The following is a 57,671-nucleotide window of genomic DNA, read 5'->3' on the forward strand; positions in this document are numbered from 1 at the left end:
CGGCCACGCCCACGGCACGCCCCGCGGTCCCGCCCCTTCCACGTGCCGGGAGCGGTGCACGCGCCCGCGTCGCCGACCTCGCCGGGGCCCGCCGGGCCCGTCGCTGGCGCCCGGGCCGGCGGTCCGCCCTCGCCCTCGGGGCGGTCCTCCTCGTCCTCGTCGCGGCCGGGTGGGTGCTGCTCGCCTCGCCCTGGCTGCGGGTCGAGCAGGTCCGCACGACGGGGGTCGAGCGGACCGATCCCGCTGCGGTGCAGCGGATCCTCGCCGGTGTCGACGGGACGCCGCTCGCCCGGGTCGACGCCCGCTCGCTGTCGCGCCGTCTCGCCGCGCTGCCGCTGGTGCAGAGCGTGGACGTCTCCCGGTCCTGGCCGTCGACGCTCGTCGTCGCGGTGCACGAACGCCAGGCCGTCGCGGCCGTCCCGTCGACCGCCGGGGGAGTCGACCTCGTCGACGGGGACGGCAACGTGCTCGTGCACGCCGACGCCGCACCGGCGGGGGTGCCCACGCTCGACGTCGACGTCGCGAAGGCCGGGAGCGCCGCCCTGCAGGCCGCGATCGCGGTCAACGCCTCGCTCGGCGACCAGGTGCGCAGCGAGGTCGCGTCGATCTCCGCGACCGGCCCGGACGCCGTCACCCTGCGCCTGGCGAAGGGCCCCACGGTCGTGTGGGGTGACGCGTCGCGCCCCGAGCGCAAGGCCGAGGTGCTCCTGCGGATGCTCGCCGACCCCACGGTGGCCGCGGCGCGGTCCGTCGACGTCTCCGCCCCCGACGCCCCCGCCGTCACTCCCTGACCCGGCCGCTCCGTCGGCCAGTCCCCGCCACCAGGGGGGATCGTCGACGCAGCGCGCTCACCAGGTGAGCCGGCTGCGTCGACGATCCCACCGCGCGGCCCGGGCCGGCCCCGCAGGACGTCACGCACCGTCCGGGCAGGTCGACGGAACGTGGTAGTCGCCCTCCGATCCGCATCCGATCGACGTGTTGTCGCGACACGCCGCGCCATCGGTTGCCTTTGCCCCGTCCGGCTCCCTACGGTCACCACCCAGCAGAACGTGACATAACGTTGACCCTCTACTTGAGGGTCAGGGTTTCGCAGCACGGACAGACCAGGCGAAAGAGGCGAGAGGCAACCACCGTGGCAGCTCCGCAGAACTACCTAGCGGTCATCAAGGTCGTCGGCGTCGGCGGCGGTGGTGTGAACGCGGTCAACCGGATGATCGAGGTCGGCCTCAAGGGCGTCGAGTTCATCGCCGTCAACACCGACGCCCAGGCGCTCCTGATGTCGGACGCCGACGTCAAGCTCGACGTCGGCCGCGAACTCACCCGCGGGCTCGGCGCCGGCGCCGACCCCGAGGTCGGCCGCAAGGCGGCCGAGGACCACGCCGAGGAGATCGAGGAGGTGCTCAAGGGCGCCGACATGGTCTTCGTCACCGCCGGCGAGGGTGGCGGCACCGGCACCGGCGGCGCGCCCGTCGTGGCCCGCATCGCCCGCTCGCTCGGCGCCCTGACGATCGGTGTCGTGACGCGCCCGTTCGTCTTCGAGGGCCGCCGCCGCGCGAACTCCGCCGAGAGCGGCATCGCCGAGCTGCGCGACGAGGTCGACACCCTCATCGTCATCCCGAACGACCGGCTGCTGTCGATCTCGGACAAGACGGTCAGCATCCTCGACGCCTTCAAGTCGGCCGACCAGGTCCTGCTGTCCGGTGTCCAGGGCATCACCGACCTCATCACCACGCCGGGGCTGATCAACCTCGACTTCGCGGACGTGAAGTCGGTCATGCAGGGCGCCGGGTCCGCCCTCATGGGCATCGGGTCCGCGCGCGGGGACGACCGCGCCATCCACGCCGCCGAGGCGGCTGTGAACTCCCCGCTCCTCGAGGCCAGCATCGATGGCGCCCACGGCGTCCTGCTGTCCATCCAGGGCGGTTCCGACCTCGGCCTGTACGAGATCAACGAGGCCGCGCGCCTGGTCCAGGAGGCCGCGCACCCCGAGGCGAACATCATCTTCGGGACGGTCATCGACGACGCCCTCGGCGACGAGGTGCGCGTCACCGTCATCGCCGCGGGCTTCGACGCGGGCACCCCGAAGAGCCGTCGCGACGAGCGCGCGCTCGGCCAGGTCTCCGGCCGCCCGGTCCCGGCCAGCGCCGTGCCCCCGCGCACCACGCGCCCGGCGACCCCGGAGCCGACGTACGCCCCGCAGCCGCAGTACACGCAGCAGCAGCCTGCCCAGCAGCAGCCGGCGCCGAGCTACCAGGCCCCGGCGCCCACGCCGCAGTACACCCAGGCCCAGCCGACGGCCCCGGCCCAGCAGCAGCCGCAGCAGCAGCCGCAGTACGCCCAGCAGGCGCCCCAGGTCGTGCCGTCGCCGGACCCGGTCCAGGTGCCGCGCATCATCGAGCTGCCGCAGGACACCGCGGCCGCCCGTCGTCCGAGCCGGCCCCGGCCGGAGGAGGACGACCTGGACGTGCCCGACTTCCTCAAGTGAGTCGCACGGTCCGCTGAGGTGGCTACCGACGCACCCCTGAGCACCGTCCCGCTGCTGGACGCCGGTCTGCCGGCCGGCGTCCACGGCGGGTTCACCACCCGCGCGGGCGGCACCGGTCGGGCCCCCTTCGCGGGGCTGAACCTCGGCGACCACGTCGGGGACGACCCCGCCCGCGTCGCCGCGCACCGCGAGGCGTTGCGGCGCAGCGTCCGTGCGGACGTCCTCGTCGTGCCCCGCCAGGTGCACGGCGCGGACGTCGTCGAGGTCGTCAGCCCGCCGGCGACGGCCCCCGAGGCCGACGCCCTGTTCACCCGGGTCCCGGGCATCGCCGTGGCCGTGGTCGTGGCCGACTGCGTCCCGGTCCTGCTCGCCGACGCCGGAGGCGGTCTCGTGGGCGTCGCCCACGCCGGTCGTCCCGGTCTCGTCGCGGGCGTCGTGCCCGCCCTCGTCGCCGCGATGCGGTCGGCGGGTGCTCGCCACCTCCTCGCCGCCCTCGGCCCCTCCGTCTGCGGCGGCTGCTACGAGGTCCCGCAGGCCATGGCCGACGACGTCGCGGCGCAGGTCCCCGCCGCCCGCGCCCGGACGCGGTGGGGGACGGCGGCCGTCGACGTCGCCGCCGGGGTGCGGTCCCAGCTCGACGCCCTCGGCGTCCCCGCCCGCGACCTCGGCCGCTGCACCGTCGAGCACGACGACCTCTTCTCGTTCCGCCGCGACGGGAGCACCGGCCGGTCGGCCGGCGTCGTGGTGCTCGCGTGAACCGGACCGAGGAGCTGGCGGCCGGGCTGGCGCGCACCCGCGAGCGCACGGCCGCCGCGGCGCGGGCCGCCGGCCGTGACCCGGGCGACCTCACCCTCGTCGTCGTGACGAAGTTCTTCCCGGCCGACGACGTGCGCCGGCTGGCCGGCCTCGGCGTGGCGGACGCGGGGGAGAGCCGGGACCAGGAGGCGTCGTCCAAGGCGGCGGAGCTGGCCGACCTCGACCTGCGCTGGCACTTCGTCGGCCAGCTCCAGACCAACAAGGCGCGGTCGGTCGCGCGCTACGCCGACGTCGTGCACTCCGTCGACCGGACCCGCCTGGCCGCGGCCCTGCAGGCCGGGGCCGCCCACGCCGGCCGCCGGGTCGGCTGCTTCGTCCAGGTCGACCTCGCCGCGGGGCTCGGTCTCGACGTCGACGCGGGTCGTGGCGGTGCCGTGGGGGACGACGTCCTGCGCGTCGCCGACGCCGTCGCGGCGGGGGAGCACCTCGCGCTGCGCGGCGTCATGGCGGTCGCCCCGCAGGGGGTCGAACCGGCGCGCGCCTTCGCGGAGCTGGCCCGCACCGCCGAGCGCGTGCGCGCCCTGCACCCCGGCGCGGTGGACGTCTCGGCCGGGATGAGCGGCGACCTCGAGGAGGCCGTCGCGGCCGGGGCGACACACCTGCGTGTCGGCAGCGCGATCCTCGGATCTCGTCCGCCCGCGCGGTAGCGTCCGACAGCAGGTCACGCCCTCCGGGCGGGCCGCCCGCACCACCCACAGCCCCACCCGACGACTGACCAGCACGATCCCGAGGAGCCTGCGATGGCCGGCGCGCTGCGCAATGCGATGGTCTACCTCGGCCTCGCCGAGGACGACCGCTACGCCGAGGACGGCGAGGTCGACCAGACCCGACCGCGGGTCGAGACGACCGCGACGGCGCGGCCCGAACCGCGGGAGCAGCCGCGTCCCGAGCCGCGCCTGGAGGTGCGGCACGACCCCCGCCCCGAGCCGGCGGCGGAGCGGCGCGCCGCCACGGCGACCACGGCCCAGGTGACCCCGATCAGGAAGCAGGTGGCCCACGTGGTCTCCCAGACCTCCAGCTCCCCGGCCCCGTCGTCCTCCTCGGAGCTGCACCGGATCACGACGATCCACCCGCGGACGTACAACGAGGCCAAGATCATCGGCGAGTCGTTCCGCGAGGGCGTGCCGGTCATCATGAACCTCACGGACATGGACGACTCCGACGCCAAGCGCCTCGTCGACTTCTCCGCCGGGCTCGTCTTCGGCCTCCACGGGTCCATCGAGCGCGTGACCAACAAGGTGTTCCTGCTCTCGCCCGCGAACGTCGAGGTCGCGACGCAGGAGGAGGAGCGTCCCGTGGAGCGCACCTTCTTCAACCAGTCCTGACGGGTGGCGCCGGACCCCGGCACCCGTCCCGATCAGGCAGGATGACGACGTGGCCGTGGTCTTCAAGCTCCTCGAAATCGTCGTCCTGCTCTTCTTCATCTGCCTGATCGGGCGTCTTGTCCTGGACTGGGTGCAGGCACTCTCGCGCGAGTGGCGTCCCCGCGGGGTCGTCCTCGTGCTCGCCGAGGTCGTCTACACGGTGACCGACCCGCCGCTGAAGGCGCTGCGCAAGGTCCTGCCGCCGCTGCGCCTCGGAGCCGTGCAGCTCGACCTGGCCTTCCTGGTCCTGGCGATCCTCTGCTCGATCCTCATGCCGACCTTCGACGGGCTGTCCCAGCGGGCCGCCCTGTCCTGAGGTCGCCCCGCCGGGCCGGGCGCGCCGGTGGTGCCTCCGGGTGACCACCGCGCCCGGGCCGCCGCCCGGACGGGTGGCCCCGCGGCCCGCTGTCCGGGTCGGGCGCGATCACGTCCGCTACCGTGAGACGTGAGCCACCGTCCGTCCGGGCGGTCACCGTCGGAACCCGCCCGTCAGCAGAGGTGCACAAGATGCCGCTCACTCCGGAAGACGTCGTCGAGAAGCGTTTCAACCCCACGCGCGTGCGCGAGGGGTACGCGCAGGACGAGGTCGACGACTTCCTCGACGAGGTCGTCGCCGAGCTGCGCCGCCTCAACGCGGAGAACTCCGAGCTGCGCGGGCAGCTGAACCAGTGCCAGTCCCGCGTGGCCGAGCTCACGCGCACCGGTGCCGGGGCCGCAGCCGGGGAGGCCGCCGAGGTGCCGCAGGCCGCCCCGACCCTGGAGAAGGCGCCCGAGCCGGAGCCCGAGCCGCAGCCGCAGCCGGCCCTCGTCGAGGCCGCCGCGGCCCAGCCCGCCGGGGACGACGCCGCGTCCCGCGCCGCGGGCGTGATCGCGCTCGCCCAGCGCCTGCACGACGAGTACGTCCGCGAGGGCGAGTCGCAGCGCGACGCCCTCGTGCTGTCCGCGCAGGAGCAGGCCGAGCGCGTGGTCGCCGAGGCCGAGGCCCGCCGCGACCGCACCCTGGGCGAGCTCGAGGGCCGCCGCGTCGCCCTCGAAGAGGTCATCACCCAGCTGCACGGCCGGGAGACCACCTACCGCGAGCAGCTCGAGCAGTTCATCGCCTCCCAGCTGGAGGACCTGCGCCGGGTCGCCCGCGTCGTCCCGGACGACGCCGTCTCGCGCTGACGCCGGACCCGCTCCGCTCGACCGCAGCCGCCGCCCCATACCGGGGCGGCGGCTGTCGTCGTCCCACCCGGACGGATCAGTTCTGGCGACTTTCTGTTTCCGGTTGCTCACAGAGGGTGATAGTCCCTAGTGTCTCCCGCACGCGGCAGCACGGCCGCACACGACGAGAGGGGGGACCACGGTGCACGGAGTGTCTGCGGGGACGACGGAGCCCACCGCGATGGCGGGCGCGGCGGTGGGGGCGACGACGACGGGACTGACGGGCAGGGCCGCCCGGGCGGCGGCGGTGCGCGAGCTGCCGGTGAAGGACTCCGAGGAGGCGTGGACTCCCGAGGAGCTGGCCGAGGTCCGCTCCGAGCTCATGACGGAGGTGGACCGCCTCACCCGTCAGCTCGACGACGCGACGTCCTCCTTCTCCGCGCTCGTCCGCTCCAGCGCCGAGGGGTCCGGGGACGACCAGGTGGACCACGGCGCCACGACGGCCGGCCGCGAGCACGAGATGACGATCGTCAACAACGCGCGCGACCTGCTCGAGCAGACCCAGCGCGCCCTGGTCCGGATGTCCTCCGGCGCCTACGGCGTCTGCGAGTCCTGCAGCGGGGCGGTCGGCAAGGCCCGGCTGCAGGCGTTCCCGCGGGTCACGCTGTGCATGCCCTGCAAGTCCCAGGCCGAGCGCCGCTGACGGGTTCGTGCCGCCGTTCCTCCTCCCGGGCGTCGCGGGCCCGGGGGGAGGAAGCGGCCGTGGGAGACTGGGGCCGCCATGAGCCCAGCCGAGACCCCCGCCGGAACACCGTCCGACCCCCCGACCGACCCCAGGGGTGACACAGCGGGTGACGCACCGCCCGGTGGGTCCCGCCGTCCCCGGCGCGCCCTCTGGACGCTCCTGGTGTGGGCCGTCGTGTACGTGCTCGACCAGGTCACCAAGGTGCTGGCCGTGGCGAACCTCGAACCGGGGGTCGTCCGTCCCTTCGTGGGCGAGGTCCTGCAGTTCCACCTGATCCGCAACCCCGGGGCGGCGTTCAGCTTCGCGACCGGGGCGACGTGGATCTTCACGGTCCTCGCCGCCGTCGTGGTCGTCGTGGTCGTGCGCATGTCCCGCAAGCTGCGCAGCCTGCCGTGGGCCCTGGCCTTCGGCTTCCTGCTCGCGGGGGCGACCGGCAACCTGACCGACCGCCTGCTGCGGGCGCCGGGCTTCGCGCGCGGCCACGTCGTGGACTTCCTGCAGCTGCCCCACTGGCCGATCTTCAACGTCGCCGACGCCAGCATCTGCGTCGCCGCCGTCTTCATCGCCGTCCTCGCCGTGCGCGGCGTGGGGCTCGACGGCACCCGGCAGACCCGCGAGACCCCCGCCCCGGACGCCTCGACCCGGCGGGAGGCCGACGGTGCCTGAGGTCCGCAGCCTGCCCGTGCCCGACGGTCTCGAGGGCGAACGCGTCGACGCCGCCCTGTCCCGGCTGCTCGGCCTGTCCCGCACGCGCATCGCCGAGCTCGCCGCCGACGGCCTCGTCGTCGTCGACGGCGCCGCCGTCGGCAAGTCCGACCGGTTGCGCGCCGGGTCCTGGCTCGAGATCGAGGTGCCCGACCCCCCGGCGGCGCCCACGCTCGTCGCCGAGACGGTCGAGGGCCTGACGATCGTCCACGACGACGACGACCTGGTCGTCGTCGACAAGCCGGTGGGCGTCGCCGCCCACCCCAGCCCGGGCTGGACCGGGCCGACCGTCGTGGGGGGCCTGGCGGGCGCGGGCTACCGCATCGCGACGTCGGGGTCCGCCGAGCGGCAGGGGGTCGTGCACCGCCTCGACGTGGGCACCTCGGGGCTCATGGTCGTCGCCAAGAGCGAGCACGCGTACACGGCGCTCAAGGCCGCCTTCAAGGAGCGGACGGTCGAGAAGGTCTACCACGCGCTCGTCCAGGGCCACCCGGACCCGTTGCGGGGCACCATCGACGCCCCCATCGGCCGGCACCCCGGCAGCGCCTGGAAGTTCGCGGTGACCGCCGAGGGCAAGCCCAGCGTCACCCACTACGAGGTGCTCGAGGCCTTCCGTGCCGCGGCCCTGGCCGAGATCCACCTCGAGACCGGCCGCACCCACCAGATCCGCGTCCACTTCGCCGCGCTGCGCCACCCGTGCGTCGGCGACCTCACGTACGGGGCGGACCCGACGCTGGCGGCCCGCCTCGGCGTCACCCGGCAGTGGCTGCACGCCGTCCGGCTCGGCTTCGTGCACCCCGGCACCGGGCAGCCCGTGGAGTTCACGAGCTCCTACCCGGCCGACCTGGCCACCGCGCTGGAGCGCCTGGCCGACTGACGGCCCGCACCGGGTGTCGGGACCGGCCCGTGTCGGACCCGGCGCCTACCATCGACCCCGCACGACCCCGCACCTCGGCCACCCCGCCGCCGCACCCACCAGGAGGCCCGCCCCCATGGCGTCCCCGTCCTCGTCAGCGGACTCGTTCGTCCACCTGCACGTCCACACCGAGTACTCGATGCTGGACGGCGCGGCCAAGGTGGACGACCTCTTCCGGACCGCCGCCGAGATGGGCATGCCCGCCGTCGCGACGACCGACCACGGCTTCGTCTTCGGGGCCTACGACTTCTGGAAGACGGCGAAGAAGCACGGGGTCAAGCCGATCATCGGCGTCGAGGCGTACCTCACGCCGGGGACGGCGCGCCAGGACAAGACGCGCGTGAAGTGGGGCGACCCCAACGGCCGCTCGGGGGACGACGTCTCGGGTGCGGGGTCCTACACCCACATGACGATGCTGGCCGAGAACACGACCGGTATGCACAACCTGTTCAAGATGAGCAGCCTGGCGAGCCTGGAGGGCTTCCTCTACAAGCCCCGCATGGACCGCGAGCTGCTCTCGCAGTACTCCTCCGGGCTCATCGCCACGACGGGCTGCCCGTCGGGGGAGGTGCAGACGCGGCTGCGCCTGGGCCAGTACGACGAGGCCCGCAAGGCAGCGGCCGAGTACCGCGACATCTTCGGCAAGGACAACTTCTTCTGCGAGCTGATGGACCACGGCCTCGACATCGAGCGCCGCGTCCAGGACGACCTGCTCAAGCTCGCCAAGGACCTCGACCTGCCGCTGCTGGCCACGAACGACCTGCACTACACCCACGCCGGCGACGCGGCGGCGCACGCGGCCCTGCTGTGCGTGCAGTCCGGCTCGACGCTGGCCGACCCCAAGCGCTTCAAGTTCGACGCCGACGAGTTCTACCTCAAGAGCCCCGCGGAGATGCGGCACGTCTGGCGCGACCACCCCGAGGCCTGCGACAACACGCTGCTCATCGCCGAGCGCTGCGAGGTCGAGTTCACCGAGTCCACCGGCGCGTACATGCCGCGCTTCCCCTGCCCGCCGGGGGAGGACGAGGAGAGCTGGTTCGTCAAGGAGGTCTGGTCGGGCCTGGCCCACCGCTACGAGGGGCAGATCCCCGACGACGTCCGCAAGCAGGCCGACTACGAGATCGAGGTCATCACCTCCAAGGGGTACGCGGGGTACTTCCTCGTCGTCGCCGACTTCATCAACTGGTCGAAGGAGAACGGCATCCGGGTGGGTCCGGGCCGTGGGTCCGGCGCGGGGTCGATGGCCGCGTACGCCATGAAGATCACCGACCTCGACCCGCTGCGGCACGGCCTGTTCTTCGAGCGGTTCCTCAACCCCGAGCGCATGTCGATGCCCGACTTCGACGTCGACTTCGACGAGCGCCGGCGCGGTGAGGTCATCCAGTACGTCGTCGAGAAGTACGGCACCGACCGCGTCGCCCAGATCGTCACCTACGGCACGATCAAGGCCAAGCAGGCCGTCAAGGACTCCTCGCGCGTCCTCGGCTTCCCCTTCTCGATGGGGGACCGGATCACCAAGACGATGCCCCCGGCCGTCATGGGCAAGGACATCCCGCTCTCGGGCATCTTCGACCCCAACCACAAGCGGTACTCCGAGGCCGGGGAGTTCCGCGAGCTGTACAAGTCCGACCCGGAGGTCGTGAAGGTCGTCGACACCGCGCGGGGCCTGGAGGGCCTGAAGCGGCAGTGGGGCGTGCACGCGGCCGGCGTCATCATGTCGAGCGAGCCGCTGATCGACCTCATCCCGATCATGAAGCGCGAGGCCGACGGCGCGATCATCACGCAGTTCGACTACCCGACGTGCGAGACGCTCGGGCTGGTCAAGATGGACTTCCTCGGCCTGCGGAACCTGACGATCCTCGACGACGCGCTGAAGAACGTCGTCGCCAACGGCAAGGACGAGGTCGACCTCGAGAAGCTCGACCTCGACGACCAGGCGACGTTCGACCTGCTCGGCCGGGGCGACACGCTCGGCGTCTTCCAGTTCGACGGCGGCCCCATGCGGTCGCTGCTGCGCCTCATGCGCCCGGACAACTTCGAGGACATCTCCGCCGTCGGCGCGCTCTACCGCCCCGGTCCGATGGGGGCCGGGTCGCACACCGCGTACGCCCGGCGCAAGAACGGCCAGGAGCCGATCACCCCGATCCACCCCGAGCTCGAGGAACCCCTGAAGGAGATCCTCGGCACGACCTACGGCCTGATCGTGTACCAGGAGCAGGTCATGTCGATCGCGCAGAAGGTCGCCGGGTACTCCCTCGGCAGCGCCGACCTGCTGCGCCGCGCGATGGGCAAGAAGAAGCGCGAGGTCCTCGACGCCGAGTACGTGGGCTTCGAGAAGGGCATGCTGGACAACGGGTTCAGCAAGGAGTGCGTCAAGGCGCTGTGGGACATCCTCGTCCCGTTCTCCGACTACGCCTTCAACAAGGCCCACTCCGCGGCCTACGGCCTCGTCTCCTACTGGACGGCCTACCTCAAGGCCAACTACCCGGCCGAGTACATGGCCGCGGTGCTCACCTCGGTGCGCGACGACAAGGACAAGTCGGCGCTGTACCTCAACGAGTGCCGCCGCATGGGCATCAAGGTGCTCCCGCCGGACGTCAACGAGTCGAGCGCGAACTTCACGGCCGTCGGCACCGACATCCGCTTCGGCCTCACCGCCATCCGCAACGTGGGCGCCAACGTCGTCGACGCCATCGTGGAGGCGCGCACCGAGAAGGACCGCTACGAGTCCTTCCAGGACTTCCTCACCAAGGTGCCGGCCGTCGTCTGCAACAAGCGGACGATCGAGTCGCTCATCAAGGCGGGCGCGTTCGACTCCCTCGGGCACCGGCGCCGCGCGCTCGTCGCCAAGCACGAGGACGCCGTCGACGCCGTCGTGGACGTCAAGCGCAACGAGGCCATCGGCCAGTTCGACCTCTTCGCCGGCCTCGGCGGCGGGGACGACGGCGGCGGCACGGGGTTCGAGGTCGTCATCCCCGACGTGCCGGAGTGGGAGAAGGCCGAACTGCTGGCCCACGAGCGCCAGATGCTCGGCCTGTACGTCTCCGACCACCCGCTCTTCGGGCTGGAACGGTTGCTGCAGAACGCCTCCGACGTGTCGATCTCGGCGCTGCTGGAGGACGAGTCCCGTCCCGACGGCTCGAACATCACCATCGCCGGCATGATCACCGGCCTGCAGCGCAAGACGACCAAGCAGGGCAACTACTGGGCGATCGTCACCGTCGAGGACCTCGCCGGCGCGATCGAGTGCCTGTTCTTCCCGCAGGCCTACATGGACGTCGCCCAGCTGCTCGCCGAGGACCTGGTCGTCGTGGTGAAGGGCCGGCTCAACCGTCGCGACGAGGTTCCCACGATCTACGCCTCCGGCCTGAGCGTGCCGGACATCTCCAGCACCGACGGCGTGCCCGTCACGGTGACCCTGCCGACGGCGCGCTGCACGACCGGCATCGTCGAGCAGCTCAAGACCGTGCTCGAGACGCACAAGGGGTCCACCGAGGTCCGGCTGCGGCTGACGAAGAACGGGGGCGGCAACGGCACCCTGATGCGGCTGGACGACTCCCTGCGCGTGACGCCCAGCCCCGCGCTGTTCGGTGACCTGAAGCAGCTGCTCGGCGCCTCGTGCCTCGGCTGAGCCGGCCGCCGGTCGGGCAGTCCCCGACCGGTGACCTGCCGGGGACCCGCCGGACGGGGTTCGTGCTGCTCTTCGGCCAGGCCGTGGCCGGTGTCGTCGTCGGGGTGCTGTGGTGGCTGCTCACGCGACGCCCGACGGCCCTGCTGGTGGGCGAACCGCTCGTGACGTCCACGTCGCAGTTCCCCATCGCCCGCGACGGGGTGTTCAGCGTCCTGACGGGGCTCGTGGGCCTGGTGGCGGCGGTCGTCGTCCTGCGGCGGGGACGGCAGGCGCCGGTCACGGTGCTGGTCGCCGCGCTGGCCGGGGCGCTGGCGTCCAGCCTGCTGGCGGCCGGGACGGGCAGCGCCCTGCCCCCCGCGCAGGCGGACCAGGCGGCCCACGTCACGCTGTCGGCCTGGGTCGCGGTCCTCGTGCAACCGTTCGTCGTCTCGGTGGTTGTGGCTCTGGTCACACTGGCCGACGTGCTGGCCCGGTGGACCCGCACCCCGTGACCCCGGCCCGGTTCCACCCGTTCGGCGCAGTCACGACCGGGTGGCGATGAGGTCGCACCCCAGGTCACACGCTGTGTAGCCGTCCTCCGGGACGCTGCGCCGGACGGCGCGCCGAACCGTGACGGTCGGTGAGATCTCGGGGGTCCGGGTGCGCTCCGGAGACGGGGCGGCGCCGGTGGTCGGCTCAAGGGGATCTGGTGCGGGCCCGATCCCTACATCGTGACCCCCTCCACGATCGTTACGAAGCCCTCCCGTCGCCTCGTCGCTGCCCTCGGCGTCGTGGCCGCCACCTGCACCTTCCTCGTGACCGCCGGCGAGACCGCCGGCGCCGCCACCGCCGCGAGCGCCCAGAGCGCCACCCAGACCACCAGCAAGGTCGTCGCCAAGGACACGTTCGCCGGCGCCAGCCGCGCCGTCGGCAACGCCGAGATCGGTGGCCGCTGGGCCGTCCAGTCGCCGGCGGGCCGCACGGTCTCCACCGGTGGCAACCAGCTGACCTTCCCCTCGGTGCCCAAGGGCGGCAGCTTCGCCGCGCTGCTCCCGGCGGTCGCCGCGGCCGACGTGTCCGTCACCCACGGCGTCAAGCTGCCCACGGTGGGCGCGGCCAAGATCGGCCTCTACGAGACCACCGAGCTGCGCCGCCAGTCCGACGGCGACCGGTACGGCACGACCCTGACGATCGGTGCCGGCGGGGCCCTCACGCTCAGCGCTGACCGCGTCGTGGACGGTCGCTCCACCCAGCTGCAGAAGACCGCGCTCAAGGTGAAGGCGAGCTCGGGGTCCTGGCTCAACGTCGAGACCAAGGTCTCCGGGACCTCGCCCGTCACGGTCCAGGCCCGCGTGTGGGGTTCGGGTCAGCCGACCCCGGACTGGCAGGTCGTCGCCAAGGACACCAGCGGGTCCGCCGTCAAGAAGGCCGGCGCCGTCGGTGTCAACGGGTACCTCTCGAACAGCGGCACCCCGACCACCGTGTCGCTCAACAGCTTCCAGGCCGTGGCGACGACCACGGCGGCCGCCCCCGCGGCTCCCGCGCCGGCTCCCACGACCACCGCCAAGCCGCGCCCGACGGCCCCGACGCCCACCCCCACGGCGACGACGAACCCGCCCAAGCCCACCCAGCAGCCCACCTCCCCGTCGACGCCGGGTCTGCCGACCCTGCAGAGCGTGACGACCAACGGCTTCGTCCACCCGGGCATCCTCAACGGGACGACCACCCTCGAGGCCGCCCGTGCCGCGGCGCTGGCCGGGAAGTCCCCGCAGAAGCCGGCCTTCGACAAGATGAAGGGCAGCCGCTTCGCGAGCCTGTCCTGGACGCCGCACCCCACCGCCTACGTCGGCTGCGGCTCCTACAACGTCGTCGACGAGGGGTGCACCGAGGAGACCGACGACGCCCAGGCGGCGTACACCCACGCGCTCATGTGGTACTTCACCGGGGACCAGCGCCACGCCGACAAGGCCAAGCAGATCCTCAACGCCTACTCCGGCACCCTGAAGGACCACAAGTTCGACACCAAGGTCTACAAGAACGGTCTGCTGCAGGCCGGTTGGGCCGGGCAGACGTTCACCAAGGCCGCCGAGCTGATCCGCTACAGCGGTGCCGGGTGGAGCACCTCGGACGTCGCCCGCTTCGAGACCATGCTGAAGACCGCCTTCCTGCCCCGCGTCATCAACGGGTGGACCTGGACCTCGGCGAACTGGCAGCTGACGATGGCCGAGGCGACGATGAACATCGGCGTCTTCACCAACGACCGGGCGACCTGGGAGAACGGCGTCGGCGACTGGCGCAACCACGTCAAGGGCTCGTTCTACCTGGCCTCCGACGGCAGCAAGCCGAACTTCCCGGCGAACACGATCATGAAGGACAGCAACTACCTCGACTACTGGTCGAACCCCAAGCAGTACGTCTCCGGCCTCGCGGCCGAGACCTGCCGTGACGCGTCCCACACCGCGATGGGTCTGGCCTCCGCGCTGGACGCGGCCGAGACCGCCCGCATCCAGGGCCTGGACCTGTACGGCGAGCAGCGCACCCGCCTCGTGACGGCCATGGAGTACAACCTCAAGTTCGTCAACGACCCGTCGGCCTCCGGTTGGGTCTGCCCCAAGCCGCTGAACCTCGGCGGCACCGGCTACAAGCTGACGTTCGCGTTGGGCTACAACGCCTACGCCACCCGTGGTGGGGTCTCCATGCCCCAGACGAAGGAGTTCCTCAGCACGGTCAGCCCGACCGGCAGCGGCATCTTCATGAACTGGGAGACGCTGACGCACTCGGCCGGCTGAGGCCGGGCGGCGCACCGCGCGCCGGACGAGGAGACGATCGAGGGACACCGCCGACGCCCCGGGACCGACAGGTCCCGGGGCGTCGTGCGTTCGCGGCCGACGACGCGCCGCGACACGCGGAAACTTCTAGCAGACCCTCCCGCCACCCCCACCTTCGGGCTATCGTCATCACTCCGCGTACAGGGGTGGTCGCGGATGGGGGGAACAACTCGATGACCAGTCACGCCCGCGGGCCGTCGGACGACGGCTTGCGCATCGCTCTGCTCGGGACCCGAGGGGTCCCTGCACGCTACGGGGGCTTCGAGACCTGCGTCGAGGAGGTCGGCTCCCGGCTCGTCGAGCGCGGGCACCGCGTCGTCGTCTACGGCGCCCGTCCCGACGGGTCCGCAGACGCCTCGCCGGGGCGCGAGCACCGGGGCATGGAGCTCGTCCCGCTGCCCGCCGTGCGCCGCCGCTCGCTGGAGACCCTGAGCCGCTCGGCGCTCGCCGTCGGCCACCTGACGGCCACGCAGCGGGGCCGCCGCCGGGGCGGGGGACGCGCGGGAGCACCCGCCGTCGACGCCGCGATCGTCTTCAACGCCGCGAACGCGCCCTTCCTGCCGGTGCTGCGGGCCGCCGGGGTCCCCGTCGCGACCCACGTCGACGGCCTGGAGTGGAAGCGCGCCAAGTGGGGCCCGGTCGGGCAGCGCTACTACCGCTGGGCGGAGGCCTTCGCCGTCCGGCACTCCGACGCGCTCATCGCCGACGCCCAGGGGATCGCGGACCACTACCGGGCCCGCTTCGACGCCGACACGACCCTCATCCGCTACGGGGCACCCGTCGTCGAGGGCGGGGGCGATGCGCGCCAGCTGGCGACGATGGGGCTGACCCCCGGGGGCTACCACCTCGTCGTCGCCCGCTTCGAGCCGGAGAACCACGTGGACGTCGTCGTCGAGGGGTACGTGGCCTCCCGGGCCCGCAAGCCGCTCGTCGTCGTGGGATCCGCCCCCTACTCCGACGCCTACACGGCGCGGGTGCGGGCCCTGGCCGACCACCGCGTCCGGCTCGTCGGCGGGATCTGGGACCAGGACCTCCTCGACCAGCTGTACGCCGGGGCCTCGACGTACCTGCACGGCCACAGCGTCGGCGGCACGAACCCGTCGCTGCTGCGGGCCATCGGCGCCGGGACGGCCGTCGACGCCTTCGACGTCGACTTCAACCGCGAGGTCCTGGGGGCCGCCGGCACCTACTGGACGACGGCCGCGGACGTCACCGAGGCGGTCGAGGCCGCCGAGGCGGACGAGGGACGGGTGCGCGACCGGGGCCGGGCCAGCCGGTTCCGTGCGGCGAACTACGACTGGGACGACGTCGCCGACGGCTACGAGGACCTGTGCCTGCGGCTGGCCGGCCGGCCGTCGCCCGTCCGGGACGGCCGCAGTGCCGCCGTCCTCGACCTCGGCGCGGCGGCGCTGGGCCACGAGCGCCACGACCTCGTCGTCGACCTCGACCTCAGGGCCCTGGAGGCCGACGACCCCGAGTACTCAGAACCCCGAGCGCGCTGGAGCAGCCGGTGAACGCCACGCAGCACCCCCGTCGTCCCGGGCGCAGGTCCGGACCGGCCGGCCTGGCGGTGGCCGCCCTGTGCCTGGCGACCCTCGCCGCCTGCTCCGCTCCCCGCAGCACGTCGACGAGCCTGGCCGGCGCGGAGTCGACCACGTCCGGTCCGGCGGCGACCGCGACGTCCCCGGCGCCCACCGACGGGACCGGTGAGTCGCCGGGACCGGAGGAGGCGGCGACGGCGGACGTCATCGGCACCCGCACGCTGGCCCCGGTGCCCGTGCGGGCCCCCGCCCGCTTCAGCGAGGGCCTGACCGTCACGGTCACGTCGGTGCGCGAGGCGCAGGTCACCGCCGTCTACCCCGGCGAGGTCAGCGGTCCGGGGATGGTCGTGCAGCTGACGTTCACGAACCTCTCGCCCGACCCGGTCGACCTCGACGGTGTGCGGGTCAACGCCTCCCGGCCGGACGGCTCGCCCGCCACGGCGATGGAGGGCCCGCCGTACGCGGCACCCACGGGGGTCCTGGACCTCGGGGCCTCGGCCGGCGCCACCTTCGTGTACGCGATCCCCCAGGGCACCGCTCGCTCCATGACGCTCGAGATCACCTCGGTGAGCTCGGCCGACACCGTCACCGTCGACGTCTGATCCCGACCGCCACGAACGTCGCCGACGAGGCGGCAGCAGGGGAGTACAGATGAACAGCCTCGGCGCACGGACGCCCCACCGCGTCCTGCTCGCCGCGCTGGCCGCGCTCGTCGTCGCACTGGCGGTCGCCGGTGGACCGGCGACGGGTCGCGACCGCGCGCTCGCGGCGGACGGGAACCAGACGACGCCGCCCACGGTGACCGCCGACGTGCTGCCCACCGTGCAGATCGACGGCGTCGTGTGGGCGCAGACGACGATCGGGAACACCGTGTACGTGACGGGCCGGTTCTCCAGCGCCCGGCCCGCCGGCGCGCCCGCGGGCACGGGGGAGACCCCCCGCAGCAACATCCTCGCCTACGACCTCGTGACGGGGAACCTCATCACGACCTTCAACGCCTCGCTGAACGCCGACGGTCTGGGCATCACGTCGTCCCCGGACGGGTCCCGCGTCTACGTCGTCGGCAACTTCACGAAGGCCAACGGGGACAACAGGTACCGCATCGCCGCCCTGGACGCCAAGACCGGGGCGCTGGTCCCGGGGTTCAACCCGCAGGTCGACTACCGCGCCCGCGCCGTCGTCGCGACCGGGGACACCGTCTACGTCGGCGGGCAGTTCTCCGTGGCGAACAAGACGGCCCGCAGCCGTCTCGCCGCGTTCTCCGCCTCGAACGGTGCCCTGCTGCCCTGGGCCCCGGCCGCCGACAACGAGGTGTTCGGGCTCGTCGTGCCCACGAGCGGTTCCGTCGTCGTGGCCGGCCGGTTCACGACGCTGAACGACGAGCCGAACTACGGCATGGGCGCGCTGGACCCCGTCACCGGGGCGACCCGTCCGTGGGCCGCCACGGGAACCGTCCGCAACGCGGGGACCGACTCCGCCATCTACTCCCTGGCCACCGACGGCGCGACCGTCTACGGCACGGGCTACCAGTACAAGTCCGGTGGCGTGGGGAACCTCGAGGGCAGCTTCGCCGCCGACGGCACCACCGGCGCGATCCGCTGGGTCGCCGGCTGCAACGGCGACACCTACTCCGTCAAGCCGATCGGCGGCGTCGTCTACACCGCCGGCCACGCCCACGACTGCTCGCCCCTCGGCGGCTGGCCGCAGACCCAGCCCTGGACCTACCAGCGGGCGGTCGCGACCACCGCGGACGCGCGGGGCAAGAACCAGGGGGGCACCTTCTCCGGGAAACCCGCGCCCGCGCTGCTGAACTGGTGGCCCACGCTCGAGGTCGGCACCTTCACCGGCCAGGTCCAGGCGGCGTGGTCGGTGACGGGCAACGACAGCTACGTCTCCTACGGGGGTGAGTTCCCGAAGGTGAACAACGTGGCGCAGCAGGGCATCGTGCGGATGGCGGTGCGGACGATCGCCCCGAACCGGGAGGGCCCCCGCTACCAGGCCGACTTCGCCCCCACGCTGACCTCGACGAGCTCCGGGACGGTGCGCGTCAGCTGGCAGACGACGTGGGACCCGGAGACCCGCGACCTGCGGTACCGCGTCGTGCGCGACGGCCAGACGGACACCCCCGTCGGCACGGTGACGGTGGGTTCCACCTGGTGGAGCCGGCCCACCGCTCAGTTCGTGGACACCGGGCTCGCCCCCGGGTCGACCCACACGTACCGCGTCTACGCCGACGACGCCGACGGGAACTCGACGAACTCCACGCTCGGCACCGTCACGGTCAGCACGAACACCGATCCGGTCGTCCTCGCGGGCGACTCCTTCTCCCGCACCGTGACCGGTGGGTGGGGCAGCGCGAGCCCGGGCGGGTCCTGGAGCCTGACGGGTGGCACCTCGAACTTCCGCGTCGCCTCCGGGGCGGGGCAGATGACCTCCGCGCGGAACGCGACCACGACCGCCGTGCTGGGGTCGGTCCGCGGTACGGCGACGGACACGACCGTCACCACCTGGGCCGACCAGGTGCCGACGGCCGGGGGCGTGGTCCTCACGGCGTTCGGCCGCCGCGTCGGCACGAACGACGACTACCGCGCGGCGGTCCGCCAGGTGGCCGGTCAGCCGGTCACCCTGACGCTCACGCGCAAGGTCGGCGGCACCCAGACCACGCTGGCCTCCCTCGCCGTGCCGGGGCTGGTCGGCACCTCAGGCGCCAAGCTGCGCGTGCGCACGCAGGTCACCGGGACGAACCCCACGGTCGTGCGGGCGAAGGTGTGGCCGGCGGGGACCACCGAACCCGCTGACTGGCAGGTCTCCGCGACGGACGCGACGGCGGCCCTGCAGGTGCCCGGTTCGCCGGCGTTGTCGACGTACCTGTCCAGCGGGGCGGCGAGCACCTCGGTGCGCGCCTCGTACGACGACCTGACGGTCACCGACGGCGGGCAGGGGTGAGCGGGCGCCCCCTGCGCGTCCTGCTCGTCCACCCCGGGGCCGGGCTCTACGGCTCCGACCGCATGCTCCTCGAGGCCGTCCGGGCGGTCGTCGCGGCCGGTTCCCGGGCGCTGCTCGTCGTCGGAGAGGACGGACCGCTCGTCGAGCTGGCCCGGCGGGCGGGCGCGCGGGTGCTCGTGCGGCCGGTGCCGGTGCTGCGCAAGTCCGCGCTCTCGCCGCGCGGGCTGCTCGGCCTGACGGGTCGGTCCGCCGTGTCCGCCGCCCGGGACGGCGCGCTGCTGCGCCGGCTGCGGCCGGACGTCGTCTACGTCAGCACCCTCACGGTGCCGACGTGGGTGCTCCTGGCCCGCGCCCACGGGGTCCCCGTGGTCTGCCACGTCCACGAGGCCGAGGCGCAGGCGAGCGCCCTGGTGCAGCGGGCGCTGGCGGCGCCGCTGCTCGCCGCGACCCGCCTGCTCGTCAACAGCGAGTACTCCCGCACCGTGCTCACCCGGTCCTGGCCGGTGCTGGCCGCGCGGTCCGGGGTCCTGCCCAACGGGGTCCAGGGGCCGGCCGGACCGGTCCCGCCCCCTCCGGCCGGGGGGCCGATCCGGCTGCTGTACGTCGGCCGCCTCTCGCGCCGCAAGGGGGTCCTCGTCGCCCTCGACGCGTTCGCGCGGGTGCTCGCCGACGGGCTCGACGCCCACCTCGACCTCGTCGGCGACGTCTTCGGCGAGCACGCCGACTTCGGGGCAGAACTCGCCGACCGGTTGCGCGACAGCGTGTTCGAGGGCCGCGTCACCGTCCACGGCTTCGACCCGGACGTCTACGCCCACCTCGCCCGGACCGACCTGCTGCTCGTGCCGTCCGTGCTCCCCGAACCGTTCGGCAACACCGCCGTGGAGGGCGTGCTGGCCGGCCGTCCCGTGCTCGTGAGCGACGTCGGCGGCCTGCCCGAGGCGGTGGCCGGTGTGCCCAGCGCCCGGCTCGTGCCGGCCGGGGACGCGGTCGCCCTGGCCCGCGCCCTGGTGGACGCGGCCGCGGCGCTGCCGGACCTGCAGGAGCGCGCCGCGGAGCACGCGCCGGTGGCGGCCCGACGGTTCGCCCCCGAGCGCTACCGGGCGGGCGTCGTCGAGGGCCTCCAGAGCGCGATCCCGGCGCGGTCCCGGCGGTGGCCCGGTGAGCGCCCGGTGAACGGCCGGTGAACGGCGTGACCACCCCGGGGGGCCTGGGGATCGTCGTCGTCAACTACGGCGACCCCGCCGTCCTCGAGCGGCACCTCCTGCGCCACGACCTGCGCTCCCTGGGCCGCATCGTCGTCGTCGACAACTTCTCCTCGGCCGCGTACCGGGACGCCGTCGACGCGCTGTGCCGGCGCCGCGGCCTCGACGCCGTCCTGCGACCGGCCAACGACGGCTTCGGCGCCGGGGTGAACGCCGGGGCGGCGCACGCCCTCGCCGCGGGCTGCGACGCGCTGCTCGTCGTCAACCCCGACCTCCGGCTGGACCCCGCGGTCGCCGCGGCCCTGCACGCGGAGGTCCGGGCCCACCCGTCCCGGCTCGTCGCGCCGCGCATCGTCCGCGAGGACGGCCGGCTGTGGTTCGACGGTGCGGAGGTCTCGCTGCGCACCGGTCGGACCGCCCGCACCGGCCGCCTCACCGGGCCCGACCTGGTGCCGTGGCTGACGGGGGCGTGCCTGGCGGTGCACCGCGACCTGTGGGAGACGGTGGGCGGGTTCGCGCCGGAGTACTTCCTCTACTGGGAGGACGTGGACCTCAGCCTGCGCGTCCAGCGGGCGGGCGGGGAGGTCGCCGTGCGCCGGGACCTGCTCGCCGTCCACGCCGTGGGCGGCACCCAGGCCGGCCGGCACAAGTCCCCGGTGTACGTGGAGTTCCACTGCCGCAACCGGTTGCTGTTCGCCCGGCGCCACCTCGGCGTGCGCGCGGCGTTGCGGCAGGCGCTGGACGCACCGCGGTACGCCGCGGAGGTGCTGCGCCGGGACGGCTGGCGCCGGCTGCTCACCGACCGGGCGCCGGTCCGGGCCGCCGTCCGGGGGACGCTGGCCGGCTGGGCGGTCGCGCTCAGCCCGCGACGCCGGTCGGGGTCCGCTGCGGTGCGGCCGACCGGGCGCCCGACGTCGTCCCCGCCGTCCTCGACAGCCGTCCCGACGACCTGAGGGGCGGGTCGGGGCGCGCCTGGAGGGCCAGGGCCAGCGCCAGGACGACCTCCGGCAGGTTGGAGTACATCGGGCCGACCGCCAGGTCCCACAGCGCACGCAGCCCCAGCAGCACCACGAGGGCCGAGGCCGTGCCGGCGGCCACCCGCGTCAGGAGCGCGTGCACGATCAGCAGCCCGAGCAGGAGGGCGAACGCGACGCCGACCCAGCCGAAGTTCGACCAGGCGTCGGCCACGGTCGAGTGCAGCCGGAACTGCCCGCCGAACATGTAGTTGTCGACGTACCCGTTGTCCGGGCCGAGGCCGACGGTCGCCAGACCCTCGCGGGCGACGACGACGTCGTGCGGGCTCGGCACCGCTCCGGGGCCGAAGCCGGCGGGCGTGTCCTGCATGAGCCGCAGCGTCCCGGCCCACTCCGGCCGGCCTCCGGCCAGCAGCGATCCCGCGGCCCGGACCTGCGCCTCCGAGCGCAGCTGCAGCTCCCGGCCCAGCACTCCGGACAGCAGCAGCTGCTCCGCGCCGCGGTAGAGGGCGGCCCCGGCGAGCGCGAGCAGCGCGCCCGTGGCCAGCCAGGGGGCCACGGGCGCGCGGCCCGGCCGCCGCCGGACGCGCCGGCCTGCCCGCACCAGCTGCCAGCCGACGACGACCGCGGTCAGGGCGGTGAACCCGAAGAAGCTGCGGTAGTCGCGGACCACGCTCACGGCGCCCAGCCCGACGAGCGCGAGGAGGACCACGACGGACCCGGTCGGGCCCGGGACGCGCTGGGCGACCGCGAGCACGAGCAGTGTGACCGGCAGTGCCAGCTGGTACTTCCAGGCGTTCGGCGAACCGGGCACGTGCGGCAGGGCCGCGAGCAGCACCCCGGCCCCGTAGCCCAGGGCCACGGTCTCCACCCGCAGGAACCCCCGGCACCACAGGACGAAGCCCAGGCCCAGCACGAGCGCGAGCGTCCGGGTGCAGGTGGCGACCGTGAACCGGAGCTCGACGGCGTGCGCGTCGGGCAGCGCGACGAGCAGCAGGCCCGCGGCGACCGAGGCGAGGGCCAGCACCAGGACGGCCCGCGCCCCCGGGAAGCGGGCCAGCGACCCGGCCCACACGGGCAGCAGCCCGGCCGCGAGGACGCCCGCCGTGGGCAGGACGTTGCCCAGGGTCACGTCCGCCCCCAGCACCGCCAGCCCCGCGAGGGCGACCAGGCGCAGGGCGAGCAGCTCGCGGGGCGTCGGCCCGGTCCGCTGCGGGGTGCCCGAGCGGTCCGACGCCCGCCACCAGGCGAGCAACGTCGTGGGGTGGACGCCGGCGAGGGTGCCGACGTGCCGGCACGCCTGCCGCGTCGTGGCGCCGCCGTCGAGCTCGGCGCGCACCTGGCGCAGCAGGTGGTCGTGCGCGCCGGGAGCGCGGCTCACCGGCGGCCGGACCGGACCCGGGGCCGCTCGGTCGGGGCGTCCAGGGAGCCCGGCGGGTCCAGGCGCACGGTGGGGGTCGCGAGGTCGGTCGTCCGGCGGGTGCGACCGGACCGGTGCCCGCGCCGTCGCGAGTGGTCCAGGACGACGCCGAGGACGGTGGCCCGCACCATCTCCAGGTCGCGCAGCGCCTCGGCCAGCTCACGGCGGCGGGTGGCCGGGCTCTCGGCGACCAGGGCGACCCCGTCCACCCGGGCCGCCAGCACGGCGGCGTCGGTGGCCTCCAGGACGGGCGGCGCGGTGATGAGGACGACGTCGAACTGGGTCCGCAGGTCGGCGAGGATCCGCTGCAGCGCAGCCGACCCGACGAGCTGGTCGGTGGTCTCGGCCATCGCCTCGGCCAGTTCCCCGCGCAGGGTGCCCGCCGGCAGCACAGCCGGTCCGTCGAGCTCGCTGCGGCGCAGGGCGGCGGCGACCGGCAGCCCGTCGACGAGGACGTCGACGAGCCCGGGCCCGGAGCCGAGCCCCAGCGTGCGGGCCAGCACCGGCGAGCGCAGGTCGGCCTCGAGCAGCAGCACCCGCGTCTCGTGGTCGGCCACCGCCCGCGCCAGCTCCAGCGCCAGGTCCGGTGCCCCGTCCCCGGCCGCGGAGGCCAGGACGACCTGCTGCGCCGACCCGTCGGCGGCGAGGAAGCGCAGGTTGGCCCGCAGCCGCCGGACGGCCTGCGTCCGGTCCCCGCGGGCCGCAGCGCGCCCAGAACCCCGCTGCCGGCGGGTCCTGCCGCGCCGGCGCACCGCGTCGCGGGGCGGGACGGCCGCCAGGACGGGCACGTCGCTGACGTCGAGGACGTCGTCGGCGTCGCGGACGCGGGTGTCGAGGACCTCGCGCGCCACGACGAACCCGACGACGAGCAGCAGGCCCAGGACCGCGCCGATCCCGGCGTCCAGCCGGCGGTCCGGCGAGAACGGCACTCGCGGGGCGGTGGCCGGGGTCACCGTCGTCACCTCGATGGCGGTGGTCCCGCGCGGGGACAGCGACTCCGTGGCGTCGGCGAGCTGGTCCCCGACGGCGTTGGCGATGGCGGCCGCGGACGCGCCGCTGCCGGCGACGGCCGTGATGTCGAGGAGCACGGTGTCCTGCTGGGACTCCACGCTGACCCGGTCGGCGAGGTCGCCGGGCGTGGTGTCGAGCCCGAGCTGGTCGACGACGGGCTGCAGGACCGTCGGTGTCGTGGCCAGGCGGACGTAGGACTGGACGAGGCTGCGCGTGTAGGAGGACCCCTGCGCGAGCTCGCCGATCGACTGCCCCTGGCCGGGGGAGAGGTAGACGCTCGCGGTCGCCCGGTACTGCGGTTCGGTGCGGAAGCTCGCGCCGTAGCCCAGGGTCCCGCCGACGGCGAAGCACAGCAGCAGCGCCAGCCAGGACCGTCGCAGCAGTGCGAGGTACGCGAACAGGTCCACGGGTCCCCTTCCCTGGCCGTCGCCCTCCGCAGTCGGGCGACTGCAAATATAGGTGCCTCACCCGGGGGAGGAGCACATTCGGTGAGGAGTGTTCTACGTGCTGCCAGAGCGCGGGGGTCAAAGGTCGGCAGGAGGGTCGGCGGAGGGGACGCCGCGACGTGGCGGTCGGTGGGTCGCAGCGCCGGCGCCAAGCTCCTGGTCATGGGGGTCTCGGGCCTCGTCTCGATCGTCTCGATCCGCCTCGTGCTCGGGCACTACGGCGTGGAGGCGTACGCCCAGTACGGCCTGCTGGTCTCGATCGCCGCGCTGCTGCCGTTCGCCGACCTCGGCATGGGCGCGGCCGTCCTCAACAGCGTCGCGGGCTCGGACGACCCCGCCCGGGACGACCACGTGCGGCGCACCCTGGTCGGCGTCTACCGCGTCGTCGCGCTCTCGGGTCTCCTGCTCGCCGCGGTCGGCGTCCTCGTCACGCTCGCCGGCGGCTGGCCCGTCCTCCTGGGGGACGGGCTGCTGCCGGGGTCCGGGCCCGCGGCGGCCCTGGCCTGCGTCGTCCTGTTCTGCCTGACGCTGCCGCTCGCGGTGGGCCAGCGGATCCTCACGGCCCTAGGCCGCAACCACGTGCGCATCCTCGTCCAGGGCCTGGCCTCGCCGATCTTCGCGACGACCGTCGCCGTCCTCGTCCTCACCGGAGGAGGTCGCGGGGGCGGGTACCTCGCGGCCTTCTCCTACGCCGGCGGCGCGCTCATCGCCGCCGTCGGCTCCGTCGTCGCGTTCCGCTCCCTGCCCGGGCTGGCCCGCCGCGTCCTCCACGACGTGTGGCGCGTCCGGTCCGTCCGCGGCGCGCCCGTCCTCGGCGTGGCCGGCCCCTGGCTCGTCCTGACCCTGGCGCTGCCGGTGGCCATGCAGACCGACCGCCTCCTGCTCAGCCACCTGTCGACCCCGACCGACCTCGCCGAGTACGGCCTGGGGTTCTCGCTGTTCTCCCTGCTGTCCCAGACGGTCAGCGCGGCCGGGGTCGCGCTCTGGCCGGTCTTCGCGCGCGCCCGCAGCACCGGGGAGGTCCGGTCCCCGTTCGGGATGGCCGCCGCCTTCGGGGTGGGCGCGGCGTTCGCCGCCGCCGTCCTGGCGCTGCTGCTGCCCTGGGTCGTCCCGGTCGTCAGCGACGGGGCCGTCCGGCTCGACGGGTGGCTCACCGGTGGGCTCGTGGCGCTCGTCGTGGTGCAGGCGGCGAACTACCCGCTGGGGATGTACATGACCGACGCCGCGGGCCTGCGCTTCCAGGTGCCGCCCGTGCTGCTCATGGTCCCGCTCAACCTCGGCCTGTCCTGGTGGCTGACGCTGCAGGTGGGCGCCGGGGGGCCCGTCGTCGGGTCGGCCGTCGCGGTCGCCCTGTGCCAGCTGGCCCCCGGCGTCTTCTACGTCGGGCGGGACCTGCGGCGGCGCAGGGCCTCCCGGGCGGAGCTGCTGCCGCTACCGTGAGCCGGTGGACGGCGTCGCGGCGCAGGGCGGTCCGGGCGGGGGCGCGGGCGGCCGGGCCCGGGTCTACCGGACCCTGCGCTCCGCCCACCTCGAGCAGGCCCTGCAGCTCGCCCCTGCCCTCGTCGTGCACCGGCAGCGGCGCTACGACTTCGACGAGACCCTCGCCGCCCGGCTCGACGTCGTGCAGGCCGGTCCCTGGGCCGCGGCCCTCCTCCTGCTGCGCCGCGGCGTCCGCCAGGTCGAGGTCAACGAACCCCTCATGCGCGGCGCCGTCCGCGACACCGCCCGCACCGTCGCCGCGCTGCGCCTGGTCGGGGCGCTCACCGGCCGTCGGGTCCAGGTCGTCGCGTACGGCATCGAGAACCTCGACCCCTACGCCGCGCCGCTGCCCTCCCCGCGGTGGCGCGCCGCCGCGGCGCGGGACCTGGACCGGCGCCTGAGCCGCTTCGTGTGGCGACGGCTCGACCGGTTCGCCAGCGGCACCGCCGCCGCCCGCGACCTGTACGCCGCGACCCTCCCCGCCACGCGCGCCGCACAGCGCCTCGTCCCCGCCGTCCCCGCGCCGTGCGACTGCCCACCGCAGGACCGGCCGGCCGGGCGGGTGCTCTTCCTCGGCGCGTTCTCCGAGCGCAAGGGGTTCGCTGACCTGCGGCGGGCCTGGCCCGGTGTCACGGCGACGTGCCCGCACGCCCGGCTGCAGCTCGTGGGGCAGGGGGCGATGCTCGCCGAGGCCGAGCGGTGGGCGGCGCAGGACCCCACCGTCGAACTCCTCCTCGACCCGCCCCGCACGCGCGTCCACGAGGAGCTGCGCCGCGCCGCCGTCCTCGTCCTGCCGTCCCGGCGGACGGTCCGCTGGCGGGAGCAGGTCGGCCGTCCCCTCGTCGAGGGGCTGGCCCACGGGTGCACCGTGGTCACCACGACCGAGACCGGTCTCGCCCCCTGGCTGGCCGAGCACGGCCACACCGTCCTCGCACCGGACCGCGTCGACCCGCCGGCCGACGGGCTGACGACGGCGCTCGCGGACGCGGTCCGGGCGGGCCGGTCCGCGGCGGCGGTCCTGGCCGACCTGCCCGTGCGCGACGGACGGCTGGCGGCGGACGACTGGCTCTTCGAGGACGCGGGGCTCACCCGCGGGTGAACTCCACGACCTCGTCGAGGGGTCCGGACCACCGGCCGGCGACGACGTAGCCCGCCTGCGCCAGGGTCTCGTCATCGGCGGCGACCGTCGCGTCGGTGGGCCGGCGCACCACCCAGACGGTGTCGTGGGCCGCCAGGTCCGCCGTGGCGGCGGCCAGCGGACGCGACCGCCCGGTCAGGTCGCCGGCGGCCGCGGGGGTGCGGGTCAGGGTCAGGTCCTCCAGGCCGGCGAAGCACCGCGGGTAGGCCACCGAGACGTTGCGCGTCGTGAGCGTCACCGTGCCGTCGACGGGTGGGCGCCGGGCGCCGAAGTACACGGCGTCGCCGGGGGATGCGCTGCGGCACAGGTGCTCGGCCGCCTGCGCCCAGTCCGAGGCGTCCTTGGCGTGCGGGGTGCGCTGGGAGGCCAGGACCGGCGCCGCGAGCAGGACCGCGAGCCCGGCGACCAGGAGCCGCCGGCGACCGGGCAGGGCCGCCAGGCCGCAGCCCAGCAGCACGGCGAGGGCCGGCGCGCTGAAGGCGAAGTAGCGGGGGTTGTACAGGGGACCGGCGCTCGCGGGGACGGCGAGCGCCGCGAGGACGACGAGCCCGCAGGGCACGAGCAGCCACGGCAGGCACCACCGGGCCACCGGCCCCGCCGCCGTCGACCGGGCCAGCGCGACGGCCACGAGAGCCCACCCGAGGGCGGCGAGCGCGACGGCCGCCGGCTGCCACCACGACCAGCTCCCGCCCGTGACGCCCGACCCGGCGCCCGAGCCGGCCGTCGGCGTCTCACCGAGGAAGAACTGGTCCACGACGACCCGGCGGGCGAGCGCCAGCGGACCCGGCGCCGACCCGCCGAGCTGACCGCCCTGGCTGCGCACGAGGAGGACGACGGGCGCCGACACCAGCCCGGCGGCACCCGCCGCCACCGCCCAGGGGAGGCGGCGGCGGGCCGGGACGTCGCGCAGCAGCAGGACGGTCGCCCCGTGGGCCACCAGCAGGAGCAGCAGGTAGACGTCGACCACGACCCCGACGGCCGCGACGAGCGCGTACCCCGCCCACCAGCGCACCCGGGAGCCCCGGGGGGCGCCCAGGGCCCGGACCAGGAGCACCGTGGCCCAGACGGCCAGTGCCGTCGCGACGGCCGTGGGGCGCGCCTCGGTGCCGGACCAGGCCGTGCGCGGCAGCAGGGTGCAGACCGTCGCCGCGAGCAGGGCCGTCGAGGAGGACCCCGTCAGGCGTCGGGTGAGGACGAGCACGCCGACGGCGCCCGCGCCGACCGCCACGGCGCTGGGCAGCCGCAGCGCGAGGGGGCTGGTGCCCGCGACCTGGGTCCAGACGTGCATGGCCGCGTAGTAGAGGCCGTGCACCGCGTCGAGGTGCTGCAGCATCCGCCACAGGTCCGCCGGCGAGCGCTGGGCGGCGCTGAGCGTGGCCGCTTCGTCGGTCCACAGCGAGGGCCGCCAGGACCCGAGGGCGACGACGACGGTCGCGAGGAGGCCGACGAGGGGCAGCAGGACGGCGTCGCGCGGGCCGCGCCGCAGGGCGGGCCGGGCCTCCTCGCGGGTCGGGGCGCTCATGCCCGACCCGCGCCGACGGGGGTCCCGGCGTCGGTGGGGTCGTCGGCGCGGTGGCCGGCGGCCCGGTGGTAGAGCTCGGCGTGCGCGCGGCCCAGGACGTCCCAGTCCCGGGCCGACAGGTCCGGCCGCTCGGCCCGCGCCCCCGTGCGCACGCCGGCCCGCACGGCGGCCAGGGCGGCCGCGAGGTCCCCGGCGGACAGGTCGCCCTCGTAGACGTGGACCCACCCCGGCCCCACCTCCGCGGCGCGGTCGGCGGCCGCGGGGCCGGCCGGCAGCAGGACGGGCCGGTCCAGGGACAGCGCCAGCAGCTGCGCCCCGGAGCCACCGCGCGGGGCGTAGGGCAGGACGACCAGTTCGGCGGCCGTCACGGCCAGCACCAGTTCGTCGTCCCCGACGTGGCGCAGGTCGAGGCGGACCCGCGGGTCGGCCGCGGCGGCCCGGCGCACGCGGCCGGCGAGGTCGGCGTCGGGGGCCGGGCCGAGGACGTGCAGGCTCGCCTCGCCGGGGACTCCGGCGAACGCGGTGAGCAGCGCCTCGACGCCCTTGTACGGCCGCAGCAGACCGGGGTGGACGAGGCGGCCGGGCACCGGCGCCGCCCGCGGGGCGTCGCGGTGGTGCGCCCGGTAGTCCCCGTGCGGCACGACCACGGCGGTCGAGCGGGGGCAGACCGCGCCGACGGTGCGGGTCGTCAGGTGCACGGTGAGCGTCGTGGCCGCGTCGAGCCGGCGCAGCAGGAAGCGCTCGACCGGACCCCCGTCCTCGTGGGGGGAGGGGTTGTGCACCGTGCGGACGACGGGCGTCCGCCGGGCCCGCACCCGGGCCAGCAGGAGGCCGGTCCCCAGGGCCCGCAGGGCGCGCCCGGACCGGCGGCGGCTGCGCAGCAGGAGTTCGGGCCAGTGGACGTGCAGGACGTCGTGGTTCCCCAGCAGCGCCTCCCGCCAGGAGAACGTCCGCACGTCGACACCGGAGCCACCGCCGGCCGGCAACGATCCCAGGAACGCGGTCAGGTAGGGGTTCGAGGTGGGCCGGGGGGTCCGGAACGACTGCAGGACCACGGGTCTGCGGGGTCCCACGGGTCTCAGCCGTTCGTCTCGATGAACTGCCGCAGCAGCGTCGACGTCGTCCCGTGCGTGTAGGGGAAGTAGACGACCCGGGCGCCGACGGCGGCCATGCTCGCCTCCAGCACGGCGCCCTTCGGGGTTCCGCGCCAGTCGTCGCCCTTGAACAGGACGTCGAAGTGCAGGCGCTGCCACATGGGCATCTTGTCGCTCGTGCAGTCGTCGACGACGACCCGGTCCACGAGGCTCAGGCTCTCGAGGATCTCCAGCCGTTCGACCAGCGGGATCACGGGGCGGCGGCCCTTGGTGGCGGCCAGCACCTCGTCGGTCACGGCGCCCACGACGAGTTCGTCGCAGGACTGCCGGGCCCGCCGCAGGATGTTCAGGTGCCCGACGTGGAACAGGTCCCACGCGCCCGGGACGTACCCGGTCGTGGGGCGCGAGCCGGGTTCCCCCGCGGGGGTCCGCAGGTCGAGGGTGCGGCCGGGACCGGCGCTCACGACGGGGTCCCGTCGAGTGCGGCGACCTGCCGGTACCAGGCGACCATCGAGGCGGCGGTGACGAGGGTGAAACCGATCGCCAGCGCCCCGTAGACCCAGCCGAAGACGGCCGGCAGACCCGACAGGGCCGCCACCACGCACAGCACGCCGTAGTCGACGGGGACCGAGGCGAGGGAGCGGAGCGTGGAGTGCTGCCGCGCCTCGCCGACGGCGACCGTCGCCTGGCCGTCGCGCGTCCCGGCGCGCCGGCGCAGGTGGTCGTTGAGGACGATCGTGAAGAACCAGGTGCAGGAGACCGCGCTGAAGAGCAGCGGCAGCAGGAGCCACGCCTCCGGCCGGGGGTCCCAGCCGCGGTAGGCCGCGACGAGCACGGCGAGGTGGACGGTCGCGGTCTTCGCGGCGTCCACGACGTGGTCGAGCCACTCCCCGGCGCTGGACCCGCCCCCGCGCAGCCGCGCGAGCTGGCCGTCGGCGGCGTCGAGGGCGTACCCGAGCACGAGCAGGGCCGCGACGACGAGGCCGGTCCACCAGGCCGGGGGCAGCAGCGCGAGCGCGGCGATGCCCGCAGCGGTGCTCAGCCCGGAGAGGACGGTCACCTGGTTCGGGGCGAGGCCGAGGACGTGGGCGGCGGCCGCGAGCCGCCGGCCGAGGGGGCGGTTGACGAAGCGGGAGTAGGCGGGTGCGCCCTGGGCGCTCTTCTGGGCCCCGGACAGCCGGCGCACGGCGTCGGCGTAGCGCGGTCGGCCCGCGAGCGTGGGGACGTCCGTCCCCTGGTGCCGGGAGTCCTCCCGGGTCGTCCCTCCGGCGTTCACGTGCGGCCCCCCCCGGGTCCTCGTGGTGCGTGTGGTCCAGACTGCCATGCTGGTCACGCTGCGTGTACGAATTGCTAGACATCGTGGTGACGGTGCGTTCCCACGGGTGAGATGGTTACCGATCGACGAACTGCGGAGAGAGACGGACGGTACACGTTGTGCAGTCGGCAGGGGAGTCCGCGGACGTCACGAAACGCGATCCTGGTGCAGCGCACGGTGACCGACGGTCCGGCGGCGTGTCGCGGACGGTCGTCGCCGTCCTGACGTACCGCCGGCCCGGGGACCTCGCCGAGCTGTTGCCCCGGCTGCGCGCGCAGGCCGCCGCCGCGCACCCGCCGGCCGACGTCCTCGTCGTCGACAACGACCCCGCCGCCTCCGCGCGCGAGCTCGTCGAGCAGGCCGCCGCCACCCCGGGCGCACCCGTCCGGCACGTCCACGAACCACGCCCCGGCATCGCGGCCGCCCGCAACCGGGCCCTGGCGGAGGCCGACGTCCCCGGTGTCCCGGGTGTCCCGCCCGCCGACCTCCTCGTCTTCCTCGACGACGACGAGCGCCCGGCCGACGGGTGGCTCGACGCACTGCTCGCCGAGCACCGGCGCAACGCCCCGTCCGGCCACCTCGCCGGGGTCGTGGGCCCGGTCGTCTCCACCTTCGAAGGCCCCCTCGACCCGTGGATCGCGGCGGGCGGCTTCTTCGCCCGGCGCCGGCTGCCGACGGGCACCGTCGTGGAGGTCGCCGCGACGAACAACCTCCTGCTGGACCTGCGGGTCCTGCGCGGTGCCGAGGTCGACCTGCCGACGGCCTTCGACGAGCGGTTCGGCCTCAGCGGCGGGTCCGACACCCTCTTCACGCGCTCGCTCACCGCGGCCGGTCTGCGGCTCGTCTGGTGCGACGAGGCGCTCGTCACCGACGTCGTCCCGGCGGCGCGGGCCACCCGGGAGTGGGTGCTGCGCAGGGCGTTGCGCAGCGGGAACAGCTGGTCGCGGACGTCGCTGGCGCTTCCCGGACGCCCCGCGCGGCGGTGGGCGCTGCGCGCCCGGCTGAGCCTGGCCGGGGTCCTGCGCGCCGGGGCCGGTGGGGCCGGGGTCGCGGCGGGGACGGTGCTGCGCCGGCCCCGCTGGCACGCCCGCGGGGCCAAGGCCGCGGCCCGCGGGATCGGGATGGCGGGCGGAGCCTTCGGGTGGACGTACGCCGAGTACGCCCGGGGCGGGGTCACCGCAGCGCCGCGCACGCCTCCCACGACGGCAGGGTCCCCGCCCTGAGCGCCTCCTGCAGGGAGGGGGCGGCGCGGTCCTTGTCCGACAGCCGCAGCTCCAGCGGCGCGCCGTCGCGCCCGGTGGTGGGCCAGACCAGGGCGAGGTCGGGGTCGAAGGGGTCCACGCCGTGCTCGCGGCCGGGGGCGTACCCCGTGGAGCACAGGTAGACGACGGTCGAGGCCTCGGCGAGGGCGAGGAACGCGTGCCCGACCCCCTCGGGCAGGAAGACGGCGCGGCGGTCGACGTCGTCGAGCAGGACGGAGGCCGAGCGGCCGAAGGCGGGGGAGCCGACCCGCAGGTCGACGACGACGTCGAGGACCGCCCCGCTCGGGCAGAAGACGTGCTTGGCCTGCCCCGGTGGCACGTCCGCGTAGTGGACCCCCCGCAGCACGCCGGCCGCCGAGACCGAGCAGTTCGCCTGCGCGAGGGTCAGGTCGCGCCCGGTCGCGGCCCGCAGGTCCTCGGCGCGGAACCACTCCAGGAAGGTCCCCCGGTCGTCGTCGTGCTGCGTCGGGCTGAGGACGAGGGCGCCCGGGACGGCCAGTTCTTCCACGTGCACGCTGTGACTCCTCGGTTCCGCAGAGTTCCTCCCGGTCAGCAAGAGCTGCACCGGGTCAGATGACGCTCAGTATGCTGGGCGGTGCACAGGACTCTAGAAATTCGTCACAGGGGGTAGCGCATGCGCTGGGTGGTGACCGGGGCGGGCGGCCTGCTGGCCCCCGACGTCGTGCGGGCCGTGCGCCGCGCCGACCCCACCGCCGAGGTCGTCCCCCTGCGCCGCGCCGACCTCGACGTGCTGGACGCCCCGCGCGCCCGCGAGGTCCTCGCCGGGGCCGACGTCGTCGTCAACTGCGCCGCCTGGACGGCCGTCGACCTCGCCGAGTCCGACGAGGCCGCGGCCCACGCCGTCAACGCCGACGGGGCCGGGACGCTGGCCCGGGCCACCGCCGCGGCCGGAGCGCGCCTCGTGCACCTGTCCACCGACTACGTCTTCGACGGGGGTTTCGACGGGGCGCTCGACGGGGGCCCGGAGGCCCGGCGCCCGTACCGCGTCGAGGACCCGACGGGGCCCGTGTCCGCGTACGGGCGCAGCAAGCTCGCGGGGGAGGAGGCCGTCCGGGCCGAGGGCGGTGACGCGCTCGTCGTCCGGACCGCCTGGCTGTACGGCGCGGCCGGCGGCTGCTTCCCCCGGACCGTCCTGCGGCTGGCGCGCGAACGCGGCGCGCTGTCCGGCGTCGACGACCAGTGGGGGGCGCCCACGTGGACCGCCGACGTCGCCCGGGTCGTCGTGGACCTCGTGGCCGCCCGGGCCCCGGCCGGGACGTACCACGCGACCGCGGCCGGCCGCACGACGTGGTGCGCGGTCGCCCGCGACGTGCTGGCGAGCGCGGGCCTGGCCGACGTCCCCGTGCGCGCGGTCACCAGTGCGGAGTTCCCGACCGCGGCCCGGCGGCCGGAGTTCTCCGTGCTCGACACCGACGGGTTGCGCCGCGTCGGCGTCGAACCCCCGGCGGACTGGAGGGCGCGGTGGGCGCTCGCCGCCCCCGAGGTCCTCGAGGCGGCGGGGGCGCCCGCGGCCGGCGCCCTCAGGTGAGGGGTCGGGGACGGTCCAGCAGGCCCAGGAGGTAGTCGCCATACCCGCTCTTGGACAGTTCCGCGGCGCGGGCGCGCAGGTCCGCGTCGTCGATCCACCCCTGCAGCCAGGCGACCTCCTCGGGGCACCCGATCTTCAGGCCCTGGCGCGACTCCAGCGTCCCGACGAAGTTGCTGGCGGCGAGCATCTGGTCGAACGTGCCCGTGTCGAGCCACGCGGTCCCGCGGGGCAGGACCTCGACGTGCAACCGCCCGCGGCGCAGGTACTCCAGGTGCACGTCGGTGATCTCGAGCTCACCGCGGGCCGAGGGACGCAGACCCCGGGCGATGCCGACGACGTCGGCGTCGTAGAAGTACAGCCCCGGGACGGCGTAGCTGCTGCGCGGTCGTGCGGGTTTCTCCTCCAACCCCACGACGCGCCCCGCGGCGTCGAACTCCACCGTCCCGTAGGCGCTGGGGTCGCGGACCTGGTAGGCGAAGATCGTCGCACCCTCGACGCCGGTGAACCGGGCGAGCTGCTGACCCAGTCCCGGGCCGTAGAACACGTTGTCCCCCAGCACGAGAGCGGCCTGGCCGCCGTCGAGGAACTCCTCCCCGATGAGGAACGCCTGGGCCAGACCGCCGGGTTCGGGCTGCTCGGCGTAGGACAGCTGCAGCCCGAACCGGGAACCGTCGCCGAGCAGCCGGCGGAACTGGGGTGCGTCCTGGGGGGTCGTGACGACGAGGATCTCGCGGATGCCGGCGAGCATGAGCGTCGTCAGCGGGTAGTAGACCATCGGCTTGTCGTAGACGGCGAGCAACTGCTTGCTCGTCGCCTGCGTGATGGGGTGCAGGCGCGTGCCCGAACCCCCGGCCAGGATGATCCCCCTCATGCGGCGTGATTGTGCCACTACGCTGGGTCGCATGAAGGTGCTCGTGACGGGTGGGGCGGGGTTCATCGGGAGCCACTACGTCCGGTCTGCGCTGTCCGCCGCGCCCGGCGCACCGGACGCCGCCGACCTCGCCGAACTCGTGGTGCTCGACAAGTTCACCTACGCCGGGAACCCCGCGAACCTCGACCCCGTCGCCGCCGACCCCCGGTTGCGGGTCGTGCGCGGGGACGTCGCCGACGCCTCCGTCGTCGACCCGCTCGTCGCCGCGGCCGACGTCGTCGTGCACTTCGCGGCCGAGACCCACGTCGACCGGTCCATCGCCGGCGGTGCGGACTTCGTGCGCACCAACGTCGCGGGGACGCAGGTCCTCCTCGAGGCCGCCGCCCGGCACGGGGTCGAGAAGTTCGTGCACGTCTCGACCGACGAGGTGTACGGCTCGATCCCGCGGGGTTCCTGGACGGAGGACAGCCCGCTGGAACCGAACTCCCCGTACTCCGCCTCCAAGGCCTCCGCGGACCTGCTCGTGCGCGCCTACGGCCGCACCCACGGGGTCCCGGTCTGCACGACCCGCTGCTCGAACAACTACGGTCCCTACCAGTACCCGGAGAAGGTCGTGCCGCTGTTCGTCACGAACCTGCTCCAGGGCGGGTCGGTGCCGTTGTACGGGGACGGGGCGAACGTGCGGGACTGGCTGCACGTCGACGACCACTGCCGCGGCATCGACCTCGTCGTCCGTTCGGGACGGCCGGGGGAGGTCTACAACATCGGCGGCGGCACCGAGCTGACGAACGCCGAACTCACCGCGCGGGTCCTCGACGCGCTCGGCGCCGACTGGAGCCGCGTGCGGCACGTGCCGGACCGCAAGGGCCACGACCTGCGGTACTCGGTGGACTGCCGCAAGATCCGCGACGAGCTCGGCTACGCCCCGGTCCACGACTTCACCACGGGGCTGGCCGACACCGTCCGCTGGTACCGCGACCGCGCGGACTGGTGGGAGCCGCTGCTCGCGGCCTGACCCCGCCCCCGAGCTCCGTCCACGGGCGTCCGTCTGCTGCTCCGCAGGAATGACCCGGTGGCGGAACGTCCTACGTGCTCGGCGGGATGACCTCCACTGGCGCTGTCGTATCCGGACGACCCGAACAGCCCTGCCGGGTGCCGTCGCGTTCGTCGCGTGGTCGTGCTTCGTCACCGACCCACTGCCGTCAGGGTCGTGGTCGGTCTGGTCCTGCTCCTGGCCCCGGGCGCTTCCGTGGCCGGGTGCCTGCACGACCGTGGCGACCGACCGAGCCTCGTCGCGGGGCTGGTCGCCGCCGCGGCTGAGGACGTCCCCCGCAACTTTCGTGCAGCTGCGGACCCACTGCGCCCTTCTGTCGATGCCGGTCCCGGTGGAGGACCTCCTCCCCACCGTCGTACCTGCCGTCCCAGCTGGCGTCCCACTCCTCGTCGTGCCCGTGGTGACCCTCGCCGCCGAGGCCCCCTCGCCCCGTCATCGGTGCGTCTGCCGCGCACCCGCTCAGGGTCCTTCGTTGACCCGTGCCGCGGTGTTCCGGGTGTCGGTCTCTCAGGTCCTCACCTACGCTCGGCGTCCGAGCGGACAGCTCGAGCACAGCACACCCACAGCGAAGGAGCTCCTGGTGTCGCCACTCGCCGCGCCGGCCGTCCTGGACCGGCAGCGCACCGTCGCCCCACCCGGTTTCAACCGGTGGCTCGTCCCACCGGCCGCCCTCGCGGTCCACCTCTGCATCGGTCAGGTGTACGCGACGAGCGTCTACAAGACGGCCCTCGTCAGCCACTTCGACGTGAGCCAGACGCAGATCGGTCTGGTGTTCTCGATCGCCATCGTCATGCTCGGCCTGTCCGCGGCCGTCTGCGGGACGTGGGTCGACCGCAGCGGTCCGCGCAAGGCCATGGCGGCGTCCGCGGCTTGCTGGGGCACGGGTTTCCTCGTGGGGGCGCTCGGCATCGCGGCCGGCCAGTTGTGGCTGCTCTACCTCGGCTACGGGGTCATCGGCGGCATCGGCCTGGGCATCGGGTACATCTCGCCCGTCTCCACGCTCATCAAGTGGTTCCCCGACCGGCCCGGTCTCGCCACGGGCATGGCCATCATGGGTTTCGGCGGCGGCGCCCTCATCGCCAGCCCGCTCTCCACGCGACTGCTCTCGCTGTACGACCCGTCCTACGACTCCACCGTCACCGGCAGCGCACCGGCGGGGTCGGCCGTGGCCCTGCTGTTCCTCACCTTCGCCGTCGTGCACGCGCTCTTCATGAGCTACGGCGCGGCGACGATCCGGGTCCCCGCACCCGACTGGACCCCGGAGGGTTTCGACCCGGCGTCGGTCCGCAGCAAGGCCCTGGTGACGACCGCGAGCGTCTCGGCGCGCAACGCGGTGCGCACCCCGCAGTTCTGGCTGCTGTGGGTCGTCCTGTTCTGCAACGTGACCGCGGGCATCGGGATCCTGGAACAGGCCTCGCCGATGATCCAGGACTTCTTCCGGTCCGCCGGTGGCGCCTCCACCGTCTCGGTCGCCGCGGCCGGGGGTTTCGTGGGGCTGCTGTCGATGGCCAACATGGCCGGGCGGTTCGTCTGGTCCTCGACGTCGGACGTCATCGGGCGCAAGCCGGTGTACATGGGCTACCTCGGCGTGGGGCTCGTCGCGTACTTCCTGCTCGCGACGTTCGGCCAGACCAGCACGGCGTTGTTCGTCCTGTTCGCCGTCGTCATCCTCTCGTTCTACGGCGGGGGTTTCGCGACCGTCCCGGCCTACCTGCGGGACCTGTTCGGGACGTTCCAGGTGGGTGCGGTCCACGGCCGGCTGCTCACGGCGTGGTCGGCGGCCGGGGTGGCCGGGCCGCTCATCGTCAACGGTTTCCTCGACGCCCAGGGCGATCCCGGCAGCCTGACCGCGAGCGCCTACCGGCCCGCGCTGCTGACGATGGTCGCCGTGCTGGCGGTGGGTTTCGTCGCCAACCTGCTCGTCCGCCCGGTGGCGGAGAGGTTCCACGAACCCTCCGAACGGTCCGCGACGAGTGAGCGGGGGACCCGGTGAACGCGCGGGGCCGGGTGGTCGCCGGCTGGGCGCTCGTCGGGATCCCCCTGGCCTACGGCGTCGTCGAGACGCTCGTGCGCGCCTCGCGCCTGTTCACCGGCTGACCGGGCGGCTGACCGGGGCGGCCCGGGCCCCCGTCACCGCGAGGAGGTCGGCGGGGGCCAGTTCCACCTGCAGCCCCCGCCGGCCCGCGCTGACGAGGACCGTCGCGAAACCCTCCGCGGAGGTGTCGACGAACGTCGGCAGGGCGGTGCGCTGACCGATCGGGCTGATGCCGCCCACGACGTACCCGCTGCTGCGCTGGGCCCTGGCGGGATCGGCCATGGCGGCCTTCTTCCCGCCGGCGGCCGCGGCGAGGGCCTTGAGGTCGAGCATCCCGGCGACGGGGACGACGGCGCAGACGAGGTGCCCGTCGACGTCGGCCAGGAGCGTCTTGAACACGCGGTGCCCGTCCACGTCCACCCCCGCCTCGCGCAGGGCCCGCACGGCGTCGTCGCCGAAGCCGTCGCCCGCGTGTGCGCCCGTCGCGTACGGGTGCGCCGTGTGCGCGACTGCGCGCTCGGCCAGCAGCTTCAGCGCCGGGGTCCCGGCGTCGGCCCGCTTGCCCACGGTGCTCCGCCCCTCAGTTGGAGTTGACCGGCCAGACGGGCAGTTCCGTCGCCGGCACCGCCCCGAACGTGCCGATGAGGGCGATCTCCCGTCGCAGCACCTCGAGCTCGGCCTGCAGGCGGCTGACGGTGTCCGGCGCCTCCAGCAACCGCTGCCGCTGGTCGAGGTCGAGGACCGCCGCGGCGGCCACGAGGTAGGACAGCACCCGCGGGTCGTCCGGCGCCCCGGCCCCGCCGATGTCGAGGACCTCGCGGTACTCGTCGAACGTGCGGCTCACGGCGTCGGCCAGCACCGTGAGGCGGCCGTCGCTGTCGTCGTCCTCGACGTCGTCGTCGCCGAACGGCTCCACGAGGCCCGTGAGGTAGGGGGTCCCGGCGGACTCGTCGATCCCGACGAGGCGGAAGCGGCTCGCGCCCACCGTCACGATCTCGTAGCGACCGTCGTCGGTCTCGGTCACCTCGCGCACCAGGGCGACGCAGCCGACGGTGTGCAGGGCCTGCAGGTTGCCCGTGCCGACCTCGTGCCCGGCCCGGATGGCGACGACGCCGAAGCCCCGCACCTGCATCTCCTCGGGGTCCCCGGAACCGTCGGCGCCGCCTCCCTCCAGCCCGGTCTCCAGCCCGGCCGTGTCCGGCAGGTCGCCGACGAGGTCCTGCACGAGCAGCCGGTACCGGGGTTCGAACACGTTGAGCGGCAGGACCAGTCCTGGGAACAGGACACTGCCCAGGGGGAACAGCGGGAGGCGTTGCGGCACGCGGGCCACCCTAGGACCTCCGGCTCGTAGACTCCTGCCCCGTGAGCACCCCCGCCCCGCTCCTGCGCCGCATCGACCTGCGCGGGCAGGTCCTCGACGCCATGGCGCTGCGCGCGGTGGTCCCGCGCGCCGACGTCGACGTCGCGGCCGCCCTCGCCGCCGTCGCCCCGATCTGCGAGGACGTCCGCGCCCGCGGCGTCCCCGCCCTGCTCGAGCTGACCGCACGCTTCGACGGCGTCCACGCCGACGACGTCCGCGTTCCCGCGCACGCGCTCACCGACGCCCTCGCCGCCCTCGACCCCGACGTCCGCGCCGGGCTCGAGGAGTCGATCCGGCGGGCCCGCCTCGTGGCCACCGACCAGCTCCGCGGCACCACGACGACGGAGGTCGTCCCGGGCGGCCGCGTGTCCGAGCGCTGGGTGCCCGTCGGGCGCGTCGGGCTGTACGTGCCGGGCGGCCGGGCGGTCTACCCCTCCAGCGTCGTCATGAACGTGGTGCCGGCCCAGGTCGCCGGTGTCGGGTCGATCGCGGTGACCACCCCGGCGCAGAAGGAGTTCGGCGGCTCGGGCCACCCGACGATCCTCGCCGCGTGCGCGCTGCTGGGCGTCGAGGAGGTGTACGCCGTGGGCGGGGCGCAGGCCATCGCGATGTTCGCCTACGGCGCCCGCGACGCCGACGGCGCGGTCGTCGTCGAACCGGTCGACGTCGTCACCGGCCCGGGCAACATCTACGTCGCCTCGGCCAAGCGGTACGTCCAGGGCACCGTCGGCATCGACTCCGAGGCCGGCCCGACCGAGATCGCGGTCCTCGCCGACGCCACGGCGGACGCGGTCCACGTCGCCGCCGACCTCATCAGCCAGGCCGAGCACGACCCGATGGCCGCCGCCGTCCTCGTCACCGACTCGCCCGAGCTCGCCGACGCCGTCGACGCGGTCCTGGGCGACCGGGTCGCGGCCACCAAGCACGCCGGGCGCATCGAGGAGGCACTGCGCGGCCCGCAGTCCGCGATCGTGCTCGTCGACGACGTCGACGCCGGCCTGGCCGTCGTGGACGCCTACGCCGCCGAGCACCTGGAGGTGCAGACCGCGGACGCCGCCGCCGTCGCGGCCCGGGTGCGCAACGCCGGCGCCGTCTTCGTCGGCCCGCACACCCCGGTGTCCCTCGGCGACTACTGCGCGGGCTCCAACCACGTCCTGCCCACGGGCGGTACGGCTTCCTTCTCCGGCGGCCTCAGCGTGCAGACGTTCCTACGCGGCATCCACGTCGTGGAGTACGACGAGCGCGCGCTGCGCGAGGTCGCCCCCCACGTCGTGGCGCTGGCGCAGTCCGAGGACCTTCCCGCCCACGGCGAGGCCGTGTCCGCCCGCTTCGAGGGGACCGCCCCGTGACCGACGAGACCCCCGACGTGCCCGAGTTCGACTTCGACGCCGAGTTCGCCAAGGCCTTCGGCCCCAAGAAGCCCGTCCGCTCGGTGATCGTCGCGGGCGTCGCGCAGGCCCGGGCGCTCGCCGACCTGCTGCCGGCCCACGACGTGCACGCGCACGTCGTGGCGGTCAAGGGCATCGGCACCGTCCTCGTCGCCCACGACCCGGCGACGGGGGAGCAGGACGTGCAGACCCTGTCCGCCGCCGTCCCGCAGGCCGAGTTCGTCCTCTTCACCGTCGGCGAGGAGTCCATCGAGGGCCAGACCTGGGCCGGCGGCACCCGCGGCGAGGACCCGAAGCCGGGGCTGCTGCTGTCGGTGTGGCCCGACCTCGTCCAGGACCTCGTCCTCGGCAAGGCCGACCCCGCCGAGCACGCCGTCGGACCCGAGGAGCCCCGCAAGGGCGCGTTCTGGAAGCGCCTGCGCGGCCGCGACGACGACCCCGCCTGATCCGCCCCGCCCCTCACCCTCCGTCACCGCGGTGCGGGTCGGGGGGTGGGTCGTTGACGCTACGAGCCGGACCTATCGGCCCGATGCGTCAACGACCCCGCCCCGCCCGCCCCGCGACGTGACGCAGGGTGAGGGCGAGGATCAGACGTCGAAGCGCGCCGCGGCCCGCATCTTGTTCGTCACGTCGAGCGCGGCGACCTTGTAGGCCTCCGACAGCGTCGGGTAGTTGAACACCGTGTCGACGAGGTGGTCGACGGTCCCGCCGCACGTCATGACGGCCTGCCCGACGTGCACGAGCTCGGTCGCCGACGTCCCGACGACGTGGACGCCGAGCAGCTTGCGGTCCTCGGTCGAGACGAGCAGCTTGAGCTTGCCGTGCGAGTCGCCGACGATCGCGCCGCGGGCGAGCTCGCGGTAGCGGGCGACCCCGACCTCGTACGGGACGGCGGCGCGGGTCAGCTCGTCCTCGGTGTGACCGCAGTAGCTGATCTCGGGGATCGAGTAGATGCCGATGGGCTGCAGCTCGATGAGCGAGTTCACCTGCTCGCCGAACGCGTGGTACGCCGCGAGGCGACCCTGCTCCATCGACGTCGAGGCCAGCGCCGGGAAGCCGATGACGTCGCCGACGGCGTAGATGTGCTCGACCTCGGTGCGGAACTGCTTGTCCACGACGAGGCGGCCGCGCTTGTCGGCCTCGAGGCCGGCGGCGGCCAGGTCGAGGCTGTCCGTGGCGCCCTGGCGGCCCGCGGAGTACAGGACGGTGTCGGCGGGGATCCGCTTGCCGGACGCCAGCGTCGTGACGGTGCCCTGCTCGTCGGCCTGCACCTTGACGACCGACTCGCCGAGGCGGAACGCCACGCGCAGGTCGCGCAGCTCGAACTTCAGGGCCTCGACGATCTCGGAGTCGCAGAAGTCGAGGAAGTTCGGCCGCGACTCCACGACGGTGACCTTGGTGCCGAGCGCGGCGAACATCGACGCGTACTCGATGCCGATGACGCCCGCGCCGACGACGACGAGGGTCTGCGGGATCTCGGCGAGCTGCAGCACGCCGTCGGAGTCCACGACCCGGCCCGAGCCGAAGTCGACGTCGGCGGGGCGGGCGGGACGGGTGCCCACGGCGATGACGAACTTGTCCGCCGTCAGGTGCCGGGCGGGGACGCCGGGGGCCTCGACGACGACGCTGTTCGGACCGGTGAAGCGCGCCATGCCGTCGTAGAGGTCGACGCGGTTGCGCGAGAGCTGGTCGCGGACGACCTCGGCCTCACGGCGCACGACGTGGGTGGTGCGGGCCGACAGGTCGGCCATGGTGATGTCCTGCTTGACGCGGAAGTTCGCGCCGTAGACGTCGCGCACGCTCATGCCCGTGAGGTGCACGACGGCCTCGCGCAGCGTCTTGGACGGGATCGTGCCCGTGTTGACGCAGACGCCGCCCATCATCGAGCCGCCGTCCACGAGGGCCGCGTTCTTGCCGAGCTTGGCCGCCGCGATGGCCGCCTTCTGGCCGCCGGGGCCGGAACCGAGGACCAGGAGGTCGTAGTGGTCGCGCATACCGGACATCTTCGGCACCCGGACGGCGGATCTGCAGCCGTGTCACATGAACGTCACACGACGGTCCGTGAGGGGGACGGGACGGGGCGTCCTGCGAACGTTCCCAGATCGGAGCGGCCCAGACCTTCCGCACCCGCACCCGGATGTCCTAGCGTGAAGCCACGTCACGACCCGATGAAGCGTCCGGAGGAACACCCCTCGTGCCTGTCGCGAACCCACCCCTGAACGTCGCCGTGCTCGGGTGCTGGCACGTCCACGCCAAGGACTACGCCCGCTCCGCAGCAGCCCACCCCGACACCACCCTCGTCGCCGCCTACGACCCCGACCCGTCGCTGGGCCGGCCGCTGGCGGAGGACTTCGGTGTCGAGCTCACCGACGACCTCGACGCGTTGCTGGCGCGCGAGGACGTCCACGGCGTCACCGTCACCACCGAGACGACGGCGCACACCGACGTCATCTCCCGCGCCCTGGCCGCCGGCAAGCACGTCTTCACCGAGAAGCTGCTCGCCCCGACCGTCGAGGAGTCCGAGCGCCTCGTCGCCCAGGCCGCGGACGCGGGGCTCGCCCTCGTCGTCTCCCTGCCGCGGCTCTACGCCGGCTACACCCTCGCCGTGCGCGACCTGCTGGACTCCGGGGAGCTCGGGACCCTCACCTACGGCCGTGTCCGGTTGTCCCACGACGGGGCGGTGCACGGCGGCGACGGGACGGGGGGCTGGCTGCCCGACCGGTTCTTCGACCCCGGACCGGCCGTCGGCGGCGCGCTGACGGACCTCGGCTGCCACCCCGTCTACCTGACGCAGCTCTTCCTCGGCGCCGACCCGCAGACGGTCCGCGCGGTCTACGCCAACGCCACCCCCCGCGACGTCGAGGACCACGCCGTCGTGACCGTGGGCTACTCCGACGGCCGGATCGGCGTCGTCGAGGCCGGTTTCGTCAGCAACGACGCCTTCACCATCGACGTCCACGGCACCGAGGGGTCGGTGCACTACACCGACTCCGGCAAGCGCCTGTGGCGCCGTTACCCCGACGGCCGCACCGAGGACCTCACCGTCCCCGACGACGCCCCCGACGCGTTCGCGCAGTGGGTGCAGCACGCCGCCGCCGGGACCCAGGCGAGCGAGAACCTCCAGCGCGCCGTCGACCTCACCCGCCTCGTCGTGCGGGCCAACCACGCAGCAGGGACGAAGGAGTGAACGAGAGCATGGCGAAGAACGTCGAGGGAACCGTCAAGGTCGGGCTCATCGGCGGGGGCGGGATCACCCGCGCCCACGTCAAGGGGTACCGCGAGCACGCCGCGAAGATCGGGGTCACCGCGGTGGCCGACGTCGTCGAGGAGGCGGCGAACACCCGCGCCGAGGAACTCGGTGCGCAGGCGTTCACCGACTACCGCGAGATGCTGGCGACGGCGGACATCGACGCCGTCGACATCTGCCTGCCGCACCACCTGCACGCCGACGCCATCGTCGCCGCGGCCGAAGCCGGCAAGCACGTCCTGTGCGAGAAGCCGTTGTGCCTCACCGCGGACGAGGCCGCCCGGGTCGCCGCGGCGGTCCGCTCCTCCGGCGTCACCCTCATGTGCGCGCACAACCAGCTGTTCTTCCCCTCGGTCGCCAAGGCGAAGGAACTCCTGGACTCCGGGATCCTCGGGACCGTCTACGAGGTGCGGACGACGGACAGCTTCCACAACGACTTCGACCCCTCGAACATGGGCTGGCGCGCCTCGGCCAAGACGAGCGGCGGCGGCGAGCTCATCGACACGGGCTACCACCCGACGTACCTGCTGCTGCACCTCGCGGACGCCCAGCCCACGGAGGCGACCGCGTTCCTCTCGACGCACCGCCTGAAGTTCATGGAGGGCGAGGACTCCGCGCAGGTGCTCGTCCGGTTCGAGAACGGTGTCGTGGGCCAGATGGTGACGAGCTGGGCCTACGACCCGGCCCCGGGCACCGAGAAGTTCTCCGTGGTGGGCGAGCTCGGATCGCTCACGGGCACCGCGAACTCCGTCACCTACCGGCTGCGGACGGGGGAGGAGGAGACGTTCCAGTTCGAGGACGTCGACTCCTTCGTCGAGGAGATCGGCGCCTTCGCCGACTGCCTGCGCGAGGGCACCCGCCCGATCCACACCGAGACCGAGGGCATCGCCGTCCGCGGCGTCCTGCTCGCGGCCTACGAGGGCGCGCGCACCGGGACGATCGCCAAGGTCCTCTCCGTCTGACCCGCGCACCCGGACCGCCCGTCCCGCCCTCCCGGGTGGGACGGGCGGTGCTGCGCGTCTGGGACACTGCTGCCGTGACCGAGACGACCACGCTGGCCGACCTGCCGCTGCGCGAGGACCTGCGGGACGAGCACCCGTACGGGGCCCCCCAGCTGCACGTGCCGGTGGTCCTCAACGTCAACGAGAACCCCTACCCGGTCGCGCCCGAGGTGGTCGCCGACATCGCGGCCGCCGTCGCGCAGGCGGCCGTGGGCCTCAACCGCTACCCCGACCGCGAGTTCCTCGACCTGCGCGCCGACCTCGCGGCGTTCTTGCGCACCGAGTCCGGGGCCGAGCTCGCGCCCGAGCAGGTGTGGGCGGCCAACGGGTCCAACGAGGTCATGCTCCACGTGCTGCAGGCCTTCGGCGGCCCCGGCCGCACCGCGCTGAGCTTCGCCCCCACGTACTCGATGTACCCCGAGTACGCGCGCGACACCCTCACGACGTGGGTCACGGGCCGGCGCGAGGAGGACTTCACGGTCGACGTCGACCACGCCCGCGAGCAGGTCCGCCGCTACCGCCCCTCCGTCGTCCTGCTGACGAGCCCCAACAACCCGACGGGGACGGCCCTGCCGCTGGCCACCGTCGAGGCCGTGCTGGAGGAGGTCTCCGCCGTCGGCGGCATCGTCGTCGTCGACGAGGCGTACGGGGAGTTCCGCCGGGCCGGCGTCCCCAGCGCCCTGGAACTCCTCCCGCGGCACGGCAACCTCGCGGTCAGCCGCACCATGAGCAAGGCGTTCTCGCTGGCGGGTGCCCGCGTCGGGTACCTGGCGGCCTCGCGCGCGTTCGTCGACGCCCTGCGGATCGTCCGCCTCCCGTACCACCTGTCGGCCGTCACCCAGGCCACGGCACGGGCCGCGCTGAAGCACTCCGCGGCCCTGCTCTCCACGGTGGACGAACTCCGCACCCGTCGCGACGAGACCGTCGTGTGGTTGCGCGACAACGGGTTCGACGTCGCCCAGTCCGACGCGAACTTCGTCCTGTTCGGCCGGTTCACCGACCGGCACGGCGTCTGGCAGGGGTTGCTCGACCGGGGCGTCCTCATCCGCGAGACCGGCCCGGCCGGCTGGTTGCGCGTGAGCATCGGCACGGCCGACGAGATGCAGCAGTTCCGAACCGCACTCCAGGAAGTGGTGGCAACCCAGTGAGCCGCACCGCGCGCATCGAGCGCAGCACCAGCGAGTCCTCCGTCCTCGTCGAACTCGACCTCGACGGCTCGGGGCGCACGCAGATCGACACGACCGTGCCGTTCTACGACCACATGCTGACGGCGCTCGGCAAGCACTCGCTCATGGACCTGACGGTCCGGGCGAGCGGTGACACCCACATCGACGTGCACCACACCGTCGAGGACACCGCGATCGTCCTGGGCCAGGCGTTCCGCCAGGCGCTCGGCGACAAGTCCGGCATCCGCCGCTTCGCCGACGCCACCGTCCCGCTCGACGAGGCCCTCGCGCACGCCGTCGTCGACGTCTCCGGCCGCCCCTACTGCGTCCACGAGGGGGAGCCGGCCGGCCAGGAGTTCCACCTCATCGGCGGGCACTTCACCGGCTCGCTGACCCGGCACGTCCTGGAGAGCTTCGCCTTCCACGCCCAGATCTGCCTGCACGTGCGCGTGCTCGCCGGCCGGGACCCGCACCACGTCGTGGAGGCGCAGTTCAAGGCGCTGGCCCGCGCGCTGCGCTACGCCGTCGAACCCGACCCGCGCGTCGTCGGCATCCCCTCCACCAAGGGTGCGCTGTGACGTCCGTCGTCGTCCTCGACTACGGCTTCGGCAACGTCCGCTCCGCCGTCCGCGCCCTCGAACGGGTCGGCGCGTCGGTCGAGCTGACGTCGGACCGGAAGGCGGCCCTCGAGGCCGACGGGCTCCTCGTCCCCGGCGTCGGTGCGTTCGCGGCCGTCAACGCCGGGCTCAAGGCCATCGGCGGTGACTCGATCGTCGACCGGCGCCTCGCCGGGGGCCGTCCCGTGCTCGGGATCTGCGTCGGGCTGCAGGTGATGTTCGAGACGTCCACCGAACCCGGCGACGGCCTGCCCGACGGCTTGGCCCAGTGGCCCGGCACCGTCGAGCGCCTCCCCGCCGACGTCGTCCCGCACATGGGCTGGTCGACCGTCGAGCCGCCCGCCGGCTCCCGCCTCTTCGCCGGCGTGGAGGACGAGCGCTTCTACTTCGTGCACTCCTACGCCGTGCAGCGCTTCGAGATGCTCGACACCACCGACGGCCGCGTCCCGCTGCCCCAGATCACGTGGGCCGAGCACGGGACGCGCTTCGTCGCGGCCGTCGAGAACGGCGCGCTGTCCGCGACGCAGTTCCACCCGGAGAAGTCCGGCGACGCCGGCGCCCAGCTCCTGCGGAACTGGGTCGACTCCCTCACCTGACCGCCTGCGCAGCAACGACTCGCGCGGGACACCCACGGGGACACCCACCGGTGTCACCACGTGGGTGAGCCCGTGGGTGTCCCGACCGCGTCGTCCCGACGACGCTCCCGGGACACCCACACCTGACTCCACGCCTGTCCTCACGCCCGGTCCCACACCCGTCCTCACGCCCGTCCCCACACCCGGTCCCACGTGGGACCGGCCGTGGGACCGGCTCGGGCGTCGTCCCCACCCCCGCCGCGCCGTCCCCACACCCGGTCCGACACGGGACCGGCCGTAAGACCGGCTGTGAACCGGCTGTCGGACCTGACCCACCCGCTCCCCGCCGCCCCGCCGCACCCCCCGACCCCTCGTAGACTCGCCCCCCGTGACCAGCGAGAACACCGCCACCGCCGCCCGCCGGCTCGAACTCCTCCCCGCCGTCGACGTCGCCGACGGCCAGGCCGTCCGCCTCGTGCAGGGCGAGGCCGGCAGCGAGACCTTCTACGGCGCCCCGCTGGAGGCGGCCCTCGCCTGGCAGGAGGCGGGCGCGGAGTGGGTCCACCTGGTAGACCTCGACGCCGCCTTCGGCCGCGGCTCGAACCGCGAGCTCCTGGCCGAGGTCGTCGGCCGCCTCGACGTCGCCGTGGAGCTGTCCGGCGGGATCCGGGACGACGCCTCCCTCGAGGCGGCCCTGGCCACGGGCTGCCGCCGCGTCAACCTCGGCACCGCCGCCCTGGAGGACCCGGACTGGACGCGGTCGGCCATCGCCCGGCACGGCGACCGCATCGCCGTCGGCCTCGACGTGCGCGGCACGACGCTGGCGGCGCGCGGCTGGACGCGCGAGGGCGGGGACCTGTGGGAGGTGCTGGCGCGCCTGGACGCCGACGGCTGCTCCCGCTACGTCGTCACCGACGTCACCAAGGACGGCACCCTGCGCGGTCCGAACGTCGACCTGCTCCGCGAGGTCTGCGCCCGGACGAAGGCCCCCGTCGTGGCCTCGGGCGGCATCTCCAGCCTCGACGACCTGCGCGTCCTGCGCGACCTCGTCGACACCGGCGTCGAGGGCGCCATCGTGGGCAAGGCCCTGTACGCCGGGAACTTCACCCTCCCGCAGGCCCTCGACGTGGCGGGCCGGCCCTGACCGCTCACGATCCCCGCACGACCGACTCCGCCGGGGTGCCGTGGGCGGGACGCACGTTGCAGCCCAACGCCTTCGCGGGCGACGACGGGTCGAGGTCCCCTGAGCTGGAACGGGCGCTGACCGCGTGGGACGCGGTCGGGGGCGACCTCGTCGCCCGCGTCCACGCCGAACGCGCCGTCGTCGGCGCTCTCGCGGGCAGCCGGGTGTTCGCCCCGGTCGTCGCCGAGCTGGGCGAGAGGGGGGACGACGGCGGTGACAAGAGCGCCGACATGGCGCTGGCGCTGCTGACCCAGCCCGACGGCCGCCGCGGGCTGCCGCTGTTCACGGACCTCGCGGCGCTGAGCACCTGGCGTCCGGACGCGCGTCCGGTGCCGGTGCCCGCGGAGCAGGCGGCGCTGTCGGGTGCTCAGGAGGAGTGCGACGTGCTCGTGCTCGACCCGGCCGGTCCCGTGCGCTTCGTCGTGCGCCGCAGCGCGTTCTGGGCCCTGGCCCGGGGGGAGGTGTGGATCCCCGCAGCCCTCGACGCGACGCTCGCGGCGGCCGTCGCCGACGCCGTCCGGGACCTGCCGGTCGTCCGCGGCACCCGGTGCGAACCGGGTCGGGGGGCCGAGCTGCGCGTCGTCCTCGGGGTGACCCCGGGCCTGGACCGCGAGGGGCTCGACGGCCTGCTGCGGGCGGTGGGGGAGCGGCTGGCCGCGGGCGTCGTCGCTGAACGCGCGGAGTCCCTGGAGTTCCAGGTGCTGCCGGCCTAGTGGTCTGAGGACGGCCCGGACCGCCCGGTGACGGTCCGGGCCGAGGATCAGTCCTGCTCGGCGGCCTCGGCGGCCACCGTCTCCTGACGCGCCTTGATGGTCGTGTACGCGCCGACGCCGGCGGCGGCCAGCGCCAGGACGGTCGTCCACCGCTTGTTGAAGACGTGGCCGGTGGCGGCGTCGAGGCTGTACTTCCCGGGACCACCGATGGCCAGGGCCACCGAGGCCAGGCCCAGGACGGCCGGGTACTCGAACCCGCCCGAGGTCACGAAGAAGCCGTTGGGCTTGTGCACGACGGACGCGGCCGCCATGGCCGCCGCGGCCGACGCGCCGCCGACGGGCGTCGCGAGCCCGAGCGCGAGCAGCGCGCCGCCGCCGGCCTCGGACGCGCCCGCGAGGACGGCGTTGCGCTTGCCGGGGCGGAAGCCCATGGCGTGCATGGCGCCGGCGGTGCCCTCGAGGCCGCCGCCGCCGAAGGCGCCGAAGAGCTTCTGCGCGCCGTGGGCCACGAGCGTGCCGCCGATGCCGAGGCGCAGGGCCAGCAGGCCCAGGTCGTTGTTCGCCACGAGGTGTCTCCTCCGATGCTTGCGGGTTCAAGGTCGGCGGCCATTCGACCACCTCGGCCCCGCGGCGGCCACGGGGGGTGGTTCGCCGGGGGAACCGGACTGCGTCGTGTCGCCACCGCCTGCCACAGTGCAGGACGTGTCCACCGCTCCACCCCGCCCGGGGTCCCGGGTCCTGCGCGCCTTCAGCCCCTACCGCGACGTCCTGGCCGTCCGCGGCGTCGTCGTCCTCGAGCTCGTCGGGTCCCTCGGGCGCGTCCCGGCGTTCATGGCGGGGATCGTCTGCATCCTCCACGTCGTCCAGCACCTCGGGATGGGCTACGGCGCAGCGGGACTCGTAGGTGCCGTGGCGACGATCGGGACGGCGGTCAGCTCGCCCTGGCGCGGGTGGGTCGTGGACCGGTACGGCCTGCGGCGCGCGCTCGTCCCCTCGATCGTGGCGCAGGCCGTCTGCTGGTCGGTCGCGCCGTTCGTGCCGTACGCCGGGCTGCTCGTCACGGCGTTCGTCGCCGGCGCCCTGGGCCCGCCCGTGTTCACCGTCGTGCGCCAGTCGCTGGCCGTCGTGGTCCCGGACGAGCGGCGCCGCACGGCGTTCTCCCTCGACGCGGTCCTCGTCGAGTTCTCCTACATGGTGGGCCCGGCGGCGGGGACGGCGGTGGCCCTGGCCTGGTCGACGACGGCCGCGATGCTCGTCGTGGGCGCGAGCCAGTGCCTCGCGGCGGTCGCCATGTTCGTCCTCGACCCGCCGTTGCGCAGCGACCCCGGCCCCGGCACCGAGCCCGTGGGGACGGCCCAGCGCCACGCCGTGTGGACGACGGCGCTGCTGCTGGCCATGGCGTGCGCGTTCACCGCCGACCTCGTGCTCTCGGCGACGGACCTCGCGGTGGTCGCCCAGCTGCGGGAGGAGGGGCAGGTCCGCTGGACCGGGCTCGTCCTGGCCGTGTGGGCCGCCGGGTCCGTCGTCGGCGGCCTCGTGCACGGAGTCCTGCCGCGGCCGGTGCCGCCGTGGCTGCTCGTCGTGTGCCTGGGGCTGGCCACGACCCCGCTGGCCCTGCTCAGCGGCCCCGTGGCCCTGGCCGCCGGCACGTTCGTCGCGGGGCTCTTCTGCGCGCCCGTCATCAGCGCGACCGTCGACCTCGTGGCGCACGGGGTCCACGAGGCCGTCCGGGGACGGGCGATGGGCTGGCACGCCGCGGCGACGACGGTGGGGGCCGCGCTCGGGTCGCCGCTGGCGGGCGCCGTCAGCGATGCCGCGGGCGTGGGCACCCCCTTCCTCGTCGTGGGGGCCGCGGGGGCCGTGGCCGGAGCGGCGACCGCCGTGGTCGCCGCCCGCGTCGACCTCAGACCACGCTTCCCGTGAGGCGCTCGCCGGGCCCCTTGCCCGGTTCGTCCGGCACGTCGGAGGCCTCGCGGAAGGCCAGCTGGAGCGAGCGCAGGCCGTCGCGCAGCGACCGGGCGTGCTGACCGCCGACGTCGGGGGCGGAGGTGACGACGAGCCCGGCCAGGGCCGTGATGAGGATGCGCGCCTCGGCGAGGTCGAGGTGGTCGGCCGCGTCGGGGCCGTCGGCCAGACCGCACTTGACCGCCGCCGCGCTCATGAGGTGGACGGCGGTGGTCGTGATGAGCTCGGCTGCCGGCACGTCGGCGATGTCGCGGGCGGCCAGCGCGCCCGGGTCCACCGGGTCCGCCTCGGGAGGGGTCTGTGACTGCATGCTGATACCCTTGCAGGCGACCGACCGGCACACGTCACCGGATCCCGCTCCAGCACCACGGCGGGGACCGGCGTCCACAGGGCCGGCACGTGAAGCGGAGGCCTCCTCCCACCTCGGTGCCCACGGCGCCGCAGGTCCTGGTCCGCGCTCCTCCCCGGAGGGGTGCAGCGGCGTCCTCCGTCGCGCTCGTCCGTGCGGACGGGCCGCGGTGGGTTCGTCGTCGGATCTGGTGGCCCCCGTTGCGCGTCCGAGCACGGGGGCCTTCCTCGTGTCCGGCGGCCCCACACGACGACGAAGGAGCAGCACATCAGCGAGCCCCGCATCAACGACCGCATCCGTGTTCCCGAGGTGCGGCTCGTGGGCCCCAACGGCGAACAGGTCGGCATCGTGCGCGTCGAGGACGCGCTGCGGCTGGCGGACGAAGCAGGCCTCGACCTGGTCGAGGTCGCTCCGACGGCGCGGCCGCCGGTCTGCAAGCTCATGGACTTCGGCAAGTTCAAGTACGAGTCCGACATGAAGGCCCGCGAAGCCCGCAAGAACCAGACGAACACGATCCTCAAGGAGATCCGGTTCCGTCTGAAGATCGACCCGCACGACTACGGCACCAAGAAGGGCCACGTCGAGCGGTTCCTCAAGGCGGGTGACAAGGTCAAGGTCATGATCATGTTCCGCGGGCGCGAGCAGTCCCGGCCCGAGATGGGCTTCCGGCTGCTCCAGCGCCTCGCGGAGGACGTGGCCGACCTGGGCAGCGTCGAGAGCTCGCCGCGCCAGGACGGCCGCAACATGGTGATGGTCATCGGGCCGCACAAGAAGAAGGCCGAGGCCAAGGCCGAGGAGCGTCGCCGCAAGGACGCCGAGGCCGCACCGCCGGCAGCGGCCCCCGAGGCGGCTCCGGTCGACAGCACGCCGGACGAGACGGCCGCCACGGCGTCCTGACGCCCGGCCCACGCTCGGCCACGCACGACTGACACGGCCCGCAGGAGGCACGCTCCGGCGGGCCGCACGCCAGACCACGCCGGAGGGCACCCCCTCCGGCTCCGAACACAGGAGAAGACGTGCCCAAGAACAAGACCCACTCCGGCGCCAAGAAGCGGTTCCGCACCACCGGCTCCGGCAAGGTCATGCGCGAGCAGGCCAACAAGCGCCACCTGCTCGAGGTCAAGTCGAGCAAGCGCACCCGCCGCCTCTCGGTCGACCAGGTCGTCTCGCCCGCGGACGCCAAGAAGATCAAGAAGCTCCTCGGCATCTGATCCGCGGCCGGCCCCCGGGCCGGCACCCCTTCGACCGAACCCAGCGGGTGCGTGACCTCCAGGTCACCGCCGATCGACCCGGCCGCCCGCGACCGACCTCCAAGGAGTACCCGTGGCACGCGTCAAGCGCGCAGTCAACGCCCAGAAGAAGCGCCGTACCGTCCTCGAGCAGGCCAGCGGCTACCGCGGCCAGCGCTCGCGCCTGTACCGCAAGGCGAAGGAGCAGGTCACCCACTCCCTCGTCTACGCGTACCGCGACCGCAAGGCGCGCAAGGGCGACTTCCGCCGCCTCTGGATCCAGCGCATCAACGCGGCCGCCCGCGCCGAGGGCATGACGTACAACCGCTTCATCCAGGGCCTGAAGGCCGCTGAGATCGAGGTCGACCGCCGCATGCTGGCCGAGCTCGCCGTGTCCGACCCGGCCGCCTTCTCGGCGCTCGTGGCGACGGCCAAGGCCTCCCTCCCGGCCGCCCCGGTGGCCGAGGGCTCCGCGGCCTGAGCCGCAGACCCACCGAACACCCCGGACGCCCGGCAGTGCCCCACGTCGACGCCCCGCTCCTCTCGAACCCTCGAGCGGAACGGGTGCGCGCCGTGCGGGCGCTGACCGCGCGTTCGGCGCGTCAGCGGCACGGCCGGTTCCTCGCCGAGGGCCCGCAGGCCGTCCGCGAGGCCGTCGCCGCCGGCGCCGCCCTCGAGCTGTACGCCACGCCCGAGGCGACGGACCGCTACCCCGAGATCGTCCGCGACGCGTCGAAGGCGTGGACCGTGACCGACGAGGTCCTCGCGGCCATGAGCGACACCGTCACCCCCCAGGGGCTCGTCGCCGTCTGCCCCACGACGACGGCGGACCTCGACGACGTCCTGGCCGGGCGCCCGCGGCTCGTCGCCGTCCTGGACCGGGTGCGGGACCCGGGCAACGCGGGCACCGTCCTGCGCGCCGCCGACGCCGCCGGAGCCGACGCCGTCGTCCTCACCGCGAGCAGCGTCGACGTCTTCAACCCCAAGTGCGTCCGCTCGACCGCCGGCAGCCTCTTCCACCTGCCCGTCGTCGTCGGCCGCAGCCTGCAGGACGTGGTGGAAGGTCTGCAGCGCAGCGGATCCACCGTCCTGGCCGCCGACGGCACGGGCGAGCTCGACCTCGACGACCTCGCCGACGAGGCCGCCCGCGGCGAGGTCCGCGCCGTGGACCTGCGCCGGCGCACGGCGTGGGTCTTCGGCAACGAGGCGGCCGGCCTCGACGACGCGGGACGCTCGCTCGCCGACGCCGTCGTCCGCGTCCCGCTGCACGGCCGCGCCGAGAGCCTCAACCTCGCCACGGCGGCCGTCGTCTGCCTCTACGCCAGCGCCCGGGCGCACCGTGCCGGCACCCCCGCGAGCACCAGCGGTCGCACGAGCCCCACGGTCTGAGGCGGTCCTGGGGGCGCGCTGAGCGCGCGATGCGATCATCCGATGGCCTAATGTCGGCCCGTGCCCGAGGCGAGGGGGAGCGCCGAGGCCGCGTCGTCGGCCCGTCCCCTCGTGCTGCCCGCGCTCGACCTCGACGACCTGCCCGACGGTGTGGTCGTGACCGACGGGGACGGGGCCATCGCCGACCTCAACACCGCCGCCGAACGCCTCCTGGGCCGTCCCCGCGCCGACCTCGTCGGCACCGCGCTGCGCCGGGCCCTGCCGCTGCAGGACACCTCGGGCCGTCGCTGGTGGGACGTCGTCCAGGACTCCACCCGCCGCCCGCACGGCGTCGATCCCGACGGGCACGCCGAGCGGCTGCTGCTGCTGCCGGGCGGCACCGAACTGCTGGTGACCGCCCGCTTCGTCCGTGACGGGACGGGATCCCTGCTGCGGGCGGTGCTGGCCCTGCGCACGCCGGACGAGCGCCGCCGCGCCGAGACGGACACGACGAGCCTCATCGCGACCGTCGCCCACGAGCTGCGCTCACCCCTGACGTCGGTCAAGCAGTTCACCGCCAGCCTGCTGCGCCGGTGGGACCGCTTCAGCGACGAGCAGAAGCGCCTCATGCTCAGCACCGTCCAGGCCGACGCCGACCGGGTCAGCCGGCTCGTCGGGGACCTGCTCGACGTCGCCCGCGTCGACGCGGGCCGGCTCACGGTGCACCGGAGGCCCATGGACCTCGCGGCCCTGGTGCGCGAGCACGTCGACCGGTTGCGCATGGCCGGGTACGACGACGAGCGGTTCGAGCTCACGGTGGCCCCGGACCTGCCGGAGCTGTGGGCCGACCCGGACCGGATGGCCCAGGTCGTCACGAACCTCGTCGACAACGCCGTCCGGCACGGGGCGGGGACCGTGGTCGTCACCGTCGCGGGCGGCCCGCCCGCGGACGGGACCGGCGGCTGGATCGTCCTGACCGTCGACGACAACGGCGACGGGGTCCCCGCGGAGAACCGCCCGTACGTCTTCTCCAAGTTCTGGCACGGCGGTGCCCGCAGCGGGACGGGGCTCGGGCTGTACGTGACGCGCGGTCTCGTCGAGGCCCACGGCGGCGACGTCGACGTCGACTCCGCCCCCACGGGCGGGGCCCGCTTCACGGTCCGGCTGCCCGCGGGCGAACCGGTCGCCACCGCAGGCTGACCGGGTCTCCGCGTCTGGGAAGATCGGGCGGGAGCACCGACAGACCGACCCGAACCGACGCACCGAAACCACGAAGGAGCGCGCACCCGCGATGTCCGACCAGCCCGACGTGCCCGAGGGCGCGGTGGACGAGGCGAGCGTGCAGGCCGCCCTCGACGCCGCCCTCGCCGCGGTGGCCGCGGCCACCGACCTCGACGAGCTCAAGGCCGCGCGCCTCGCGCACGCGGGTGACCGCAGCCCGCTGGCCCTGGCGAACCGTGCCATCGGCACCCTCCCCGGACCGGAGAAGGCGGCCGCCGGCAAGCGCGTCGGCCAGGCCCGCGGACGTCTGGGCGCCGCCGTCGCCGCACGGACCACCGTCCTCGAGGCCGAGCACACCGAGCGGGTGCTGCGCGAGGAGGTCGTGGACGTCACGCTGCCCGTCGCGCGCCCGGACCGCGGTGCCCGGCACCCGATCCCGCTGCTCGTCGAACGGGTCGGCGACGTCTTCACGGCCATGGGCTGGGAGGTCGCCGAGGGACCCGAGGTCGAGGCCGAGTGGTTCAACTTCGACGCCCTGAACTTCGACGCCGACCACCCGGCACGGCAGATGCAGGACACGTTCTTCGTCGCCGACGCGGGCGGCGGGGCCGAGTCCGGTCTCGTGCTGCGCACGCACACCTCGCCCGTGCAGAGCCGCTCGCTCCTGCAGCGCGGTGTGCCCCTCTACGTCGTCTGCCCGGGCAAGGTGTTCCGCACCGACGAGCTGGACGCCACGCACACCCCGGTCTTCCACCAGCTCGAGGGCATCGCCATCGACGAGGGCCTGACGATGGCCCACCTCAAGGGCACGCTCGACCACTTCGCGCGCGCCATGTTCGGGGACGCCGTCGAGACGCGGTGGCGGCCGGCCTTCTTCCCGTTCACCGAACCCAGCGCCGAGCTCGACCTGCGGTTCTCCCTGGGCCGGGACGCCGAACGCGGCTGGATCGAGTGGGGAGGCTGCGGGATGGTCAACCCGAACGTGCTGCGGGCCGCGGGGATCGACCCCGACCGCTACCAGGGGTTCGCGTTCGGGATGGGGATCGAGCGGACGCTGATGTTCCGCAACGGGGTGACGGACATGCGCGACATGGTGGAGGGCGACGTGCGGTTCAGCCGGGCGTTCGGCGTGGAGGACCTGTCCGCGTCCGGGGTGGCACGCGTCGCGGATCCGGCCGTGGCCGCGGGGGAGGAGGACCTCTGATGCGCATCCCCCTGAGCTGGCTCGCCGAACACGTCGACCTCGAACCCGGTGCGCGTGGTCTGGACGTCGCGGCGTCCCTCGTCCGCGTGGGCCTGGAGGAGGAGGGCATCCACACGGCCGGGGTCACCGGACCCGTCGTCGTGGGACGCGTCCTCGACCTCGTGAAGGAGCCGCAGAAGAACGGCAAGACGATCAACTGGACCCACGTCGACGTGGGCCCCGGGCACAACGACGCCGAGGGGTCCCGCGGCATCGTCTGCGGCGCCCACAACTTCGTCGAGGGCGACCTCGTCGTGGTGGCGCTGCCCGGTGCGGAACTGCCCGGCGGGTTCGGCATCGCGGCGCGCAAGACCTACGGGCACGTCTCGGACGGCATGATCTGCTCGGCCCGCGAACTCGGCCTGGGCGAGGACCACGACGGCATCATCGTGCTCTCGCAGCACCTCCCGGGTGTCGAGGTGACGCCGGGGCAGGACGCGCTGACCCTGCTCGGCCTGGCCGAGGAGACCGTCGAGGTCAACGTCACGCCCGACCGCGGCTACTGCTTCAGCATCCGCGGGATCGCGCGCGAGTACGCCCACGGGACGCGCCGTCCCGTCGCCGACGTGCTGCGCGACCCCGTCGACGTCGAGGTGCCGCTGCCGTCCGGTCCGGGGTACCCCGTCCGGCTCGAGGACGACGCTCCTGTCCGCGGTGCCGTCGGGTGCGACCGCTTCGTCGCCCGCGTCGTGCGGGGCGTCGACCCGGCCGCCGCGACGCCGTCCTTCATCGCCGACCGCCTGCGCCAGGTCGGGATGCGGCCCATCTCCCTGGCCGTCGACGTGACCAACTACGTGATGCTCGCGACCGGTCAGCCGCTGCACGCCTACGACCTCGACCGGTTGCAGGGCGAGCTCGTCGTCCGCCGGGCCCGCGCGGGGGAACGGCTCACCACGCTCGACGACGTCGAGCGGACCCTGCACCCCGAGGACCTGCTCATCACCGACGAGGTCCCCGGTGACCCGTCGACGTCCCGGGTGCTGAGCCTGGCCGGCGTCATGGGCGGGGAGTCCAGCGAGGTCTCCGCCGCGACGCGGGACGTCCTCGTCGAGGCCGCGCACTTCGCGCAGGTCACCGTGGCCCGCACGGCGCGCCGGCACCGGCTGCCGTCCGAGGCCGCCAAGCGCTTCGAGCGCGGCACCGACCCGACGGTCTGCGCCGCCGCGGCCGAGCTCGCCGTCCGGCTGCTCGTCGAGCACGGCGGCGGGACGGCCGACACGACCGCGACCGACGTCGGCGGAGCCGCTGCGCCGCAGACGATCACCATGGACGCCGGCTTCCCCGAACGCGTCGTCGGCGTGCGCTACGCGGCCGACGAGGTGGTCGACACGCTCACCGAGATCGGGTGCACGGTGACCGTCGACGGCTCCACCCTCGCGGTGACGCCGCCGCCGTGGCGTCCCGACCTCACCGGTCGCGTCCACCTCGTCGAGGAGGTCGCCCGCCTCGCGGGGTACGACGCCATCCCGTCCGTGCTGCCCCCGGCGCCGGCCGGTCGTGGGCTCACCTCCGGGCAGCGCGCCCGCCGCTCGGTGGCCCGGGCCCTCGTGGACGACGGGTTCGTCGAGGTGCTCA

General features: G+C 74.4%; 55 protein-coding genes (2 of these 55 running past the window's edge). 42 read left to right on the top strand and 13 right to left on the bottom strand.

Going from position 1 to position 57,671, the window contains the following annotated elements:
* From AB1207_RS01900 to AB1207_RS01985, 18 genes are all read left to right on the top strand, one after another.
* Nucleotides 1-791 carry the 3' portion of a cell division protein FtsQ/DivIB gene (locus tag AB1207_RS01900; RefSeq protein ID WP_367636070.1) on the top strand. The gene continues 106 nt to the left of window position 1, outside the view, so the window shows 791 of its 897 coding nt (coding positions 107-897); its start codon lies off the left edge, out of view; its stop codon occupies nucleotides 789-791.
* A gap of 341 nt (nucleotides 792-1,132) precedes the next feature.
* Nucleotides 1,133-2,485 (top strand): cell division protein FtsZ, encoded by a 1,353-nt coding sequence (gene ftsZ / locus AB1207_RS01905; protein WP_367636071.1) that lies wholly within the window; start codon nucleotides 1,133-1,135, stop codon nucleotides 2,483-2,485.
* A gap of 18 nt (nucleotides 2,486-2,503) precedes the next feature.
* Complete coding sequence (pgeF, locus tag AB1207_RS01910) at nucleotides 2,504-3,241, top strand: peptidoglycan editing factor PgeF (protein WP_367636072.1); 738 nt, start codon at nucleotides 2,504-2,506, stop codon at nucleotides 3,239-3,241.
* Nucleotides 3,238-3,948: a YggS family pyridoxal phosphate-dependent enzyme gene (locus AB1207_RS01915; protein ID WP_367636073.1), complete on the top strand. Its 711-nt coding sequence runs from the start codon at nucleotides 3,238-3,240 to the stop codon at nucleotides 3,946-3,948. The genes pgeF and AB1207_RS01915 overlap by 4 nt, the downstream gene beginning before the upstream one ends.
* Nucleotides 3,949-4,041: 93 nt before the next feature.
* Complete coding sequence (locus tag AB1207_RS01920) at nucleotides 4,042-4,626, top strand: cell division protein SepF (RefSeq protein WP_367636074.1); 585 nt, start codon at nucleotides 4,042-4,044, stop codon at nucleotides 4,624-4,626.
* Between the two features lie 49 nt (nucleotides 4,627-4,675).
* Nucleotides 4,676-4,981: a YggT family protein gene (locus AB1207_RS01925; RefSeq protein ID WP_367636075.1), complete on the top strand. Its 306-nt coding sequence runs from the start codon at nucleotides 4,676-4,678 to the stop codon at nucleotides 4,979-4,981.
* 191 nt (nucleotides 4,982-5,172) lie between these two features.
* The gene (locus AB1207_RS01930; protein ID WP_367636076.1) at nucleotides 5,173-5,829 is read left to right on the top strand and encodes a DivIVA domain-containing protein; all 657 of its coding nucleotides are present in this window, start codon (nucleotides 5,173-5,175) and stop codon (nucleotides 5,827-5,829) included.
* A 181-nt stretch (nucleotides 5,830-6,010) separates the two neighbouring features.
* The gene (locus tag AB1207_RS01935) at nucleotides 6,011-6,511 is read left to right on the top strand and encodes a TraR/DksA family transcriptional regulator (protein WP_367636077.1); all 501 of its coding nucleotides are present in this window, start codon (nucleotides 6,011-6,013) and stop codon (nucleotides 6,509-6,511) included.
* A 204-nt stretch (nucleotides 6,512-6,715) separates the two neighbouring features.
* Complete coding sequence (lspA, locus tag AB1207_RS01940; RefSeq protein ID WP_367636078.1) at nucleotides 6,716-7,219, top strand: signal peptidase II; 504 nt, start codon at nucleotides 6,716-6,718, stop codon at nucleotides 7,217-7,219.
* The gene (locus AB1207_RS01945; RefSeq protein WP_367636079.1) at nucleotides 7,212-8,135 is read left to right on the top strand and encodes an RluA family pseudouridine synthase; all 924 of its coding nucleotides are present in this window, start codon (nucleotides 7,212-7,214) and stop codon (nucleotides 8,133-8,135) included. The genes lspA and AB1207_RS01945 overlap by 8 nt, the downstream gene beginning before the upstream one ends.
* A gap of 115 nt (nucleotides 8,136-8,250) precedes the next feature.
* Nucleotides 8,251-11,805, top strand: coding sequence for a DNA polymerase III subunit alpha (gene dnaE, locus AB1207_RS01950; protein ID WP_367636080.1), 3,555 nt, complete (start codon nucleotides 8,251-8,253; stop codon nucleotides 11,803-11,805).
* Complete coding sequence (locus AB1207_RS01955) at nucleotides 11,793-12,296, top strand: hypothetical protein (protein WP_367636081.1); 504 nt, start codon at nucleotides 11,793-11,795, stop codon at nucleotides 12,294-12,296. Before dnaE ends, AB1207_RS01955 begins: the two co-directional genes overlap by 13 nt.
* Nucleotides 12,297-12,515: 219 nt before the next feature.
* Nucleotides 12,516-14,573 (top strand): alginate lyase family protein, encoded by a 2,058-nt coding sequence (locus AB1207_RS01960; RefSeq protein ID WP_367636082.1) that lies wholly within the window; start codon nucleotides 12,516-12,518, stop codon nucleotides 14,571-14,573.
* Between the two features lie 212 nt (nucleotides 14,574-14,785).
* Nucleotides 14,786-16,126: a DUF1972 domain-containing protein gene (locus tag AB1207_RS01965; protein WP_367636083.1), complete on the top strand. Its 1,341-nt coding sequence runs from the start codon at nucleotides 14,786-14,788 to the stop codon at nucleotides 16,124-16,126.
* Nucleotides 16,123-16,755, top strand: a complete 633-nt coding sequence (locus AB1207_RS01970; protein ID WP_367636084.1) for a hypothetical protein — start codon at nucleotides 16,123-16,125, stop codon at nucleotides 16,753-16,755. The genes AB1207_RS01965 and AB1207_RS01970 overlap by 4 nt, the downstream gene beginning before the upstream one ends.
* Nucleotides 16,756-16,804: 49 nt before the next feature.
* Nucleotides 16,805-19,099 carry a fibronectin type III domain-containing protein gene (locus AB1207_RS01975; RefSeq protein ID WP_367636085.1) on the top strand — a complete coding sequence of 765 codons (2,295 nt, stop codon included), beginning with the start codon at nucleotides 16,805-16,807 and terminating at the stop codon, nucleotides 19,097-19,099.
* Nucleotides 19,096-20,283 carry a glycosyltransferase gene (locus AB1207_RS01980; protein ID WP_367636086.1) on the top strand — a complete coding sequence of 396 codons (1,188 nt, stop codon included), beginning with the start codon at nucleotides 19,096-19,098 and terminating at the stop codon, nucleotides 20,281-20,283. The genes AB1207_RS01975 and AB1207_RS01980 overlap by 4 nt, the downstream gene beginning before the upstream one ends.
* 5 nt (nucleotides 20,284-20,288) lie before the next feature.
* Nucleotides 20,289-21,254 (top strand): glycosyltransferase family 2 protein, encoded by a 966-nt coding sequence (locus tag AB1207_RS01985; protein WP_367636087.1) that lies wholly within the window; start codon nucleotides 20,289-20,291, stop codon nucleotides 21,252-21,254.
* Here the strand turns inward: AB1207_RS01985 and AB1207_RS01990 are convergent.
* Nucleotides 21,160-22,656 carry a hypothetical protein gene (locus AB1207_RS01990; RefSeq protein WP_367636088.1) on the bottom strand — a complete coding sequence of 499 codons (1,497 nt, stop codon included), beginning with the start codon at nucleotides 22,654-22,656 and terminating at the stop codon, nucleotides 21,160-21,162. The two genes, AB1207_RS01985 and AB1207_RS01990, sit on opposite strands and share 95 nt — an antisense overlap.
* On the bottom strand, nucleotides 22,653-24,113 hold the full coding sequence (locus AB1207_RS01995) for a tyrosine-protein kinase domain-containing protein (protein ID WP_367636089.1): 1,461 nt from the start codon (nucleotides 24,111-24,113) through the stop codon (nucleotides 22,653-22,655). Before AB1207_RS01995 ends, AB1207_RS01990 begins: the two co-directional genes overlap by 4 nt.
* A gap of 168 nt (nucleotides 24,114-24,281) precedes the next feature.
* Here AB1207_RS01995 and AB1207_RS02000 point away from each other — a divergent pair, with 168 nt between their 5' ends.
* Nucleotides 24,282-25,592 carry an oligosaccharide flippase family protein gene (locus tag AB1207_RS02000; protein WP_367636090.1) on the top strand — a complete coding sequence of 437 codons (1,311 nt, stop codon included), beginning with the start codon at nucleotides 24,282-24,284 and terminating at the stop codon, nucleotides 25,590-25,592.
* Between the two features lie 4 nt (nucleotides 25,593-25,596).
* Nucleotides 25,597-26,730, top strand: a complete 1,134-nt coding sequence (locus AB1207_RS02005; RefSeq protein WP_367636091.1) for a glycosyltransferase — start codon at nucleotides 25,597-25,599, stop codon at nucleotides 26,728-26,730.
* Here AB1207_RS02005 and AB1207_RS02010 read toward each other — a convergent pair.
* Genes AB1207_RS02010 through AB1207_RS02025 form a run of 4 tightly spaced genes read right to left on the bottom strand, consistent with a single transcriptional unit; the run spans nucleotide 26,717 to nucleotide 30,661 of the window.
* Nucleotides 26,717-28,291 (bottom strand): glycosyltransferase family 39 protein, encoded by a 1,575-nt coding sequence (locus AB1207_RS02010; protein ID WP_367636092.1) that lies wholly within the window; start codon nucleotides 28,289-28,291, stop codon nucleotides 26,717-26,719. The genes AB1207_RS02005 and AB1207_RS02010 overlap by 14 nt on opposite strands.
* The gene (locus tag AB1207_RS02015; protein WP_367636093.1) at nucleotides 28,288-29,364 is read right to left on the bottom strand and encodes a glycosyltransferase family protein; all 1,077 of its coding nucleotides are present in this window, start codon (nucleotides 29,362-29,364) and stop codon (nucleotides 28,288-28,290) included. The genes AB1207_RS02010 and AB1207_RS02015 overlap by 4 nt, the downstream gene beginning before the upstream one ends.
* A gap of 5 nt (nucleotides 29,365-29,369) precedes the next feature.
* Nucleotides 29,370-29,819, bottom strand: coding sequence for an FAD synthase family protein (locus tag AB1207_RS02020; RefSeq protein WP_367636156.1), 450 nt, complete (start codon nucleotides 29,817-29,819; stop codon nucleotides 29,370-29,372).
* Between the two features lie 26 nt (nucleotides 29,820-29,845).
* Nucleotides 29,846-30,661, bottom strand: coding sequence for a CDP-alcohol phosphatidyltransferase family protein (locus AB1207_RS02025; RefSeq protein WP_367636094.1), 816 nt, complete (start codon nucleotides 30,659-30,661; stop codon nucleotides 29,846-29,848).
* A 236-nt stretch (nucleotides 30,662-30,897) separates the two neighbouring features.
* Between AB1207_RS02025 and AB1207_RS02030 the strand changes: the two genes are divergently transcribed.
* Nucleotides 30,898-31,923, top strand: a complete 1,026-nt coding sequence (locus tag AB1207_RS02030; protein WP_367636095.1) for a glycosyltransferase family 2 protein — start codon at nucleotides 30,898-30,900, stop codon at nucleotides 31,921-31,923.
* Here AB1207_RS02030 and AB1207_RS02035 read toward each other — a convergent pair.
* On the bottom strand, nucleotides 31,874-32,476 hold the full coding sequence (locus tag AB1207_RS02035) for a dTDP-4-dehydrorhamnose 3,5-epimerase family protein (RefSeq protein ID WP_367636096.1): 603 nt from the start codon (nucleotides 32,474-32,476) through the stop codon (nucleotides 31,874-31,876). The genes AB1207_RS02030 and AB1207_RS02035 overlap by 50 nt on opposite strands.
* A 120-nt stretch (nucleotides 32,477-32,596) precedes the next feature.
* Here AB1207_RS02035 and rfbD point away from each other — a divergent pair, with 120 nt between their 5' ends.
* Nucleotides 32,597-33,511, top strand: coding sequence for a dTDP-4-dehydrorhamnose reductase (rfbD, locus tag AB1207_RS02040; RefSeq protein WP_367636097.1), 915 nt, complete (start codon nucleotides 32,597-32,599; stop codon nucleotides 33,509-33,511).
* On the opposite strand, the gene rfbA is transcribed toward rfbD, so the two are convergent.
* A complete protein-coding gene (gene rfbA / locus AB1207_RS02045; protein ID WP_367636098.1) occupies nucleotides 33,504-34,382 on the bottom strand; it encodes a glucose-1-phosphate thymidylyltransferase RfbA in 879 nt (292 codons plus the stop codon). The two genes, rfbD and rfbA, sit on opposite strands and share 8 nt — an antisense overlap.
* Before the next feature lie 31 nt (nucleotides 34,383-34,413).
* Between rfbA and rfbB the strand changes: the two genes are divergently transcribed.
* The 3 genes from rfbB (at nucleotide 34,414) to AB1207_RS24480 (ending at nucleotide 37,533) form a co-directional block, all read left to right on the top strand.
* Nucleotides 34,414-35,397: a dTDP-glucose 4,6-dehydratase gene (gene rfbB / locus AB1207_RS02050; protein WP_367636099.1), complete on the top strand. Its 984-nt coding sequence runs from the start codon at nucleotides 34,414-34,416 to the stop codon at nucleotides 35,395-35,397.
* Between the two features lie 619 nt (nucleotides 35,398-36,016).
* A complete protein-coding gene (locus AB1207_RS02055; RefSeq protein ID WP_367636100.1) occupies nucleotides 36,017-37,429 on the top strand; it encodes an OFA family MFS transporter in 1,413 nt (470 codons plus the stop codon).
* Nucleotides 37,426-37,533, top strand: coding sequence for an MFS transporter small subunit (locus AB1207_RS24480; RefSeq protein ID WP_437178843.1), 108 nt, complete (start codon nucleotides 37,426-37,428; stop codon nucleotides 37,531-37,533). The genes AB1207_RS02055 and AB1207_RS24480 overlap by 4 nt, the downstream gene beginning before the upstream one ends.
* On the opposite strand, the gene ybaK is transcribed toward AB1207_RS24480, so the two are convergent.
* Nucleotides 37,523-38,038: a Cys-tRNA(Pro) deacylase gene (ybaK, locus tag AB1207_RS02060; RefSeq protein ID WP_367636101.1), complete on the bottom strand. Its 516-nt coding sequence runs from the start codon at nucleotides 38,036-38,038 to the stop codon at nucleotides 37,523-37,525. The genes AB1207_RS24480 and ybaK overlap by 11 nt on opposite strands.
* 13 nt (nucleotides 38,039-38,051) lie before the next feature.
* Nucleotides 38,052-38,792, bottom strand: a complete 741-nt coding sequence (locus tag AB1207_RS02065; protein ID WP_367636102.1) for an LON peptidase substrate-binding domain-containing protein — start codon at nucleotides 38,790-38,792, stop codon at nucleotides 38,052-38,054.
* A gap of 101 nt (nucleotides 38,793-38,893) precedes the next feature.
* Between AB1207_RS02065 and hisD the strand changes: the two genes are divergently transcribed.
* Both hisD and AB1207_RS02075 read left to right on the top strand, forming a co-directional pair.
* Nucleotides 38,894-40,180, top strand: a complete 1,287-nt coding sequence (gene hisD, locus AB1207_RS02070; RefSeq protein ID WP_367636157.1) for a histidinol dehydrogenase — start codon at nucleotides 38,894-38,896, stop codon at nucleotides 40,178-40,180.
* Nucleotides 40,177-40,665 (top strand): hypothetical protein, encoded by a 489-nt coding sequence (locus AB1207_RS02075; protein ID WP_367636103.1) that lies wholly within the window; start codon nucleotides 40,177-40,179, stop codon nucleotides 40,663-40,665. The genes hisD and AB1207_RS02075 overlap by 4 nt, the downstream gene beginning before the upstream one ends.
* A gap of 141 nt (nucleotides 40,666-40,806) precedes the next feature.
* Here the strand turns inward: AB1207_RS02075 and sthA are convergent, their stop codons facing one another.
* Nucleotides 40,807-42,213: a Si-specific NAD(P)(+) transhydrogenase gene (sthA, locus tag AB1207_RS02080; protein WP_367636104.1), complete on the bottom strand. Its 1,407-nt coding sequence runs from the start codon at nucleotides 42,211-42,213 to the stop codon at nucleotides 40,807-40,809.
* A 200-nt stretch (nucleotides 42,214-42,413) separates the two neighbouring features.
* Between sthA and AB1207_RS02085 the strand changes: the two genes are divergently transcribed.
* The 7 genes from AB1207_RS02085 (at nucleotide 42,414) to AB1207_RS02115 (ending at nucleotide 48,721) form a co-directional block, all read left to right on the top strand.
* A complete protein-coding gene (locus AB1207_RS02085) occupies nucleotides 42,414-43,406 on the top strand; it encodes a Gfo/Idh/MocA family protein (RefSeq protein ID WP_367636105.1) in 993 nt (330 codons plus the stop codon).
* An 8-nt stretch (nucleotides 43,407-43,414) separates the two neighbouring features.
* On the top strand, nucleotides 43,415-44,428 hold the full coding sequence (locus AB1207_RS02090; protein ID WP_367636158.1) for a Gfo/Idh/MocA family protein: 1,014 nt from the start codon (nucleotides 43,415-43,417) through the stop codon (nucleotides 44,426-44,428).
* Between the two features lie 74 nt (nucleotides 44,429-44,502).
* Nucleotides 44,503-45,615: a histidinol-phosphate transaminase gene (locus AB1207_RS02095; protein ID WP_367636106.1), complete on the top strand. Its 1,113-nt coding sequence runs from the start codon at nucleotides 44,503-44,505 to the stop codon at nucleotides 45,613-45,615.
* Nucleotides 45,612-46,211 carry an imidazoleglycerol-phosphate dehydratase HisB gene (gene hisB / locus AB1207_RS02100; protein WP_366170759.1) on the top strand — a complete coding sequence of 200 codons (600 nt, stop codon included), beginning with the start codon at nucleotides 45,612-45,614 and terminating at the stop codon, nucleotides 46,209-46,211. Before AB1207_RS02095 ends, hisB begins: the two co-directional genes overlap by 4 nt.
* Complete coding sequence (gene hisH, locus AB1207_RS02105; RefSeq protein ID WP_367636107.1) at nucleotides 46,208-46,846, top strand: imidazole glycerol phosphate synthase subunit HisH; 639 nt, start codon at nucleotides 46,208-46,210, stop codon at nucleotides 46,844-46,846. The genes hisB and hisH overlap by 4 nt, the downstream gene beginning before the upstream one ends.
* Nucleotides 46,847-47,213: 367 nt before the next feature.
* On the top strand, nucleotides 47,214-47,969 hold the full coding sequence (gene priA / locus AB1207_RS02110; RefSeq protein ID WP_367636108.1) for a bifunctional 1-(5-phosphoribosyl)-5-((5-phosphoribosylamino)methylideneamino)imidazole-4-carboxamide isomerase/phosphoribosylanthranilate isomerase PriA: 756 nt from the start codon (nucleotides 47,214-47,216) through the stop codon (nucleotides 47,967-47,969).
* Between the two features lie 35 nt (nucleotides 47,970-48,004).
* Nucleotides 48,005-48,721 carry an SseB family protein gene (locus AB1207_RS02115; protein WP_367636109.1) on the top strand — a complete coding sequence of 239 codons (717 nt, stop codon included), beginning with the start codon at nucleotides 48,005-48,007 and terminating at the stop codon, nucleotides 48,719-48,721.
* A 47-nt stretch (nucleotides 48,722-48,768) separates the two neighbouring features.
* On the opposite strand, the gene AB1207_RS02120 is transcribed toward AB1207_RS02115, so the two are convergent.
* Nucleotides 48,769-49,287 carry a DoxX family protein gene (locus AB1207_RS02120; protein WP_367636110.1) on the bottom strand — a complete coding sequence of 173 codons (519 nt, stop codon included), beginning with the start codon at nucleotides 49,285-49,287 and terminating at the stop codon, nucleotides 48,769-48,771.
* A gap of 136 nt (nucleotides 49,288-49,423) precedes the next feature.
* Between AB1207_RS02120 and AB1207_RS02125 the strand changes: the two genes are divergently transcribed.
* Nucleotides 49,424-50,644, top strand: coding sequence for an MFS transporter (locus tag AB1207_RS02125; protein ID WP_367636111.1), 1,221 nt, complete (start codon nucleotides 49,424-49,426; stop codon nucleotides 50,642-50,644).
* Here AB1207_RS02125 and AB1207_RS02130 read toward each other — a convergent pair.
* Nucleotides 50,625-50,996: a DUF1844 domain-containing protein gene (locus AB1207_RS02130; protein WP_367636112.1), complete on the bottom strand. Its 372-nt coding sequence runs from the start codon at nucleotides 50,994-50,996 to the stop codon at nucleotides 50,625-50,627. The two genes, AB1207_RS02125 and AB1207_RS02130, sit on opposite strands and share 20 nt — an antisense overlap.
* 306 nt (nucleotides 50,997-51,302) lie before the next feature.
* On the opposite strand from AB1207_RS02130, the gene infC reads away from it, so the two are divergent.
* The 7 genes from infC to pheT form a co-directional block, all read left to right on the top strand.
* The gene (gene infC, locus AB1207_RS02135; protein WP_367636159.1) at nucleotides 51,303-51,932 is read left to right on the top strand and encodes a translation initiation factor IF-3; all 630 of its coding nucleotides are present in this window, start codon (nucleotides 51,303-51,305) and stop codon (nucleotides 51,930-51,932) included.
* 119 nt (nucleotides 51,933-52,051) lie between these two features.
* Complete coding sequence (gene rpmI / locus AB1207_RS02140; RefSeq protein WP_367636113.1) at nucleotides 52,052-52,246, top strand: 50S ribosomal protein L35; 195 nt, start codon at nucleotides 52,052-52,054, stop codon at nucleotides 52,244-52,246.
* A gap of 112 nt (nucleotides 52,247-52,358) precedes the next feature.
* Entirely contained in the window at nucleotides 52,359-52,745 is a 387-nt protein-coding gene (gene rplT / locus AB1207_RS02145) for a 50S ribosomal protein L20 (protein ID WP_367636114.1), read from the top strand.
* An 83-nt stretch (nucleotides 52,746-52,828) separates the two neighbouring features.
* The gene (locus AB1207_RS02150; RefSeq protein ID WP_437178844.1) at nucleotides 52,829-53,653 is read left to right on the top strand and encodes a TrmH family RNA methyltransferase; all 825 of its coding nucleotides are present in this window, start codon (nucleotides 52,829-52,831) and stop codon (nucleotides 53,651-53,653) included.
* 60 nt (nucleotides 53,654-53,713) lie between these two features.
* Complete coding sequence (locus AB1207_RS02155) at nucleotides 53,714-54,832, top strand: sensor histidine kinase (RefSeq protein ID WP_367636115.1); 1,119 nt, start codon at nucleotides 53,714-53,716, stop codon at nucleotides 54,830-54,832.
* Between the two features lie 91 nt (nucleotides 54,833-54,923).
* A complete protein-coding gene (gene pheS / locus AB1207_RS02160; protein ID WP_367636116.1) occupies nucleotides 54,924-56,057 on the top strand; it encodes a phenylalanine--tRNA ligase subunit alpha in 1,134 nt (377 codons plus the stop codon).
* A protein-coding gene (gene pheT, locus AB1207_RS02165; protein ID WP_367636117.1) for a phenylalanine--tRNA ligase subunit beta crosses the window boundary here: on the top strand, nucleotides 56,057-57,671 show its 5' portion. 950 nt of this gene lie beyond the right edge of the window; 1,615 of the gene's 2,565 nt are visible here — the first part of the coding sequence; it begins with the start codon at nucleotides 56,057-56,059; its stop codon lies beyond the right edge, outside the window. The genes pheS and pheT overlap by 1 nt, the downstream gene beginning before the upstream one ends.

It is taken from the genome of Kineococcus endophyticus, from assembly GCF_040796495.1.
Lineage (GTDB): Bacteria > Actinomycetota > Actinomycetes > Actinomycetales > Kineococcaceae > Kineococcus > Kineococcus endophyticus.

Excerpts from the sequence above, each read along its gene's own strand:
- AB1207_RS01920 (WP_367636074.1), top strand. The coding sequence starts at position 4,042 with ATGGCCGGCGCGCTGCGCAATGCGATGGTCTACCTCGGCCTCGCCGAG.
- AB1207_RS01930 (WP_367636076.1), top strand. The coding sequence starts at position 5,173 with ATGCCGCTCACTCCGGAAGACGTCGTCGAGAAGCGTTTCAACCCCACG.
- dnaE (WP_367636080.1), top strand. The coding sequence starts at position 8,251 with ATGGCGTCCCCGTCCTCGTCAGCGGACTCGTTCGTCCACCTGCACGTC.
- AB1207_RS01965 (WP_367636083.1), top strand. The coding sequence starts at position 14,786 with ATGACCAGTCACGCCCGCGGGCCGTCGGACGACGGCTTGCGCATCGCT.
- AB1207_RS01975 (WP_367636085.1), top strand. The coding sequence starts at position 16,805 with ATGAACAGCCTCGGCGCACGGACGCCCCACCGCGTCCTGCTCGCCGCG.
- AB1207_RS02010 (WP_367636092.1), bottom strand. The coding sequence starts at position 28,291 with ATGAGCGCCCCGACCCGCGAGGAGGCCCGGCCCGCCCTGCGGCGCGGC.
- rfbD (WP_367636097.1), top strand. The coding sequence starts at position 32,597 with ATGCGCTGGGTGGTGACCGGGGCGGGCGGCCTGCTGGCCCCCGACGTC.
- rfbA (WP_367636098.1), bottom strand. The coding sequence starts at position 34,382 with ATGAGGGGGATCATCCTGGCCGGGGGTTCGGGCACGCGCCTGCACCCC.
- rfbB (WP_367636099.1), top strand. The coding sequence starts at position 34,414 with ATGAAGGTGCTCGTGACGGGTGGGGCGGGGTTCATCGGGAGCCACTAC.
- hisD (WP_367636157.1), top strand. The coding sequence starts at position 38,894 with ATGGCGCTGCGCGCGGTGGTCCCGCGCGCCGACGTCGACGTCGCGGCC.
- sthA (WP_367636104.1), bottom strand. The coding sequence starts at position 42,213 with ATGCGCGACCACTACGACCTCCTGGTCCTCGGTTCCGGCCCCGGCGGC.
- AB1207_RS02090 (WP_367636158.1), top strand. The coding sequence starts at position 43,415 with ATGGCGAAGAACGTCGAGGGAACCGTCAAGGTCGGGCTCATCGGCGGG.
- AB1207_RS02130 (WP_367636112.1), bottom strand. The coding sequence starts at position 50,996 with ATGCAGTCACAGACCCCTCCCGAGGCGGACCCGGTGGACCCGGGCGCG.
- pheS (WP_367636116.1), top strand. The coding sequence starts at position 54,924 with ATGTCCGACCAGCCCGACGTGCCCGAGGGCGCGGTGGACGAGGCGAGC.